Source organism: Paenibacillus ilasis (assembly GCF_043195395.1).
GTDB classification, from domain to species: domain Bacteria; phylum Bacillota; class Bacilli; order Paenibacillales; family Paenibacillaceae; genus Paenibacillus_AQ; species Paenibacillus_AQ lautus.
Window position 1 is genome coordinate 519,044 of the sequence record NZ_JBHDJG010000003.1, and the last position, 57,671, is coordinate 576,714.

Here is a 57,671-nt window from a genome sequence, read left to right on the forward strand (position 1 = left end):
TTCCTTTTTCAACCAGGCGCGGTTCATCATACTTTTCTCCATATCATCCACCATTGTTTATCATACGAATCGACTTCGATCTCTTCCAGACCTAGATTCGCTTCGCCGATCCAGCTTCTAGCCAGTTGTATATAGTCGTTGTGAAAATCGGAGGAATACCCCATTTCATCATATCCGGCATAGGTAATGTTATCGAATATCATGTATCCTCCGCTTTTTAGCTGCTTACAGCTTGTGTCTATGATTTGGATAAACGCCTGATACGCTGCATCTTTTAGCGTACCTTTACGATGATACTCCATCACAGCTTGCAGCATTTGAGGTTCGATTGACCACCAATCCTGATTTTCGGTATCTATGCCCTCGCGGTTGGCGATAATGGTCTGAATGATATCATTAATGGCATGATGAAAAGCCACAACGTCAAAAGAGGACTCTGGATAATATAAACCGATATTGGCGGCATCGTCCCCAACAACCCGTATGTTGACGTCCATTCCTTTCGTTTTCTCCTGAAAATTTCGTGTCAGATCCCTGTTGAGGTTGGCCGTCACATAGGACCCCGCTTCATGGGAATAGGCGTCTACAGCCTTGGGAATGTAAATGACATCGCCTGCGCCGACTTCCAAAAGACTTAAAGCACGGGGCATATGCAGCTCCATGAAGAGATTCTGCCAAGATGCTGAATAATACAGTTGAAGATATTCGAATACCCTTGGCTTGGATATGCTTATCGGCACTGCTAGTGTGTCTTTCAATTTGTTTTCCAATTGGACTGCGTTCATCTGTTCCAATTCAGAAATCGTGTCCTGCGAAAAGTCACGTTTTAGGATATCGTTAAACAAGCCGGCACTCGTTTTCTCTGCTAGCGTCTGCATATTCATCAGCGTATCCCTCTCTTCTTATGGTTTCTAGAGTATATTCGAATATATGGTGTTTTTTCCTCTTTTTATTATTTGAAAACGTAATTTATTAATATAAACGCAAAGAACCCGAGAGAGGCACTTTTTTCAAAGTATCCCTCTCTCGGGTCTTCGTTCTAAAAACGTGGATATGGCTGTTCATTAGCCAACCGCTTGCACCATTAACTCACAATATGAGTGCCGGCCTGTTTCCTGATGGCATCGCTTAAGCTTTCCGGGTTCGTAATGATAACTCTGCGCCCCGGCTTCTTAAGAAAATTGAGGCTCGCCTCAATTTTGGGGAGCATGCTGCCTTTTGGAAAATGCCCCTCTTTCACATACTGTTTAATCTCGTCAACGGTGACTTCTTCGAGCGCCATCTGATCCGGCGTACCGAAATTCACGAATACTTGGGGCACGCCCGTTGTGATAATCAGCGTTTCCGCATCCACCTGCTCTGCCAATAAACTTGTGGCAAAATCCTTATCGATCACCGCATCGATGCCTTCGTAGGTATGCTCCTTCGTCTTGATGACGGGAATGCCTCCTCCGCCGACGGCAATCACGATACAGCCGGACTCGATCAGCGAACGGATGGCATCCTTCTCGACAATATCAATGGGAGCAGGCGAAGGAACAACCCTTCGATATCCCCGGCCCGAATCCTCAATCATCACCCACTCGGGATGCTCGCGCTTCAATTCCTCGGCTTGCTCCAGGGTGAAGAAGGAACCCACCGGTTTCGAAGGCTCGCGGAAGTTATGGTCGGTTTCGCTGACCTCAACCTGCGTGATGATGGTTGCTACTTTTTTCGTGATGCGGCGGTGGATGAATTCATTCGTTAACGCCTGCTGAATTTGGTAGCCGATGCCACCCTGCGTATCCGCCACGCAGTTCACGAGCGGAACAGCATTCATGCCGATGACCTCGGAAGCCACCTCGCTCCTTCTCAGCTCGAAGCCTACCTGCGGCCCGTTTCCGTGCGTAACGACCACGTTGACGCCGGCTTGCACCATATCCGCAATGTTGGCTGCAATTTCGCATACCGCTTCGTACTGATCCTTAATCGACTCGCGCCCCTTATCCTTCACTAACGAATTTCCGCCAATGGCTACAACTACAAATTTATTCATGACAATCCTCCTGGTCGTTCAGCCGATTGCTCCAGCTGCGTGATCCTCTATGACGAGCCGAAAGGGCACGGGGACATAACAAGCTATAGCGTTTAGTATCCAATTCATCCCTATCGTGCCCGAGGCTGTGGAAAATTCCGAAAAGAGGCATTGATTCTGCAGAATTATTTTCGTGCGGCAGCCGTTGCTTTTTCTTTCAATCCTTCGGCTCTGCCATGGTTCGGATGAACCGTAAGCACACGTTCTATAAGCGCCATGGCCTCCTCCGTCCGTTTAAGCTCCAGCAGGCTGCAAACCTTCTCACAGTAATAATCCGCATGATCCGGACCGTATTCGATTGCCTGGTCAATCTGCTCCATCGCCGCCTCATAGTTACCAAGCAAATTTAAGGATTGGCCCTTATGGTAATGATATAGCGCATTGGTGCGATCATGCGTGATTGCATGATCTATCGCATCGGCAGCCTCTTGGTGTTTACCGAGCGATCTCAGGCTGTTCGCCTTGTGAAATGAGAAATCATAACGCCAAGGCTGCTGGGCTAACAGCAGATCCATCACGATGACGGCTTCCTCGTGCCTGCCCAATTCTCTTAAATAATTGGATTTATGATAGCGGTAGAACGTTTCCTCCGGCTTCCGCTCAATCGCTTTATCATATTCGGCAATGGCTTCTTCAGGACGCTTCATCATCCGATAAGCATTGGCGGTATAGAAATAGAAGTCGAGATCGCCGGGATCAAGCGACAGCGCTTGATGATAAGCTGCCAGAGCCTCGTCATAACGTCCTAATTCTCCGGAAAAATAGCCCTTGTAGTAGTAGAGGTCGGCAGGATTCCCCTCCTCCCCCAGCGCGTTGTCTATGATCGAGATGGCTTCCTCATATTTCTCTTCCCTAGCCAGCTCTTTCGCTCTTTGGATACTGCCTGAGAAACTTAAGCCTTGTTTGTTGAGAATCTTGATTACCTTATGCTGCTTCATCTCTACGGCATGCTGGAGGGAAGACTTTCCGTCACGATCCTTCAAATGCACGTCGGCCCCTGCTTCAACCAAAAGCTGAATGATATCAGAGTACAGCCGCCCCCCGTTCCCGAGAATAACCGCCTCCAGCAGCGCAGACCATCCCAGGTTATTCACATGATTAACGGCAACGCCTGCTTCCAGGCAAATCTGAACGGTTCTTAAATATCCCTTTTCGCTTGAAGGCAGCAGCGTTGTTCCCCCAAACCGGTTCACGCTTGTGATATCCGCTCCTCCGTGAATAGTCAGCCGCAGGATTTCATGAAAACCGTTAGCTCCTGCACAGAGGTATGGGGTTAACATGGTGATGTCTCTTGCATTCACGTCACTGCCGGCTTCGATTAGCTTTTTGGCGAGGGAAACATGGTTTTTCTGTGTTGCAGCCATTAGAGCCGTCCGGCCCTGGCTGTCCTTGTGATGAACATCGGCACCACGCTCCAATAACTGCTCTACCGCAGCCAAGTCTCCCCGGTCGCATGCCAGAATGAGTTCGTCATTCATCGCTTCCGCATTCATCGAGTGACCTCCTCATTTTATGTTTGCAATCCTTATTTTGCGGACCTGCATATTCCGCTATTATTCTGACTGCAGTTGGTTTGCCGGATCGCGTAGATCGGAAAAATGCTTATAAACAAACAGTGCCGCAACCATCAGGTATGCGTATACGAACGGCATCAGTGTTTCTTGGGCAAATCCCACCGTAGGCGCATGGATAATGCCGAACAGGGATAGAACGGCTGCGATGACCGCGAACACGGCAGCCCGCAGCGGCTTATTCAGGATGGCGAAGATGGCAATTGAGCCCCAGATTAAACTGCTGAGCGGTGCGCCGTTCCCCAGATGATTCAGACCGTTATAATAAACGCCTTTGCTTAACAACAAATCGATGCCAACCTTGGAAGCCGTCGTCTCAGCAGCGTTAAAGATGTTATTGGCAAGCGTTAAAGCCCAGTTGGCGATCCAAGGGAATAAAGTGATGAAGATAACGGGCACTTCATTCTTAGGCGTCTCGCGGACAACCTGATTGGCCGTGACCACGCCGACATAGACCAGGATCGGTACAATCGCGACAACCGGAATGATGGACAGGAGCAGCGCTCCAATTCCAAAGAGCGAGATGATTAACATGGCAAAGCCGGATGCAATCGTATACCCAAGGCCTGCGCCGATGGATTTCCAGCCGGCGTGCCCGATGTACACGGTAACCGGGAACGGGTTGCCTGTGAATGCGCCGATACTGGAAGCCACACCGTTCGTCAGCATGACGTTCCGGGTATTGTAGGGATCTCCGGCCGCATGCGCGCTCTCGATATTTTCCAAGTCAAAAATATAGTTGGCGAGACCCAGAGGAATAGCCGATGCCAGGTACGGCAGCGCATGAGGGATTCCTTGGAACAGGCTTGTAATGTGAACTTCAGGCGGATTAAAGCCCAGTGTAGACAACGCCGTCGTAATCGCTTCCGGATTTTGCAATCCGAATACCCAAGCCAGGACGGTACCGGCAATTAGGAGCAGAAAACCGGTCGGGATTTTTTTGAATATTGGAGATTTACCAAACCAGTTGATAAAGATGATAACCAGTACGATAAAAGCGACAATCGGTGTTTCGAATGATTGCAGCATCGGGTTCATGGCAAGCAGCAGCAATCCAAGGCCGGACAAACAGGACAAGAGAACGGTTCTTGGAATTACTTTTCGGAGCAAATCGCCCAAGAAGGAACCCACAACCAGGATCATGGCTTCGAAGAAGCACCATACCAGACCGATCTGCAGCGCAAACGTTGCATCATTGGTCTGTCGGAATACCGGAATCAGCACCAGAAAAGTAACGGTAAATATCGATGGGGCGCTCGGACCTGATGGCAGTGCGGTTATGTCACTGCGGCCCGTTTTCTTTGCCAGCCTATATCCAAACCAACCGTAAGCCATGCTTGCGATAAAGATAGCGAATCCGAAGGCAGGGACTACTCTTCCGTAGACCATATCTTCCGGAAAACCTACAACAAAAATCAAAAGTGAAATCATGGTCAGCAGATTGGTTAGATTATTGGCAAGCAAGCCGAAGAACGCAGCCCAATCTCCTTTTTTCCATAACATTTTCATGAGTACCTGATCCATATAAATGCCTCCTTAGATCATTACACTTATAGTGCGTGTTCAAAAAGGTCGGTTTTCAGCACCGAGAAGATTGGATAAAGCTAGGGACTGAGGAGCGGAGCGTACGTTTTGGGTACGTGAGCACCGGAAGGACCGGCTGAATTCAAGATTCGATGCCGAACCAGCTTCCCGATTTGCCTCGTGATCAAAAGCGGACTTTTTGAACAACCTCTTATAGAACTAGCACTTCAGGTACCCTTCAGGCATTAGTGCAAGCCTGAAGGGGCACCATTCTATGACTGCGTGCGCTGGCTAAGAGCTAGTAACGCCTGTTCAAAACAATCCACCGGAGGATGCGTGATACCCGCTCCAATCATTCCGACTCCCGGGTCTTTATGCGCGATGGCCGTGTTGATGACAGGCATGATGCCGGTTTGGACCACTTTGCGAATATCAATGCCCGTTGGAATGCCGCTGAAGTTCAATAAAGGAATCGTGACGTTCGGATTTTCCGTGGTCGTAATCTCCTTCATCTTGACTGAATAATTCATGGCTTCATCCACGGTTCCGCCGACAAGCGCCACAATCGCCGGAGCGGTTGCCATCGCAAATCCGCCGATACCGTAGGTTTCCGTGATCGCGCTGTCGCCAATATCAAGGCCTGAATCCTCCGGCTTATAACCTGCGAACATGGGACCAACCACCTTTTGCGCGGGTCCGGTGAACCAGGTATTGCCTGGCATGCCGCTGACGCGAATGCCGAATTCGACGCCGTTGCGGGCCATGGTGGTCACGATGGTGCTGTATTCAATCCCATGCGCCGCATCCAGTGCGCATTTACAGAGCGCCATCCAGGTCGGGCCGGAGAAGTAATCGCTGCTTGCCACAAAATCAAAGACCTCAATTTGCTGCTCGGTAGGGAAGTCCGTCCGCAGAATCAACGGCGTTAACGCTTGGATTAACAGCGTCGTGCCGGCATTGTTGCGGTTATGGCATTCATCTCCCATATGAAGCGCCTGCGACAACATGAGGCGAAGGTCGATGCCATTCTCGGAGAACTTCATGGCATCCCGGAGCATCGGGCCCAGCACGTCTCGCATCCAGTTCAGACGGGCGATGACCGTTTCGTCATTGGCGCCCATCCGCAGGATTTTGGACAGCTGCTCGCTCAGATTTGTGTACGCGATATTGCCGTATGTCCGGTTCTCCACGATGTGCATGAACATGGAGGCTGAGGTTACCCCGGCCATCGAGCCTACGCAGTTATGCTCATGGCATGGCGAGAACGTGATTTCCCCCGATGCCGCAAGTTCCGCCGCTTCATCCAGATTGCTGGCCAAGCCTTCGAAAACCAGTGCACCCGTCACCGCGCCCTTCATCGGACCGCTCATTCGCTCCCACGTAATAGGCGGACCTGCGTGCAGGATCGTCTTTTTGGTCATGCCCGGCACGACATGAATCGCCTGATCGAAACCGATCAATACCGGCTGGGAGTTGATGATCCGCTCCACGGCCAGCTTATTCGCCGCTTCGATTTTCTCCTGAACGTCCGGCTGATCCAGCTTGTCAAGCAGTGCGATCACTTCTGGCTTGCCGCCGCCCGGCGGTTTCCACTCCAGGTGGGAGACCTTCCCTTTTTGTTTCAAAATATCGTCTTTAAACATTTCCAGACCCACATTGAGTACATGAAGCTCGCTGTTAAACAGCTCGTTGATTCTGCTCATGTCATACTCCTTTCTCGACGAAGCCTCTGGCAAGAAGCCCTGTATTCGTACTACTGCTGGCATAAGTAACTCCCGCAGATACCAGTTTATTTAACTGGTCTTCTACAGACGGCGTATCGAGATCCGTTCCCAGTACATAGCCGATAATCTCCAGATGCCTTCCTTCTTGTTCGGCCGCCTGCTTGGCTTCCACAATCGCCGGGAGCATGACCCCGACCGGATCCTCGTGCGCTCCATATCCAAGAACGAAATCCATTACGATAACGCCAACCGACGGATCTTTAGCTTCCTGCTTGAATCTGGCAATCCGGGAAGAAGGATCGATCATCGGGTGAGGCTTGCCGTTGGTGAACTCGTCATCTCCAAAATCGATAAACGTGTGGCCCTGGCTCACATGGATATCCTGCAGGCGATACTTCGGATCCTTCGGAATGTTGCTGTACACATCCTCGTATTGCTCCATCGCCAGGTACATGGCTTCGTCGCACAGCGTTCCGCCGCAGAACAATCCACGGATGTATTTTTGCTCCGGCGTCAGCTTGGCCTTGATCTCCTCGATGAGAGGCAGGTTCAGCGGATGCTTATCGATGGTACTCTCGTCTACGCCTGACAGGATAACGGCTTTCAACGCCGCTTCTTTCGTTGTTTTGGCAAAATGTCCGCCGGCGTTCACGACCGCTTCTTCCGTTCCGCCGATAAAACACACCACGACAGGCTTGCTCATGTTCTTGATCTCGGCAAGCACCTTCTCCTCCACGCTCTTGGCAGGCGGCTTCGAGATCAGTACGATGACCTTGGTAGCTTCGTCTTGGTTAAGCGCCCTCATGCCGTCCAGCATCATCATGCCGCCAACCCGTTCGCTTAAATCGCGTCCACCCGTGCCGATCAGCTGGGAGATTCCGCCGCCAAAATCGTGAATCCGAACACTAACCTCCTGGCTTCCCGTGCCGGATGCGCCAACGATCCCGATGCTTCCTGGTCGCACTTGATTCGCAAAGCACAGCCCCACGCCTCCGATGATGGCCGTGCCGCAGTCCGGTCCCATCATGAGCAAGCCACGCTCATGCGCCATATTCTTGAGCTCGATCTCCTCTTCCACGCTGACATTATCGCTGAACAGCATGACGTGGAGATCATTCTCCAGTGCCTTTCTGGCTTCTCTGGCTGCGAACAGTCCGTTTACAGAAATGACGGCCAGCTTGGCTGAAGGAAGATTTCTCGCGGCTGAGTCGATCGTCGGGAACGTGAGTTCACTGTTTCCTGCCTCGCTTCCCTTGCTGTTAAATAGGGCTTCGATGCCTTCGTAAGCGCTTTCCACGAATTCCTCAGAGACCGCTTTAATGACGATCATCAGATCGCTTCCCTTGGCTTCCTCCAGCTCCGGGGTCATGAGACCGACATTGGCCAGTACTTCCTTGTTCATCTGCGTTCCCATTGCGATAAAGGCCTGATCCACGCCTTCCAATTGATTCGCTTTGGTTGACAGTGACATCAATGAAACGGAATCAAAGTACGTATTCTTTTTAATCACAACTTTAGTCGACATGCTTTACCTCCCATTTCTTTCTATGCTAAGCTTCAAGCCATTCACGAGCCCGAGCGCGATATCCGTTCCTGATGTAGAACCGATATCGAGTACCCTGGATAAGCTAGGTATAACTTCAGTCTTACTGCCATGGATCATATGGTGCATGAACTCTCCAATGGATTCCCTTACCTGGCCGCTTGCGGCTTTCTTTAAAGCCATATAGCTAATCGGATTGCTCCTATCAGCCGCTGCTGCCACAACTTGCTCGCACACATGGCGGATCTGGAACAGCGGACCCTCCGTTAGATTCATAACGGTAAACAATCCGACCAAGAAATCGTCGCCCGACGGAGTCAGACCCGGACCCAAGCCTATTAGTTGAATTGCATAATGAGTGGCAAGACTGACCTCGCCTTTGGATAGCGCTTCAAGAAGTCCCGTCGAGCGCTCCCTCAGCAACCTCTCCATTTCCTGATCAAAAGAGTTTACGGTCTCAGCCGATCGCTTCATCCCGCCGGCCTTGCCGTGAATCTCAATAAATGAAGCCGCTGCAGCTGCATTGCTCCTTAGGACTCCCTCGTCATCCGCATATGACGGAAGCTTGCTCCTCCATACGCGGACGTCCCGCAGCGTAAGGACCAACGCCTTCCCGACGTATAGTCGATCGTGCTCCGCATAGACCCGGTCTCCAACGACCAGCCCCCGATTGGAAAAGCTGCCCATGTCCGTGATCAGCGTATTCGGAGCATTGTCCATCTGACGATTGGCAATCGTGTATAATTCATCGTTCGTCCGGCATTGCAGGTTCACTGTTCGGTCAAAAATACTGTGTACGTACCCATCCCATTTCAAGCTGCTCATGTCTTGAAGAAACTCCGCGTCGCACGAGATGGCGGCGCTTACAATAGAAACGGACTCCGTCTTCGCTATCTTCCCGTAACTTCCCGTTTTATCGCCTCCTTCACTAACGAATGGGCAGGTAACGCCCTGCGTCAGGCTATCCCTTTGAATGCTTCATTCACCTTGAAACCGCCATGCATTCGGTTGTAGATAAAGGAATTTAAATGCTATACTGAATTCAAATTCAGCCGGTATATAAACGTAGAACATGTAACAGGTGAATAGCTTTCCACGGCCAAAAGGATATTTTGTGAATTATATCACAGTTAAAGTTACAAACCGCTCCTGACACCCTTATTGTAATCCAGGGAGATGCTCCGGTCATTGTACAGCGAAACTAAAAACATGCCGTGTTCGCTGTGCACATTGCACAATGAAGATCGAAAAACAAAGGTGGGTGTTAAAGAATGCTAACCATCAGGGACATCCTTCAGATCCAAGCGATCGAGGGCATTAAGCTCGTTGCAGGCACAGCAGGAATCGATCACCAAATATCCATTGTGAATATTATTGAAAATCCGGATGTATTCGATTGGCTGGCTTCGAATGAGCTGCTCTTATCCACCGGATATATTTTTAAAGATAGCGAGGAGCTGCAGAATCGGGTCATTCATGAATTGGCTGCGAACAATTGCGCGGGACTGTGTATCAAAATGAAACGCTATTTTGACCGAATTCCGCAAAACATGATCGATCTGGCGAACAAGTATGGCCTTCCGCTGCTGGAGCTCCCTTTTGAATACACGCTGTCCAAGGTGATCGCGATCATTAATGAGAAGACCAATGCCGATTATGACGCTCTGAATCGCAGATCGCTCGATCTGCATAATGCGCTGTTCAAAATCCCGCTGGAAGGGGGCGGCATCGAACAAATTTCAGCGGAGCTAGCCGACATCGTCCATAATCCGATCCTGATTCTTGATCGGGATTGGAATTTGCTCTGCTATACAGATCATCCGGATAATAAGACGCCGCTGCATGAGTTCTTGTCCCTCCAGAAGAACAGGCCCATCTTTCCGTCCGAGTTTACCGAGGCGATCCCGACATACGTAAGCGAAATCAAGAAATCGATCCAGCGCGACTACAATCACAAGCATCAAACCTTTAAATGCCGCATCATGCCGATCTCGGTGTCCAGCCATGTGTACGGATACATCGTCATCTTCCAAACTGTTCGCAAGCTGACCGAAGTCGATAATTTGGCGTTAGAGCACGGCTCTACCATTCTGGCCCTCGATCGCATGAAGGCGAAAGAGCTGGAGGAAGTCAAGCTCAAAATCCGGCACGATTTCTTTGACGACCTGTTGTCCGGCAGCATCACCTCGACCGAGACGCTGCATTCGCAGTCGGATTTGCATGGGCTGAATATCAACTATACCTATTACTGCATGGTTGTCCATATCGAACCGACCTTGCTGGACAACTACAAGGACATCGTGTACCGAAAATACGAGCTGGAGCATATGGTGAAGAAGTGCGTCAATTTGATCCACGGCTTGTCCAGCAAAGCCAACGGGGAGCTTACCTGTTACTACCGAAGCCAGCAGATCATCATATTAGTCGGGAAGAACGAGCATAAACCTCCGGTTACGGTCCATGAAACAAAGGCCTTCGCGAATGAACTGGTCGAGCTATTGACCCGAGAAATGAAGAAAACACAGTTTCTAATCGGCATCGGCAGCCAGTATAAAACGTTCTCTTCCCTGCATCGAAGTTTCTTCGAAGCCCAGGAAGCCATGCGATTGATGCAGCGATTCAAAGACATTCGGATCATATCTCATTTTGAAGATTACGCCGTCTATCATTTTCTCGATTCCAATATCAAGCCTGCCGAGATGGAGGAGTTCTTCCACAACACACTTGGCGTCATCCATCACCATGACCAAACGTTCAACACCAGCTTCATCTCCACGCTGGAATACTATTTCATGCACAACCAGAACGTGACGGAAGCGGCCAAGGCGATGTTCATCCACCGCAACACCTTTATCTATCGCATCGACAAAATCAAAGAGCTGCTGAATTCCAGCTTAAAAAACGCAGACGAGCTATTCCAGATTCAATTGGCGCTCACGCTTTATCGGCTGCTGAATAAAGGGTAGTCTACGACAAAAAGACGTGATAGGAAGGATCGCCCCGGGCGATCATTTCCATGTCACGTCTTTTTTTTGGGGGTAGTTTCTTCACCAACTATAAATGAGCAATCGAATAAATATAATTATTTGAGTTTTACCCTCACTCTTCAAATTCCCTTAGAAAAATAAACATTGAAAAGCATAAGCCAGTCCAAGGCTCAAAAATTTATTATTCACAGACTTGAATAATCTCTTTAGGAATGGAGTCAAAGACTAATACTTCCGGCTTTGAATATGGTTTCGTTGCATTGTATTGTTCGAGTGTCATCAGACTCCCCCAATACAAGTTTATCCAATATTCAATACTTTCACCTGTATCAAAATTCAGTGCTTCTTCATCGGTATCCTTCAAATCCTCATAAAATGCTTGATCGTATATAGAAAGAGAAATATCACCATCAAAGACTAGGATCCTATTCGTAAACACCGGGAAACAAAAAGATTTAGTAAAACGACTAACCAGATCTACTCCGATTGCTTCGTTGAAGTTAACCCAATCTGGTGTATTCAAAGGTCTGAACCGTTCTGTAATCTCAAGATTTACCCTACCACCGTTGCTATATCTGTTGTTTGATTTAGTCATAAAGTTAATACCGACTGACATAATCTCTTGCATTGAAACATGGTGTTCATGACCTTCAGATAAGTAAGCATGATACAACAAGTCATTCATATTTTATTTTTACACCACCCAAATTTATTTTCTTGGAAAGTAAGGGAAATGGGAACTCCTCGTAGGGTCATCCAAGTTTTCAAATACTCTATGGCTTCCTGTTACCGTGTCAGGAGTACTAATGTTACCGTCAAACTCTTTATAATACTTGGTTATTCTTTGAGAGTTAGGGTTATTAGGATTCGGCCAGTTTGAATATGCTTTATCAGGATTAGTCATGGTTTCTTGCCTTAATCCCTCTACATCAACATCTTGACCATATTGTGTACGATTAGGGGTTGAGGGCTTGCTTGGATCAAACATGTGCTTTTCAGAGTGCGGGTTAACAAAATCATTTGGATTACTTCCTCCACCCGGTTTTGTTGGGACTGGAGATTGTTCCGTTCCCCCCTGCCCGGTCCCCCCATCCCCACCCGAATCATGCTTCAGGTGTGGGTGAGTCTTCACACCAAAGCGGCGTCCGACCAAGCCGGCGATCGTCATGGCTGCTTGCTGTCCGGCAAAATTGAACGCACCGCCCGACGCCTCGACGTCTGCGGCGAATTTCTCCTGGGTATCGGCATCAAAGATCATTTTGCCTCCCCAAACCGCCGTGTCGACGACCTCTTCGACTGCCCCGATGGTCATGTTATAGGCCATATCCTTAGCGGTGTCAAGCGGATCTTCTACTAAGGAGGTCGCCGTATCCTTTACCGAATTGGCCACGGTCTTGGCACCGGTCTGCAGCCCCTGCCAGAAGTCTCCCGCATGGTCCCAGAACGTTTTGGGTTCATTAGCAGCGCTCGCTGCAGCTGCCGCGAGCATGAGATCTTCGTGCATATCGGCTGAAATAAACCGAAAGGCAATGGTTTTCAACTCCTGGCCGATGATCCGCAGATGTTCAATCGTTTTATTCATTTCGCCGTGGGCGTGCTGAAAATCTTCAAAAAACCGCGAACGGGTCGTTCCTTCCCACGAAGACATCATATACGTAATCTGCTGGTCCAGCCGATTCTTGGTCGTTTCCAGCTCTTCCGCTGACCTGGCGGCTTCCTCCGATACCCGAATCAATACCTCGGGCGGAACCAGTATTCTAGGCATTTGCATCCTCTCCAATATTTCATTGGACCTTATTGTACCTATCTTCTAGGATATGGAAAAGGTTCCAGAGTCCTTCATATCAAAGGCATTGGAGTTTACAAGCTGGAAGATTGGGGCCTTTCATGTAAGAAACGCACCTCCTACAGAGATGCGTTTTTCCGCTGGGAATCCTATGCAGAGCCCGCATAAACGGGCTATTTGATCCTATATCTTATCTAATGTGCTCAGAGCTCTGACCTCACCAAATCGCTTAGCACAACAGCCAGATGTTTTTCTGCCAAACGCGTATGGCGGTAAAAGGTGGCTCTGCTCATATGGAAAGAGGCTGCGAGTTGGCTTTTATTTCGGTCCTTGCGCAGATAACTTGCGATTAGAATTTCCTTCTCCAATAGCGTCAAAGGTTCCATCGAACGTGCGTCAGCCAGAATCCCTTGGATGATGTCCCTCACCTGCATCCCGTCCCAACCCAATCGCCGAACGTTAGGGAGTACCTCCAGCTTGTCCGGGTCGAACAGCCGTTCCAGCATTTGCTTCATTACGCTTCTATCAATGGTCGGGGGAAACTCATCTTCCCGTTGATATGTCGGTTGACCTGCTGCTGTCTCTGTTTGCCGGATGATCCGCTGAATCCACTGATCAAAGGTTGTTTGCCTAAAATCAAGCTCCCATGTCGTCAATTCGATGCCCTTAGATCCCGTCGCTTTCCCGGACGCTTTGAATCCCAGAATCGACAATAAAGAATTCAACTGCGGATCCCCCGCCGCCAAAATCCCCCGCAGACCGCCAGTCATATGAACCAGCCATTGCTGCATCAGCAAAGCCCCCAACTCTTCGGGACGATACAAATTCTGTTCGGAGTTTACCGCGGATAACAGCACGAATATCGTATCGGCTGCCTCCGGAGGAAGCCGATGCAGCGAAGAAGCCTCTTCTCCCAGCATCCCCCTACACCCAGGCGCATATCGTTCCAACAATGGCAAACTCAAGGCATGCAGCCATACGCCTGCGCAAAACGCCAGCGGCTTCCCTTTTTCATCCCGCACGATAAAAATTCCCTCAGGAAAATGAGCTGCAAGCTCCTCCAGCAAAACCGGACAATCGGCAGGTTCAACCAGTTCAGACTGCCAGTCGGAACCGAGAATAGACGCCTTCAAAAAACGCTGCAAATACGGCAGATCCTCCTGCCCGAACGGTTTCTGTTCGCCGGGCTTTAGGCTTGATGCGAAATTGGCATACGCATGGGCCGGGGGAAGAAATTCGCGGTACAGCTCCAAAATGTGGGCGCTCAGGCGCATCTGCATCCGTTGATCGACCGAATGGAATCGTTCCGCCAGCAGAACGAACGCCTGATGGCGAACCGCTTCGAATTGTTCGGGGTTTCTGCGAGCGAAGTCATCCCGTAACATTCGAGCGACGACCTGGTGCAGCAATACCCCATCCACCGTATCCCGTACAAACGAAAGTGCCCTCAGATGATAATAGTCCGCCCCTTCCAAGGGTGCGTCCAACAACCGGTTCAGCAGCTTCTCGTCGGCTGCAGGCAGAAGCGACAAAACCGTCAGCGCACGGTACACGCCGGGAGAAGCCGCTTCCCGCAAAAATTCGGCGCTCAATACAGCAGGAACCTCTCGCCATACATCCCACTGTTCCGCAGATTCGGAAAGCAGCAGATCCACGGTCAAAGCAAGCGACAACGGATGGCCTTCCGTCTTCTCGGCAATAACCCTTTGCATTTCCACACCCAAGCCGCTGCCGCCTAAATAATCGTAGACCTCTTCTCGCGTAAACAGCCGCAAAGGGAACCTATGCAATTGGGATTTCCATTCCGGATTCGTATGCCACTTGAGCGGCAATCCATTGCGTGAGGCACAAACGATCAACACGCGGGCGGACTTCAGCTCGGGAAGAAATCTGGAGAACAGCCACCCTTCCAGCTGTGCGATCTCTTCACCATTGTCGATGAACAACACGGTACGCTGCAGCTGAAGCTCGTTAACGATGTATGGCAGCAGCGCGGATTCCGGATCCCTGGTTCTGCCGTATTCAGTTGCAAGACTCATCTCCAGACTCGCCAGAAAAGCGCCCGACGTCGTTAAGCCCCCTTGCCCGTCCAGCCAAAGAGAACGCACCGAGGACTGCCTTGCCGTGCGGGCCATCTGAAGCAGCAGCGTTGTTTTGCCAATACCGCCAATCCCTGATATTGAAAAAATGGATGTCTGCGCCCGGGAATCCGCCAGCCAATCCGTGAAACTCTTCATTTCCCGATCCAAACCGATGATGCGATGTTTTGCAATCTTCTCCATTCGTTACATCCTCACTCCATCCGCTTCTCGCCCGTTGAATCTTATCACTAATAAACCTACTAATTTTTATACTATACTATTTTTTGAATCTACGAATAGGCTCCATAACAGAATAAACGCAAAAAAACGAGCACATTCTTGGCTGGAATGTGCTCGTTAACTATGCGGCTGCAATTAGTTGATGAAATTCAAATAGTGCAGCATTCGGTTTAAGAGAACCGTGCTTTGGGCACGCGTGGCAAACGCCTGCGGAGCGAACGCAGCATTCCCGACGCCTTCGATCACGCCTGCGGCCAGCAGCTCGGCAGCCGGTCCCTTGGCCCACCCGGATACCTGGGCATGGTCCGCGAAGCGTTCCAATGCGGAGGCATCCGGCGGTGGAAGCTCGCCGGCATATCGAACGGTTCTGCCCAGCATAACCGCCACCTGCTCTCTCGTGACCCTAGCGTCCGGTCGGAACGAACCGTCAGCGTAACCTTCAATCAAGCCGGCCGCGGATGCGGCGCCTATCGCACCGGCATACCAGGCTTCGTTCGACTCCACGTCCGAATAGGAAGAAAGCTGCGGCTTCTCGGCCAGTCCGAGTGCACGCACGAGCATCGCGACGAACTCGGCGCGGGTTACCGTACGGTTAGGATCAAACGTGCCGTCAGCCGATCCGTTCACGATCAGCTTGTTCGCCATCCGCTCGATGTCGCTTTGCGCCCAATGTCCCTGGATATCCTCGAAGGTTCGGTTGGAGCGAACCGCGGTGAACACACCGTTATATACGCCATAAAAAGTCGCTGTCTCCCCTTCAAAAACGGAAGGGACGAAGCGCGGCTTCCCTGCGTCATCCACCCACACGACGGTGGAATGGTCGGGCTCTGCCGCACCGTTCATCGAGAATGTCCGCTCTAAATACGTGCCTTCCGCTTCAATTCTTACATCGCCGTCGCTGTATAACTCAAAGCTCGTCGGCTCCGCCAGCATGTCATACCCTTGGCGGGTCAATTCCTCATCCAGATCACGGCTTGCGGAATCCGTCATTCTCGCAATGACAACCGTTACCGTCACTCGGTTCGGGAGGTCACTTAGCACGTACAGCGGAATGCGGTAGCTTGCCCCGATTACCCCAATTCGAATGGCTGCATTCGGCTTCGCCGCAAGGAGAACCTGCAGCGCTTCAGCCGGAAGATCGACCTTCACCACCGGATCCTCATTGTCGATGTCGATGACGATATCGTCCCCGCCAGCGACCCATGACCGAACCATCTCGGAGCCCGGTATCACTCTCAGAACGGTGCGTCCGTCGTGCTCCTGCTCTTTTTTGGTGGTTACCCGAACTTGTTTGCCGTTGATCGTTACGACCGTCCTTGGGTCCGGTGTAGGGATAGGGGTAGGAACAGGAGGAACCCAGCTATAGGATGGGGATTCCGGTTCTGAGGTATTGGCAGCTCTCAAATCGATGCGTCCTACGTCGACCGTCTCCCCAGCTAACACATTTACGGTTGTCGCGTAATCGTTATACGTTGCTGCCGTCACTGTGAGTGCATGGCGGCCTGCCGCTACGTTATTCAGCGCAAATCTCCCCTCGGCGTCGGTCGTATCCTTCGTTCCGCCCACCGATACCGCCGCACCGGCCAGCGGTGTGTTACCTGTACCGTAGACTGCGCCGATCACGGTCCCCGCAGCCGCTGGAGCCGACTGAACCGTCACTGCTGCGGTGGCCGTGAACCCTCCGTCGGCGGTTGTCACCGTAACGACCGCCGTACCTTCCGCGATCGGCGTCACCTCACCGCTCTGATCCACCTGAGCGACGGCTGAATCGCTGGAGTTCCAGGATACCGTCTGGTTCGTCGCATTCGCCGGCGCAAGTACGGCTGTCAGCTTCTGTGAAGCACCTCCTGCCGTAAGGGACAATGCTGTCTGATCCAGCGTCACTCCCGTCACGCGGACTTGGTCTCGAATATGGACGGCTTCCACCTGTACGCTGCTCCATGCCTGAATGCGCTGCAGTGTATCAAACTCAAACACCTGAAGATATTGACCCGGAATGGGATCCACAATGTCCGCTCCTAACGAGTAGGAGACCGCTTCGCTAGGCAGCGCATCCCCCAATAAGGGGCGTATACCGGCATCCGGCCCGAGTAGATAAGCAAACGTATGCCCCGGATCGCCTGAAACAGCCATCACGCTTGTCGAACCGTTCACTCTGCCTGGACTAATATCAAGCTCGTCGATGTCCGGTGCTGATTCATCCACGTACAGGGTCAGCACCTCACTAACGGTGTTCTGGCCCGCATCCGTCGCCGAAACCATCACCGGGAACGTGCCGCTCACCGTAGCGCTGCCTTCAATCGTGCCATAGGCAGTCAACGATAGGCCATCGGGAAGTCCGGAAGCACTCCATGCCAGCCCTTCCCTTGCACCATCGAAAGCGTCAATCGTAATCGAATAGGGAACGTCCTTGACCGCCCTTGGCAGATCGGTAGTCAAGATGCCGGGGCGTAGATAGGGATACCCCCCATTGACGCCAACATCGATAGCCCACGTATTCGCGAAATCCCAGCCGCCATAATTGGAGGCTGCCTTCATGTCGTCAGAGGTAAGGCCTGTAAGATGCGGCGCCCCCATGTTATCCCCGCTACCGACGCCGATGGTTTGAGCCGATGTGATGTTATCGTAATACGAGGCGTTGATGGAGGCATACGTCAAGATTCCGATAAAACCGCCCACTGTGTAATATGTGACGCTTCCGGACTGCATAACGGCAGTCGAAGAATAACTATTGGCGATCGTTCCGTATATCAATTGTCCGGCCAACCCGCCGCCAAAGAAATAGTGATCGCCCGCCGTATTCGTGATCCTTCCGGTGGCATACGATTCATTGATACTGCCTGCTCCCTGAGCTCCAACCAGGCCGCCCGCATACTGATTGGAGGCATCCCCGCTCTTCACGGCAGCGGATGAAGATGAGCGAAGAATGGTCGAAGCGCCATTGGCCGCCCCGGCCAACCCGCCTGCTACGCTCACGCCTCCGTAACCAGTAATATTGCCGCTCGTAACAGAGCCCTGCGAATGCGAGTTGATGATGCTGCCGCCCATCAGATGTCCCACCAATCCGCCGGCATAGCTGCCGCCGTTGACTTGAGCTGAAATCCCCAGGTTACGGATGGTCCCCGATACGCGGCCGAAGAAGCCGACATACTGTAGAGCTCCTCCCTCGATGGTGAGGCCTTTGATCCGATGTCCCCTCCCGTCGAAAATACCGCTGAAGACGGTCGCTTCATCGGCTATGGGCAACCAATCGTACCCGGTCATATCGATGTCGTCGGTCAATCGGATATTCCGATCCAGGTAAGATGCTTGATTCCGATTGATATAAGCCAGTTCTTCTGCGGTCTTGACCCACACCCAACCGTCCGCTTCGGCCGGGACCGAGTCGTTTCCGGCCCGGACCACGGGCAGAGCGGAAGCCAAGGGAGCAAGCACCATCGAAAAAATGAGCGTTACTGCCAGCATGATGGACATTTTTTTCATAAACAGGTTTCTCCTTTGCATCAGTACAATCATCGATGAGTCATAGAAACACGACGTGATCTGATAAAATTCAACAACTTCAATTAAGTGTAATATAACAATGGAATAAAGACTGTCTCAATTTTGTTTCAAGTTCAAGGAGGCATGTTATAACAGAAAAACCGAGCGAATACAGGGAGCGGCCCTGAGTTTTCGCTCGGTTAAGATGTTGCTTGAGGTTCCATTGCTTTTACGATGATTCCGCAACATCCATCAAACAAATTTGTTGGCGGAACCTTTAAAAGTTACTCCGCTTTCACATAACGAAACCCCTGTGCAGCAAACGCCCCCGTAGTTGGAAGTACGATTTTTTTATTATCTTCGCTGAAAGAGCCTCCTTCTGCATCAATGCGAGAGTAATGTCTCATGATTACATATCCATGGTTGCAGTTTGGGCAGACACCTATATTAATGACGTAGGTTTCTTGATGATCATGGGATTCATTATTTTTGAAAATATCATATCGTTTGACGATGTCTATAAAAGCGTTAAAATTATCGGATTGGATTTCTTGAACAAGAACATCGTAGAGCTCAGTGACTCTCTCAAAGGTGAGCTCTCCCAGCTTGTGTTCTGTCACATACGCTCGTTTGCATGCCGTACAATGCAGCGTGCCCTGCTGGGAGAACCAGCCTGGAAATGTGCTACCTAACAGGAATCCGACAAGGCTCAAACTCCAACTGAACCAGTTGGAACCTGAGGATGAATTCATTTCAATGACCTCGCCGCCACGGTGTATGAAGCTTGTTTCATCGGTCTTCAGTTTAAAGGCAAGGTAATTGGGAAACGTGAGGACATTATCCTGCTCATCGGTGTAGTTGCGGATAGGTTCCCCTTTAAACTGATGATTGATCGTATGGTCTTCAGTTACATACGTTGTTTGATATTCACCATATTGAATCAAGAAGAAGGTGATGAACGCCATGCATAATGAAACCGCATAATGTTGCCTGGACGGCTTATAGCCTCTGCTTACGATTCGCCAAGTATAAACCGACGTTGAAATCATACCCAAGGGAATCGCACCCAAAGGAAAAACGAACAAGATGGAATACGAATATAACTCGAAGTCCGTCAGACTCAATATGCCGAGGGCAATGACTACCGACAATAACATTCCGAACAGACCGATTAGGTATGCCGGTAGAGCCTTCTTGGCGTGCTGCTCATTCTTGTTAATCCTAAAACTCATGGAATCACCTTCGATTTAAAGTGGATTCCCTATTTATTCGCTAACCTTCCTGTAACTCCTCTAAGAGCTGCTCCGCCTCCTCTGTTCATTCAGTAAAACAGCCACAAAAGGGTTACCTTCCATGGCTGTTTGAACTTGCTCATATTTGGTTTCACTGACACTCGACTACCTCTTAATAAACACAATCTTCACGCCAACCACCTGATCCTGCTCATTCTCAGCCTTATACACGCCGTATGCACCATCGCCCATACCGGTTCGAGATACAACGCCTCCATCCAGAACGCCCGCTTCTTCCCCGCTCTCGGTGATGTCGCAGCACGCGTAATACCATTCCGTATCCGTATCCGAGGTGTCCGATGTCGCATCCGCGTCAGGAATCCGGTACTTCTGAATATCAAAAATCCCAACCTGCCCGCTATCCACCCCAGCTACAAATGGACACTTGATCCACTCCAGGAATGCCCCCTGTTCAGCTGCCGAATGATGGTAAGCCGTTAGCTTAGCGTTGGCTTCGCCCCAGTCCGGGATCTCCACCTTCTCCACTTCCCCTACCCAGGTTCCATTCAATACGGCTTCCAACACACCCATGATAATAATGTTCGTATCCAATTCATAACAAGGATCCGCGACAACCAATTGCCCGGAATTCACTTCAAAATCGCCCAGTTGAATGATCAATGAAGATACCTCCAATAACTCCGTATGATGGTTCTATTTTAGCACGTATGATGCGGGGAGTTTAGATGGGGTTCCTGCCTCTAATTTGACATGCCTCCGAATCTTACTGCAAAGCTTCCGCAAGGATGACATTCCTTCGCGTGCTCCGCCTGGTTTAGAATGTTCGACTCGATGTATAGATTTCGATTATAGAAGAACCGCTCCAATATAACCGAAACGAAGGAGCGGTTTGTATACAGTGAAGGACGATTAGTAGTGAATCAATAAAAAAACGCACCTCCCTAAAGAGATGCGTTTTTCACTGGCACTCATATGCTACAAACCAGCATGCTACCTGGAGTTAGTCAGGTTACTCCGGGATATTCCCCCCGGCCACACGGTCGCCGGAATTGCCCGATGGATCGGTTACGCCGTCATCTTCGCCGGCATGAATGATCAGCGAACGTCCCAGCACCGAGTTCGGCTGGTTCTTTTCAAGAGTTCCATGCTGAATGATCATCTCCGCTTCCGCGTTACCGTCTGTGCCTACGACCAGGTTCGGCATGTCGCCGACATGGCTTCCTTGCGGATTCTCAAGGCCATGGTGCTTGTCGGTTGGATTAAAGTGCCCTCCGGCAGATTTAAAATCTCCACCTTGGATCACATTCTCATGTACATGGAATCCGTGCTTGCCGGGAGTGAGGCCCGATGCGGTAATCTTTACCTTCACCCCGTCATTGATTTGTTCCAAGGTAGCGGAACCAACAGACTCGCCGGCCGCATTGTACAGCTTGACCACAGGGAGCCCCAAAGAGATCGTCCTGGAAGCCTGCTCCCAATACACCGGTTGGCCAACCAGATCAGAAACCATGCGAACAGGCACATAGGTCGTGCCGTTGTGAATAATGGAATCCGGGGCCGCCGTCCCTTGGTTCATAAATTGGCCTGCAGGTGTCGAGTGGTCCTTGCCGTTGACGTAGTAGCTTATTTTAGACGTCGTGTGTTTAAACGCTTCTAAGGTTCCTTCGGGATTCGCAGCCGCCAGCGAAAATCCTGAAAACAGCATGGCTCCAGCAAGAAACGCTCCGGCCATATGTTTCAACTTGTAGTTCTTCTTGTTCACTTCATCGCCTCCTGATGATGGTATCCATTCATCTCCCAATACCCTGATTTTATACATCTCAACCGTCATATTATGGGATTTGGGGCTTTCGGCGTTAATCATTGATTCCCAAGACAGGTATAGGGATCGAATAACCTACTAAAAAGAGAAAGATTCACTCCGCTAACGGCGTTAACGCCCCTCTTGCAAGATGAGTTCTCTCATCCGATCAGAATGTTTGGCCGAGGCCACATATACAGCTTCCTCCCCATCTTTGAAACCGTAGCTGAACACACTTTCCTCTCCCTCTTCCCCTAGCCACAGCTTGATGGCATGAATTGGAGATTGCTGGGCATAGATGACCATCACATCGTAATCCGGGTCCGTTCGTTTGGCAGCATCCGCCTGCTTGCGAGCAGTACGGATCGCTTCCTCAAATACCCTTACAGCCTTCGTATCCTTGAAAGACAGCAGTGTATCCCCGTTCATCTCGTCCCACGACTCAAATGCCGAAATCCGGATTTCGACGACCTCTTCGTCCAGAAGCTGCATCGTTTCCCAACCGGGGCCCTTATCGCAGCCTGTTAATAGAGCCGTCATATAGAGCAGCATGATCGTTAAAAAGTGCCTCATCAAATCGTCCTTCCTTATACTCAAAATCCTGTTAATGGATAACCCCATGCAGCTTCAGCTTGTCCATCAACATGGTGTTGTACGTCTCATGGTCATAATGGGAGTTGTTGATTTACCGAATCCCGGCAGACCCTCGACCATGATCAATTTTGTCTTCATTTCAAATCCCCTTCAAATCTCTAAAATGATTGCAGCTTCAAGTTATTCTGTGGAGGCCAGCTGATATCCTCTTCTAGAAGGATCGACCTTCTAATCTTCGTGTAAAGGACGATCTAACAAAAGAAACTGGCGTCAATATGATTGACGTCAGTTCCTCGTTAAAAATCGATTTGGGATTCCTTATAGAAGATCCGTCCGAGTGCTGCCTTGTTCCCTTAGACTAAGAGCCTGATATTCTACTTTTTGGTTATCCCCATTTTATCCTCAACGCAATCTGGAATTCTCCTCGCGAAGAGGTAATAATCGATCCACCGCTTGCTTTTGGATTCATTAATAATCTCGGTTAATTTAGATACGGTTACTCCCTCTTCCTTGCATGAATGAAGCATTTTGTTATTCCCCAGGTAGATAGCAATATGAGCCACCCTCTTTGTCCCTTTTCTCCTGTAACGCCATCGATTCGTAAAAAACAACAAGTCTCCGCGTTGCAGCTCTTTTTTTTCTACCTTCTTACCAAGCAGACTTTGCTGGCGGGAGGTACGGGGGAGAGGTATGCAAAAATGACTATGCAGATATTGAACAAATGAACTACAGTCAAATTCATCAGTCTGAAAAGGTTTTGCTCCCAAACGATAAGGTGTTGAAAGATATTTATACCCTTTCTTTATGATCATTTCTCTTTTATTTTTGATGTGCAATTTTGACTTTGACTTGGCTTGTAATTTCACTGTATTTCACTCTCCCGAAGAGTTAAGCCGGGGATCATGGCTTCTTTTTAGTCGTCCGCTGTTATAATGCCTTTGCGCTTGAGGACTTGTATAATCTCCTGCGCTCTATGCTTATACATATGCTTTCTGACCGTTATCTGGCCTTGGTGTTGAATGGCTTTTCTTTCAGCAGGATGGTTCAAATAATAGTGAATGACTCTTTTCATCTCTTCTTTGTTCCCGGCAGTAACCAGGTCTTTTCCGGGTGTAAAATAACGCCTTACCGCAGGTGTATCACTCGTTAGCGTAAATTTCCACCGAAAGCGCGAATGATCCGGCTCTTCGCGATATAGCTTCGGATAAGCATTCGCGATGAGAGCAATCTCCGAACGGTATTTGTGCTGTTTTTCTTGAATGGAGTTATTCGTTGGGAAAGCCCTCAGATCCACCTGGGATGGCTTTCTAAAAATAAGATGCGAACATTCCCTGTTCCCTTCGTCCATAGACTTATCCATAGATTATGCACTCATGTTCGGGAATGTCACTTATGGAACAAGTGATTCGTTTCAACGATACTGCAACAGAGACATCAAGTATTTAAATCGTACAAGAGTGGAGACGGGATATCTGTTGTGGAAACTGCTGCAACGAGACCTTAGTCCATAGAGGATCGTTGTAGGAGTGATTGCCAATCGCATGACCTTCGTTATGAATTCTTACACCAACCAGCATCTGAAATAGTTGCCCTTGAGCGCCTGAGATTCCATCCTGTGAATGATTTAATGAAGGCGGGAGTTATGTTGGAGACTGTTGAGTAAGGATGAATGATCGCTATATTCTCTCATATCTATTCGCCTTTAAACTATGGACATCTCTTTTTTAACGGACTATAATGACAAAAGCGCTCCAAAAAACGAACATTAAGGCGGTAAGTATGAGTAAATATATGTTATTATTTCAAGGGACTTCTTTTTCAAGCAAATCTCCCAAAGAAATTCAAGTATTGAGGGACTATCTTTACTGCGTCAATACGGGCGGCATAATTGAGCGAGTCGTAGCGCCGGAAGACGCCGACTACCAATCCCTGCTGGATACATATCAAGGCACCGACAGCTTTCATCGTTTAGAGGAAGGACAGTATTTCTTGCCCGGTTTTGTCGACTTGCATGTTCATGCGCCGCAATGGGCTCAATCCGGAACCGCATTGGACATTCCGCTCTATGATTGGTTGAACACCTATACCTTCCCGCTGGAATCGAAATTTTCCGATCTGGAGTTTGCGCAAAAGGTTTACGACGATGTGGTAAGCACCCTGCTGGCCAATGGAACAACGACGGCCCTTTATTTTGCCACGGTGCATAAAGAAGCCAGCTTGTTGTTAGCCCAAATCTGTGCAAGCAAAGGCCAGCGCGGACTTGTCGGAAAGGTCGTCATGGACGATCCCGAGCAGAATCCGGATTACTACCGCGATGCGAACACATCCACAGCGCTGGCGGATACAGAGGAATTTATTATCGCTGTACAGGAACTGGCCAAGACCACAAAACAAGGCGTGTATCCCGTCGTCACCCCACGCTTCATTCCAAGCTGTACCGATGAGGGACTGAAGGGTTTAGGCGAGTTAGCCGCTAAATATGATACATATGTGCAATCCCACTGCAGCGAAAGCGACTGGGCGCACGGGTATGTGAAAGATCGATTCCAGAAAAACGATGCGTTTGCCTTGCATGACTTTGGCCTGCTGCGTGATAAATCGGTCATGGCTCATTGTAATTTCCTTGATGATCAAGATGCCGAATTATTTGCTGACACCGGCACCGCGATCGCACATTGCCCAATATCCAACGCGTATTTCGCCAATAGCGTCATCCCGGTCGCTCGCTTCCATGCCAAAAATGTGGAGATCGGTTTAGGCTCTGATCTATCCGGCGGCTTCTCACCCAGTCTCTTCGATAATATAAGACAAGCCGTGATGTCTTCCAGGATGCTGGAAGATGGCGTGAACACCTCCCTTCCTGCGGAAAATCGTGGCGTACCTAAGTCGCGCATTACGATTCATGAGGCATTCTATCTGGCTACGGCCGGAGGCGGTGAAAGTCTGAGCCTGCCGATCGGTCGCATTCAGGAAAACTACGCATGGGATGTGCAGGTGATCGATACGAGACTTCCATCTGCGAAGCTGCCGATTTTTGATGAGTTTGAAGACGCACAAGATATTTTTCAGAAAATCATGTATCTGGCACGTCCTGAGCATATCCGCGAGGTGTGGGTACAAGGGGAAAAGGTTCATACGCGTTAAGAAAGATAGAGGTTATTCAAAAAGCAATTCATCCTAACATTCGAGGTGTCCAGCGGAGTGAAAACACAAGCAGACAAGCAAAATGACGAGCAAACGAAGTCACAGCATCTAACGGTTCCCCCTGACGGCAAAATATCATTCGGGAAATCCGCCATTCTCGGTTTACAGCATGTCGTCGCGATGGACGTTTATGTCGTCCCTTTCCTGATTGCCATGTTAATCGGCTTAGCCCCCAATCAGTCCAGCGCATTAATTCAATCCACGTTTATTGCGGCCGGGCTTGCCACGATCGTGCAAACGTATTTCTGTATGAAGCTGCCGATGGCGCAAGGACCTTCCTATGTTCCGCTCGGCGCAATTGTTGCCATTTATGCCGCCAGCGGCGGCGGAGAGATGGGTTGGAGTTCCGTGCTGGGCGCGAGCTTAATTGGGGCGATCCTCGTGATTATTTTGGGGTATACGGGAGTTTTCAATAAAATCGTTACATCCTTCATCCCGCCCATTGTCGGGGGCACGATCATTTTCATTGTAGGTCTGTCTTTATTGCCAGTAGCCATTCGAGACAATATCTACGGCGCTACGGACGCTACTATCAATCAAAACGTGCTGCTGGCCCTGATCTCAGCGGCTGCACTCATCCTGTTCGTGATCCTGGGTTCTTTGTTCCGAACGAGAGGCGCGATATTCCGAGTTACGTCCGTGATGGTCGCATTAATTATCGGATGTATTTCCGCCAACTTTATGGGTGTGCTGGATTTCAGCGCTGTCGCAAACGCCAAGTGGTTCAGCATGCCGCAGATTCCGTTTAAGGATTTTGGCTTTTCGTTTGATCTCTCGGCGATCATCACCATGATCATTATATATCTCGTACTGTTGGCAGAAACCACAGGTACGTGGTTTGCCATCAGCAACGTTATTGATAAACCATTAACGGATAAGAACATTAACCGCGGGGTGATTGGAGAAGGGATTAGCTGCCTGATTGCTTCGGGACTCGGCTCCACGCCGGTTACCGGCTATTCCACGAATGCAGGGATTATCTCCATCACGGGTGTGGCTAGTCGCCGTGTCTTCCTTGCAGTAGGCGGATGGTTTGTCCTCTTCGGGTGCTCCGGCAAATTGGCCGCGCTGATCTCCTCGATCCCAACCGCGGTCATCGGCGGCGTATTCGCCATCGTCTGCGGCATCATCTCGATTAACGGGATCCAGGTCATGAAGAACGAAAAAATCGGGGAAAAAGAAATGTACATCATCGCCATCCCGATGATTTTGACGTTGGCGTTAGTGCTCATCCCTAAAGATTTCTTGTACACGTTGCCTACGTTCGTGCAGTATTTGCTGGGCTCACCAATTCTAGCTGCTTCGCTTGCAGCGATCTTGTTGAATAAATTGCTGCCTAGTGCGAAGTAAGTTGAAGGGATAGGACATTGGAGTTGTATGTAAGCTAAACGGGGCTGCCCTCAAAGAGACTACGTTTGTTGTAGGCTTTGGGGGTGGCTTTTTTTGTATGGTAAATTTCTCATCACAACATAGAGTTATTAGAATATGTTATACTTGCCCAAAAAAGGTAATAAGGATAGAATTTATATAACCCTCAAAAAATTGAAAAATCAGAATTTATAGAGAGTTAAGGAAGGGAGAAACTTATGGCGAAAAACCCATTAAAAATTTCAATATTCATGATCGGTATCTTTATCCTGTGCGTTGTCGCATTAAAAACATTTCAAAACGGCTTAAATCTAAATGGTGTTATTGATTTTATAGAATGGGTAACGTTATACATTTTGCCTTGGATTTTTCTATACTGGTTCATAAAATACGTTAAACAAAAAATATAAAGGCAGTTCCAAAAGCTATTGATAGCTTTTGGAACTGCCTTTTTAATTCATTTAAGAACTAGTATGCATAATCAGGGCCGATTAAAGTATCTGTTGCAGCCGTTCCACCTTTGATTGTAACAGAAAAAGAACCATTGCTGTTTAATGTAACATTATCAACATATGTTTTATCCCATGTATGACGCATATACGCTACAGCATTTCCACTTGCTCCTGAAAACTTACTATCATATGCAAGTTTCACTGCACCAGATCCAAAGTTCATTGCATATTTGGCATAACCATCACTACCTAAACCAAAGCCAGATACGCTATCTTGGAATTTGAACATTGCGCCATGCTTACTATCAAAAGTACCTACCCGGTTTGTTTGTTGAGGAGCTGAATAGGCTCCTGTTTTTCCATTATTGTATGGAGACGGTGCATCTTGCCATATTGGTTGCAAGTGGAACTCTTTAAGAGCAGCACCATTAGTGCCACCAATTAAGTTAATACCTGCAGTATCAGCACCACCTAAAGGTCCAGTGGGGTTTGCAAAACCCAAATATTTTCTTGCTTCTTCCCACCATGCATTAGCATTCGTCCATTTGAAACCGCCCCAGATCTCCCAATATTTCGTTGTAGAATTGTAAAGCCCAAACGGAGTGTTGACTTGAATATCCCCATTTTGTGCTTGAGGTGTTACTACAGAATTATCTTGGCCTAATTCGTAGTAAACAAGTCCGTTACTTTCTAACACTTCAAAAAATTCATCAGTAAATTTTTCCTCTTGGCCTACGGCGACTTTAGCAAGATACATATCCAGTTCTTCAGGAGACATTTGTGAGGCACTTGTTTTGAATGAGGACACATTATTTTCCGCTGCATTTGCAATTAAAGGTTTTACATTGACTTCATTTTCATATCTAACTACTTTACCAATAGGGTTTACCGAAGGGTCTGAAACTAGATCTACGACATTTTGTGAATATTTAGATTCGTCTGCGAATACCGCCCCTGAAAGGCTTGAACCTACCAAGGATAGTAGTAGCAATGATGAGAGAATTTTTTTCTTCATTTTGAATCATCTCCTAAATTATAGTATTTAAATCCTTACATTTACATTAACGTTATATTTATACTAAAAGTTTGATATTTTTCAAAAATATTTTTTTTTGAAACTGGTAGGGTACACTTGATAGTTTCATGACACTAATCGGATTAGTCACAACGATTGGTCTTGCTCTTAGAACCAATGCAAAAAGAAATAAGCCGCCCGTGGATGAGAAAACGACCTATTTCTTGTCCCTGTCCCTACTTTCCGCCTTTAATGGCGGCTGTTGTTAGAAGTGAGCATCTTCATTCCTCTGTAATGCGTTGCGTGTCTACCGGTCTACTGACAGATTCGTTCGAAATGCAGGCAAATTGTTTGCTTTCCCCATCTCCCTCAACAAACTCTCCAAACTAGTTTGCTCAAAGGACGCCAGGTATACAGCCAACAGTTCATCCGTCTCCTCCTCGGATACGTCGAGTTCAAACACGATCAGCACATCGTCCTTCACGTAGATTTTCCACGCATTCAGTTCAGACCCTTCCTCTACCTCATGCTCCGGTTCCTCCAGATGCATACATCTGCGATGGTCGGGCAAGCTCCACATGCTCTCATCGAAAATGGCCCAATACGGCAGCCGATCCTCCACGCCCAACTGAACGAGTCCCTTGCCAGCAAGAAAACGTTGAAGCGATCGATTTTCCAGTTGCCAGTCGGGCGAGTTCCACGCGCACAGATAGACCGATGGATCTTCCTGCTCCAAATCCTGAAGTCGGATGCCGCAATATATTACGGATTCCTCTACTTGATAGAAGATTAGAAACGCCTTATCTGTCGTAAAAAATGTATCATCGGGAATAAACACATCCTGCAGAGGGAGCGGTTCATATTGGTTATTGCACCCTTGAGTGATATATGGGGATTGTCCCAAAATCTTATAATATTCCCGCAGCACCGTCGGCAACGGGAAACCCAAGCTTTGTTCCTTTGCTTGAATGTCCGCCTCCGGAATGCCGTGGGCCTCCTTGTGATGCTCTCCTAATACGCGGAGAAGTCCTTCGATTGTCGCTTTCATTTAGTTGGGTCAACCTCCTCGACGTATATCGTTCAACAAGCTTCTGCTAGTCCTTCTAGTGAACATTGACACGCTTCAATCTAACAATCATGAATTTAATAAGTCTGATTCTGGAACCCTTTTCCAGCCTTCAAGTCCTATTAAATTTAGTATCCGTTCTTTTTCGGAAGCATCAAATTTGTCCGTATCTTTTTTAAGACTCCCTTCAAATTCCTTCATGTACTGCTCATTACTCGTGTCGGTAACATACATATAATAGACATCTTGGATCGTGTCTCCGTTGCGAAATTGAAACTGAAAGACATACATTTGTTTAATTTCTTGAATATTAGGCAGTTGTTCGGGTTCTCCACTCTGTGGCCATTGCGCGGCATTCCTCAGCAAATCAGGGTCACTTTGAACATTGATCAGTTCGGGTTGAACGCGATGGGTATCGTTACGGTACAAATAGATATTTACCATCTCCAACGAGCCGGATTCTTCTATTCGCTCCTGATTTCTTGGCGAACAGGAAGTTATGATGGACGCAACAAGAACAACATACAACAAGACTATTTTTTTGTTAATATGAAACACTCCTATAAATCTTCATCAAGTAAGTATTTTCCGTAATGAGAGAGAATTCGTAGTGCACCATATTTTAACATAACTTCAGCATAATTCAGGTTGACGAAACTAAAATCGAGAAGTATAATCAAATCCATATTAAACTTATAGGAATTATTAAACATTAAAAAGATACCGACCATTCAAATGGAGGTCACGGCCTCAGCAGGATATTCTGCTGGAGTTGTGGCCTTTTATTGTTGATCATCCTCTTTTTGAAAGCTAGGTGAGTTGAAGTGATGAGAAAGTTCCTTTCCAATCCATTGATCGGAAAATGTTTGCCTTGGGTTCTACCCATCTTATTAATCGTTCTGTGGTCCATCTTATCCAATCTTGATGTGATATCGAGGAAGATCCTCCCCCTGCCTCAAGACGTTTTATTATCTTTCAGGGAGTTGCTGTTGTCAGGAGAATTAATCGAACACATCTCCATCAGCTTTCAAAGAGCGTTCATTGGTTTCTTAATCGGCGGGGGGATCGGTCTTGTGCTTGGCTTTATGAATGGCTTATCTTCCATCGCTGAAAAATTGTTAGATACGACGATTCAAATGGTACGCAATGTTCCTCATCTGGCGATGATTCCACTAGTCGTTCTATGGTTTGGCATTGGCGAGGAGTCGAAAATATTTTTGGTCGCGATCGGCGTGTTATTCCCGGTCTACATCAATACCCTGCACGGCATCCGCTCCGTGGACAACGGCTTGATCGAAATGGGGAACGTATACGGGCTGCGCTCCGCTTCGCTCTTTTGGAGAGTCGTTCTGCCTGGCGCACTTCCTTCCATTCTAGTCGGACTACGCTACGCTTTGGGCATCATGTGGTTGACCCTAATCGTATCCGAAACGATCGCTACGAATTCGGGCATCGGCTTTCTGGCCATGAACGCAAGAGAATACATGCAAACCGATATCATTCTGCTTACCATTTTGCTTTATGCCTTATTTGGAAAGCTGGCCGATTCCATCGCTAAGCTCTTAGAGAAGCGGTTCTTACAATGGAACCCGAATTATCAAAAGTAAGCACTGAAAGGATGTGTCGACCCTGAATTCCTCAACCCATGGTGTACATCTTCGTACAACAAGATTACAGAAAAGCTTTGGCGAACAACCTGTACTTCAAGGCATTGAGCTGGACGTGAAGCCAGGAGAGTTCATTGCCATCATCGGGCGAAGCGGCTGCGGGAAAAGCACGCTATTGCGCGTGATCGCCGGATTGGAACCCTCCACGTCGGGAGACATATGGATCAATGACCATCCGGTTCAGCATGTACATCCAGAAACTCGGATGATGTTTCAAGATGCGAGGCTTTTGCCTTGGAATAAGGTCATCGATAATGTTGCGATCGGACTTCGAAAAGAAGACCGTCATAAAGCCGAAGCCGCTTTAGAGCAGGTTGGGCTGAGTGCGCGGGCCAATGAATGGCCGTCCGTGCTGTCCGGCGGCCAGAAGCAACGAGTCGCCTTAGCAAGAGCGCTCGCCAGCCAGCCTAAATTATTGCTGCTTGATGAGCCTTTAGGCGCGCTGGATGCATTGACCCGCATTGAAATGCAGCAATTAATCGAATCGCTGTGGCAGCAGCAGCAATTCACGACCGTCTTGATTACGCACGACGTCGAAGAGGCTGTCGTTTTGGCCGACCGCGTGGTGCTCATTGAAGAAGGCCGGATCGCGATGGATCGAGCCGTCCCTTTCCCGCGCCCCCGTCAACGGGGAAATGCCGAAGTGGCAGCATTCATCGATCACATCCTGAAAAGGGTCATGGGCATAACCGAAATGGCAAGCCGACATGAAGCAGAAGACCTCCCCTATCCCTTAAAGAAAGGGTCATAGGTTCTAACACCATCCCGCTTGGGATGGCAATTCGATAACCATTTCTTGAAGGAGGTGGATCACAAGCGGACTTTTGACCGGACGTGAAACCGAAAAAAGAAAGGAGCCCTGAAGCATGCCTAACATCGATAACCCGCAAGAAATCACTAAGGAAATCAGGATTACACGCTGCCCGGTTCCGACAGCAGCCAGTTTGGCCCTTGACCTCGGGCTTCTTCAACAGGAGCTTGAAAAGTCCGGATGTACGGCGGCGGAACTAACAAGAAACGCCAATCACGCTTTGCCCCATGCGCATTTTAATCACACCTTGCCATTCCTGGTGCGAGAAGGAGGAAACATTCCGGCTTTATGGGCGCGCTCAACCGGGAGCGATACGCGGCTTATCGGACTAAGCTGGGTCGATGAATATCAAGCGATCCTTACCCTTCCTGACTCGGATATTCAGGAGCCTGGCGATTTGCGTGGAAAACGAATCGGGATTCCTCGCCATCGTTATTTAGAGATTGATTTTCGAGCGGCCCAAGCGCTGCGCGGTTTTCATAATGCGCTCTCGCTTGCGAATCTTACGCTGGATGATATCAACATCGTTCATCTTGTGGCGGTTCCTGAAGGAAGAAGGGATTCATGGAATACCGAAATCGAGGCGCTGCAGCGACGTGAAGTCGATGCCGTTTTTGTCAAAGGAGCTACCGGGCTTGAGGCCGCCCGTACGGTCGGGCTAAAGGAAGTGATCGAGCTCGGGTTCCATCCGGATCCGCTGGTCCGAGTCAACAATGGCGTGCCCCGAACCGTGACGGTCGATACAGCACTGACGGAGCAGGAACATGTTGTGGAACAGATTCTCACTTCTCTGCTTCGCGCCGCAGATTGGTCCAAAGATCATCCCGATGATTTCATTCGGGTCGTTACGAAGGAAACCGGCGCTTCATCCGAATATGTAGCTTCCGCTTATCGCAATATTTCGCTTCGACCGGCACTACGCGAAGACTATTTAACAGCGCTTGATGCCCAGAGCAGGTTCCTGTTCGAGCATGGTTTCCTCCCGAATCCCGTGAACGTATGGGACTGGATTCTTCCAGAACCGTTAGCCGCAGCTGAATATAACATTGCCAAAGGAGTGTCCCTCACATGACTCAAAAGAAAGCAGATGTAACCATCGGCGTTCATCCTAATAATCATTCGTTATTCGTATTGCGCCGCTTAGGCTTTTTAGAAGAGATTCTTAAAGACCATAACGCCTCCGTTGCCTGGGTCGATTACACCGACGGAGCGAGGACGCCTCTGCGGATTGCTTCCGGAGAAATCGACTTCGGAGGTACAGGCTCTACCCCGCCGTTAACCGCGCAGGCGTCGGGAATCGATATTGTGTACGTTGCGGTCTCGAATCCTCGTACAACTAGCGGAGCTTTGGTCGTTCGCAAAGCAACGCCGGTGCAATCCGTTGCAGATTTGAAAGGGTTGCGCATTGCGCTATCCGAAGGGTCATGGCATACGAGTTTTCTGGCAACCGCGCTAGATAAAGAAGGCCTTCTTTATGATGATGTCGCTCGAGTTGATATAGGCAATGATGGCGCGAATGCATTGCTGGCCGGGAAAGTGGAGGCTTGGGTCGGCAACGATCCGCAGCTTACGGAGCTGCATAACAAAGGACTCATTCGTACGCTGGTGCCGCTTGAATCCCATATCTCTCATCGTTCCGTATGGTTTGCCAGCCGAGATTTTGCGACGAATCGGCCGCAATTGCTCAAGGCCGTTGTCGAAGCTCTGCAGCAGGCCGATGGTTGGATTCAGGAAAATACGCGCGAAGCGGCAGAGCTTTTTGCCCGGGACCTGCCCCATTGGCCTTCCGTGGATTCATGGGAAGTTGCGCTTCAGCGGAGACCTTGGGGGCTGCAGCCGATTACCGAAGAATTTATAACTGAACAGCAGCGGGTTGCCGATCTGTTAGCACGACAGCATATTTTGCCCAAAGAAATAGTCGTTTCAGAGGCGGTTTTACCTGTCCCCGTAGAAATTGGAGGAGAATAGCATGGCTGTACACAAAGAGAACGTTGAAGTGTATTGGTATTTAACCGCGCCGGATGGCCGCAGTCCTTGGTCAACGGAGGGGGCGCGCAAAATCGATTTGCCTTACCTAAGGCAGATTGCCTCGGCTGTCGACCAATTGGGGTTTACCGGCGCATTGCTTGCAACGGGCCCGCATGATACGTGGGTGCTTGGATCATCCCTCATTTCCAGCACGAGCAGCATGCGTTTTCTGATCGCTGTTCATCCACCGTTGATTTCACCCGTGCTGGCCGCGAAAATGGCGCAAACCTTCGATGATTTTTCCGGAGGACGCGTATTATTAAACATCGTGAACGGAAACACGGCGCAAATGCGCGCCTATGGTTCAACGCTTGGGCATGATGAACGTTATGCCTACACGGATGAATGGATTCAGGTGTGGAAACAAGCCGTGGCCGGAGAAAACCTGAATTTCCATGGCAAGTATATTACCGCTGAAGGCAAAGCCTTACAGCTCCCCTCCACGCAGAAGCCAACACCGCCTCTCTGGTTCGGCGGCTCGTCGCAAGCGGCTCATCTCACGGCAGCCAAGCATATCGATACGTATCTTAGCTGGGGGGAGACGCCTCCGCAAGTAGCAGAGAAGATTCAAGATCTTCAAGCATTAGCTGCTGAGCAAGGGCGTACCATGCGATATGGCATCCGGCTATATCTGATCGTTCGCGATACGGACGAAGAAGCTTGGCAAGAAGCGGATCGGCTGCTCAAGACGATGGATCCGCAAACCGTGGAGAACATGCAAACCATCCTTCGAAACAGCGATTCGGTGGGGCAGCAGCGCATGCTTCGCAATCACAATGGCCAAATTCCTAAAGATGCTCGGGAGCTTGAAATTTATCCGGATTTGTGGGCCGGGATGAGTCTGGTACGACCAGGTCCGGGCACAACGATCGTTGGCAGTCCGGCAACCGTTCTGGCGCGCATAAGAGAGTATCAGGATGCGGGTATTTCAACGTTTATTTTCTCCGGTGTGCCGCTGCTTGAAGAAGCTTACCGTGTAGGAGAATACATCCTGCCCCATCTACGCGTGAACCGTCAGGCCGCAACCATACAGAAGCAAGAGGAACAGGAGAAGGTTTTCACTTGGGCTCATCAAATCCACTAAATGATCCGGCAAAAAGGGAAGTGTCCTATGCGAAAAATAAGCTTACATGTACTATTAGTAATTCTGTTAATTACGTTAGCGGCTTGTGGTAAGGCCGGTCAAGCGAAACAAGCCAATGCTGAGGATGAGGCCGTACCCGTTCGTATTGGCATACTGCGCAGTGCCCAGCCATTAAGTTTATCCGAGGAAGGCGGTCCCCTCTATAAAAGGCTGGAAGCAACCGGGGCGGGCATTGAAAAAACAGGCGGTTTTGCCGCCATGTCTCCAGCGATCGAGGCATTAAACGCCGGCTCGATCGATATCACGATCGGCTCGATTACGGCGGCCATCAGCGCACTTGTCGGAGGCTCATCGGAATTTACGATTTTTACGAAGCAGCAAGGCGACCTTCATAATCAAGGCATTGTGGCCAAGCCGGAAACTGGCATTACAGGTCCTTCAGACCTTCGAGGTAAGAAGATCGCCGTCAACCGCGGCGGTACGGGCGAATACCTACTATATAAAGCCCTTGAAAAGGGCGGACTCGATGCGAGCGAAGTAGAAATTGTTTATCTTCCGCCAACGGAAGCAGGACCTGCCTTTGAAAGCGGGCAAGTCGACGCTTGGGCGACATGGGGTTCGTTCACCGCCGTGGCGCTCGTCGACTTCGGTGCAGAGCTGGTCATTTCCGCAGGCGACATCGAATCCGAGAACGATACGGTGTATATTGTGCGAAACGGCTTCCTGAAGGAGCATCCTGAGCTCGTGCATGAAGTGTTTGAAGGCTTGAATGAAGAGTCCGCGCTTCTAACCGACGACGTCGAACACACCGTCCAATTAATTCAGGATATCCAAGGCGTCTCCGAACCCGTCGCGCGTCAGCAGCTGGAAGGCTCTTTATATCCGTTTGACCCGATTGATGACACCGTCCGCCAACGTTGGCAAGCGGTGGCCGATTATATGTTTGAAAAAGGGATTATTCCGAATGAAGTGGATGTCCTGTCCAATACGGTGGATGTGAGGACGTTGAAGTGAGACCGCTTGAGGAAGCTTAGTGGAGCGGAGGATCAGACATTGTTCGGTAAAAATTCCAGTATGCAACCCTTCGAGGGCACGAGGTCTGCTAAGGACTTGGTGTCCTTTTTTTCATGCGAGAGGTCGATGACGGGAATGAAGCGATAGCTGCAGAGGTGAAATCCAACATCATGCGAGCACTCATTTGTTCAGGTTCTGTTCAGGTGAATTTATGCTAATGTTCATTACGGCTTTCAGCCGTGTTTATATTCTTTGATTAAACTGTAGGGAGTGATGTGACATGATGTAACACCATTCAAAAGGGAGCAAAGATGAACATGATGGAAGTAGTCGAGCGTTTGTTTGAACAATACGGATACTTGGTGTTGTTGATTGGATTACCCTTGGACTTTATTGCATTGCCCATTCCCCCCGGAAATAGTACATTGACATTCACAGGGTATTTATCTTATAAAGGCATACTGGATGTCATACCGGCCTTTTCTATGGCGTTGGCGGGATCAATAGGGGGAGTAACATTCACTTACTGTATCGGCTATAAGTTGGGAGCACCCTTGTTAGAACGCTATGGCAGGTGGTTATTTCTGAAGCCCTCCTCTATGGAAAAGGTACGAGATTATTATAAGAAAAACGGGAATAAGCTGCTGCTCATTAGCTTTTTCATTCCGGGAATTCGACAATTTATCGGGTATTTCATCGGCATCATTCGTCTTCCTTTTCGTACTGTCGTAATCTATGCATATACGGGTACTTGTTTGTGGGTGATTGCTTTTTTTGCAATCGGTTATCTGTTCGGAGATCAATGGAATCATATCTTCGATCTTGTAGAAAAGTATATTAAAATTATACTTATCGGATCAGGATGTGTCCTGAGTGGTTATCTCATCATGAAATGGCTCAGGCGTTGTAAGTAAAGCTTCAGCATTCGTTTAAGTGGAGGCGGGAATATGGATGGTAGATTGCTCCTGGTAGATGACGAAGCTGGGTTGCTAGATATGTTGAACTACATGTTAGCGAAAGAAGGCTTCAAACACGTGAGTTTTGCAACTTCAGCCAAAGAAGCGCTTGAGCTCGTTCAAGAAACGGATTTTGATCTTATCGTACTCGATATTATGCTGCCCGACTTGGATGGCTTTGAGCTGTGTCGGCGCCTCCGTGAAGTAACAATGGTTCCAATTCTCTTCTTGACTGCCCGTACGATGGATATGGATAAGATTATGGGGCTTACCATCGGAGGCGACGACTATATTACGAAGCCGTTTAATCCGCTAGAGGTAGTCGCAAGAATCAAAGCGCAATTACGTCGTCAAAGTTTGACGAAACTCCAAGAGGCCCCTGACAAGGAAGTAGAAGTATACGATTTTGGGGCATTCCAATTGTTTAAACAAGAGGGAAGATTGATGGTACATGGGCAGGAAGTCAGTTGTCCGGCCAAAGAGTTCGAGCTCTTGTTATTTCTGTGTGAACATCCCAATCAAATTTTTAGCATATCACACCTATACGAGCAAATTTGGGGATTGGAAAGCATTGGGGACGAGAATACAGTGATGGTTCATATCCGGAGATTGCGGCAAAAAATCGAAAAGAATCCAAACGATCCAAAATGGATTATCAACATTAGGGGAATGGGCTATAAGCTCCTCAGCTCCCCGAAGGAGACAGACAAGTGAACCTGCAGAAGAAATTGACGCTTCACTATGTTGCAGTTATCGTAGCCGTGATGCTTTTTTCTTATGTCGCATCTTCCATAACCCTTTTGCTGTTATTTGGATTCGACATTAGCTTTTATGGAGCAAGACTAGTATGGTCAGGCTTATTTGACGACTCTTTTTTATTAATTACGTTTTTTCTTGCTTTTTCAGTCTTTTTTTTCGGCGCTTCCTTCATGTACGGCCGTGTGATGAGCGAGCCATTATTCTTTTACCTGGCTTGGGTCGAACGACTGTCACAGGGAAAATATAATGTTGTGGAAATCCCAAGGTCCAGAAGAAATAAATCTCCTATTGGCTTTCGTCTTTTCCACGAGTTGACTGAGAAAATGAGGCAGCTATCCGATCGTCTGTCGGCGAGCGAGATCGAACGAATGGAATTGGAAGACTTGCGCCGAGATTGGACTTCCGGCGTAACGCATGACTTGAAAACACCGCTTTCTTATATTCAGGGATACTCCACGATGCTGTTATCAGACGAACACCAATGGACGGTAGAAGAACAAAAGAAGTTTATAACCATTATGCAGGAAAAAGCCAATCATATGCAGCGGCTGATCGAAGATTTAAGCGAGGCATTCCAATTCGAGAACAGTGTCGTACGGCCGATTTTGACACAAAGCGATATCGTTACGTTCGCGGCTAACGTTATGGAAGATGTGCGTCAACAACCCGCAGCTCGGAATAAGGAGTTTCGATTTGTGGCGGATGAAGATTCGATCTTTTACGAGTTTGACGAAAAATTAATGGAGAGGGCATTGGTTAATCTTTTAATGAATGCGATTCTACACAACCCGCCTGAAACGCTCATTACCGTTACCGTTCAAAGGAACAATAACTTATGTATTACGATATCCGATAAAGGTGTGGGAATGAGTGAGAAGGAGAAAAACAACCTCTTTCAGCGATACTACCGCGGGACCTCAACGGAAGCCCCCATTGGCGGTACTGGACTCGGCATGGTGATAGCAGAGCAGTTTATCGCAGCCCATCAGGGCACGATCAGCGTCCAAAGCGCCCCAGGGGAAGGGACTGTGATCACAATCCTTCTTCCCCTATAATTGGGTATTCGTGATAACGTGTTGTCATGCTGCATCTGCTGGTAGCTTGAAACTATGCGTTCTGTCCTACAAAGAAGAAAATTCCGCCCATTGTGACGATTAGGATTAGCCATTTCACAGTGGTGGATATGCTGGGCATTGGACCGTCTCGCAGAATCTTCAGGCCGAGTGGCGCCAACCCAACGCAGAGTCCACCTACGGCTACCAAAGTGTCCCAGCTGGTGCCTTTGAGAACGCCTAAACTGTGTATTCCCATCACCCCCAGCGCGATGGAGCAGGGTAGATTGAGTGTACCGGAACGAAAAGCGCCGATCGCGAGAACGAACCATCCAACCATACCGGAAAACAGAATTGTAGCGATAACGTAAAATCCCTGATAATTATAAGCGTAAGAGTCACTTATAAATGTAGTTGCAAGCTCTAAACCTTGGAATTGAACCAGCCAATAAGCAAGATGATCCACACCAGCATGGTACATGCGCACAAAGAGTCCCATGATCGTGAGGATGCCGCCCCATAAAGCCCATCCTGGCTTTTTGGCGCCTATTAACTTGACAAGTGCAAGGATGCCAGGCCACATAATCATAATGCCGGCTGTGAATAAGCCGTAGGACGCTGCCATCAGTGTCGGTTGCTCTTTAAAGGCTGCGAGTTGATCAGGATAGTAAAAGTGGTACTTTACCCTGAGAAGTTCCCCGGTAAGAAGAAGTACTGGCCCCAGTATTAGCGACAACCCTCCAATCCATCTACCTGGAAACCAAAATCCACCTTGTGTATGCTCTTTTGTTAACAAAATCCCATTCATAAAAGCTCTCCTTCTACTCAATAATTGTGGCTGTCACACTCCCTGCTCATAAGATATCATTCAAAGATAAACGCATTAGAAACAACCGTTGAACAGGATCGGAACTTCACCTGAACTTAACCTGAATATGGTTAGCCACAATTTGAATTGAAGGTTTAGAGGGTGCAATCGATGGGATTTTTCCCCTCATTTTTTCGATATCGTCCCAGGAGCCGCTGGCTGATGGCATAGACGACTTAGGGATCTCTTCGACGATCCGTCTGCATCTTCCCCCTCCCTACGTACTGCCCTAGCTTGCATTATGCTATGAATTCCATTAACTTAGTTTTGATAGCTTCATATATTAACCATGATTATACATGCCGTTGTAAGGAGGATTGGGAAAGGCGTGATTCGCAAAAAGAACCGATATGTCATAGCCATCTTCATGGCCTTCGCTTCCCTTTTTACCGGCTGCAGCACGTCCGTCAAACAAACCGTCCCGCTGAACACGGACCCTGAATCGATATTAAGCGTAATCTATGATTTGGAAGGGATTAAATCCGCTGGATCCGTGAACACGGAGCCTTTGGCCGAAATCTCGGAGATCGAAGACAATATCAGCATCCACTACCAGTATGTTTTCTTGGTGAAAGATGCCGTCAACCAGAATAATCAAGCCGTTCCGGATCGGCTGTATGTCGTTTCCGCGGTCGAGAATACGAGAAAGGATCGGGAGAGCAGCATCCAGTACATCGACGGCTCCATCAATGGGGAAGTAGTTAAGAACAACCCGCGGCATCTTCCCATTACCGTAAACCTATGCCCGGATGATTCCAAATCTCCTTGCGGGGCTGAGGATTCGAAGACTTATAAAGCGAATGCGGTTGTTTTTTCGTTGGACCAATTCCCCGCATTTCGTTCGCATGGCAATGTCGTTGATATTAGCGTCAAGTATGCATTAGGTAAGAGTAAAAAAGAGCTTCGAGAGCAATTTCTAAGTGATTCGGGGTTGCAGGATACTGACGATGCTGTCGTCTCCCTGAAGCTGCCGGACACATTCGTGAAATAACAAGAAACGTTATCGTTAACAGTTGGCAGAACATCAATCCATGCAGCAAAGAGAGAGAACAATCAAAGCCGCGAAATACCGCGGCTTTTCGATATGTATGAGGCATATTCCGTCCGGTGGAGTAGAACGACCTATTTTATTGATTCTGTCATTCCTTACACCTCTGAGTTTCATCAGAAGTGTTGGTCACTCTTAACTGTTAAAATAGTCACTTACGATTTTATCTAGTTTTTCATTTCCCTTTTCATTTTCAGATAAATATTCGATAAAAAAATTATTAACATAATCATTTTTAAATTCACTCAAATACAAAAATGCTGTTTCTACATTTTCATTAAACATACGTTTATTCATTTCCTTATGTGATAATCTAATAACCTCTTCAATAAAGTTACTATCCTTTTTTTCTAACAATAACTCAAGTATAATATCTAGTTCATCTTGATTGTCTCCCTTTATTATTTCACATATTTCTTCTCTGCTCATTTCTAGTTTGTATATATCTTTCTTTGCACTCCGAAAATCATCTACTGAAGTACCTGCTTCATCATATAGCATCGACGAAAACTTGTCATAGCTAATAAATTTATGAGTAAACCTATACTTATTTTCTGATATTTCTTTTTCTAAATAATTAGAATTTTTATCTGAACTGATTTCAAAATACTTTGCATCATACGGAATTACACTTCCGTAATCATCTTGAATTTTAAACATAATATACAGTCTTTCATAAGCATCTGCTATGAACTCACCTTCATAAACTGTATATATTTTATTTATGGTTAAATTAGGCTTTTTGCTATTTTCTATACACTTTACTCGCATTATCTCACCTCATTTTCGTAGGAATGAAATTTTCATCTAGATCTATAATCCAAATCAAGCAAGCTCATCTCAGGCAACGGGGCCTCATCACTATAGCAGTTTGAGAGAACAAACATAGCAATTTATGATCATGCATATATACCTTCTAAATGTATTTTATAGGGAAAAACCGCTCCAACAAATCCGATACGGAGGAGCGGCTTATATAATAATTTACGGTTAGTGAATCAACAAATCGACCCTACTCAAAACCTCATCCAAGGTCTCCTTTGGAACTCTGCAAATAAACTTGACTTGGCGAGATTGCCAATCAAGGCTCTTGATTTGATCAGACAGGATAACCCCTTCAATCGGTAAATCCTGTGGAATAACCACCTCGAATGGGTAACCTTTAGCCTTGGAAGTAACAGGACAGAACAAGGCTAAGCCGACTTTTCCATTATATTGCGCAGGTGAGAGGACAAGGGCTGGGCGTTTTCCCGACTGCTCATGGCCAGATTGGGGATTAAACTGAAGCCATACCAAGTCGCCGCGATCAGGAATGTAATTTTCTATTACCATGACTCACGTCCTTGCGGATCACCCGTTTGAACCTCGGAATGGATATTATCAGGCGTTATTTTCGAAAGTAGATCTTCCAATTTATTGGTCCGTGGCCTGATGACAAGATGGCCATCTTCAACGTCAAGATCGATTTCCGAGCCTTCCTCAAGTCCTACCTCCATGGCCAGAGTCTTGGGGATACGAATGCCTAGACTGTTACCCCATTTTTGAACTTGTGACATACTATCACCCCACACTAATGTTTATACAAAGTATAAACATATTCTGGGATGAAGTCAAATTATTGACCTTTTCGGCGAGTTTTAGTAATCCATGATCGATTAGACTTGCTTTACTTCACAACCACCCGCTGATTTCCATCTTTATAAGCGTAACCAAGCTCAATAGCTCTATGTCCCCGATTTAATCGACTTCTCCAGAGCACTGCCGGATCTAGCGTATCCGAGCGTTAACCACTTGTCTCATTAACTCATCATAAGGAAGACTAATTTGAGAAGGTAATGCCCCATGCCTGTAAAATACGTTTTGTAAGTAAGCTCCGGCTAATAGGTCCTTCTTCTTGAATGACTTTTCGGATCTGTCCCAAAATGTTCTCCGTCGATTCTGGAGAAGTGGATTCAATCAAGGTATAGAGCGCAAATTTATAAATGTATTTTTGAAAGAAAATCTTGAAGCATATTTTTCACTGGTAAGCTCGAAGTTTCCGATAAAATGTTATTAACACGTTGTATTATTATGGGATTATCTAATACCATTTTCTTACTATCATGATTTGTAAAACTTCTTAGTGTGTCAATGCATATCTCGAACAACTCAACATCATTAGTGCTCAGCAATGCTATTAAAATGTTAAGTTCATACATATTACACTCATTATCTAAACAATATGCTAATTTTCTTTGCCATTCTACTGGTTTACTTAGGACTTGATTAGATAATTCATCCCAATCACTTGGACTAAACTCTGCAAGGATCTCGTTTGCAATGACACAGCCATCATCATACCAAGAATCTACTGTTGTATCCGCAGATAATAGGTTATCTAGTTCTTTGTACATATACATTGCCTCCACTTAATGTTGAATTAAAAACCTGCTGGGCGAGATGCATTTACCGTTCGTGTTGGATAGCCACTGGTCACATTTTCTCCAGCTTTAATTACATCAATTTCAACACCATTAACAATAGCTCTATGCCAAGTTGCCCCATCTCTTAACCTGGTTGAAATAGCTGGTGCATTACCAACATTAGTTATGCTATTTAGAATTTGTTCTTCAGTCCAAGACTCTGGAAAGAGTGTACTTGTTTTAATTTTAGAAAGATTTCCATCTAGGAATTGTGTGGTAAACCTTACTTTTCTCGTACCATCAGGGTTAATAGAGATCTCTTCAACTGCATAATTTGGATTACGGTTAGTGATTTCAGGAGAATGCCCACCAATTAAGTCATTCTTATTTGGGTTTTTGCGTTGTCCCTCCAATATCTTATCTTTCATTTCTGGACTAATAACAATCGGAAGTCAACGAACAAGGAACCGAAAGACAAAAAACAGGTCAATCATCATGGTATCTAACCATAATCGACCTGTTTAATGTAAAGGAATAGCGTTATTAAGGATATGAAATTCAAGAATTTTAGTGCGTACAACAGAAATAAAGAAATCTTTATACGGATATTACATGGGTTAGATGTGTTATTGGTTGAATGTTGGGTTCATTCGTGACTGGGTAGCCTTATGTGTAGTACCTACGATACTCCTGTATTCTTCTTAATTTATTCGACCTAAGCAAATCACTGTTCAAATCATTTATTTGTTGCAACAGTTTTAATGTGCTATTCATGATTTCATTTTTAAACTCCGCATGGTCTATAAGTATATCTCCCCACTCCTTGTTGTCAGTATGTAGAAGAGGTGTTTCGGTAATAAAGTCCTGTATCTCTGTCATACCGGGACTATTAATTAAACTAACTCGCAGTCCCCCCTCATTAACAAATTCAATCCATTGATCACTTCCCATTATATTCATAGCGATATAATGAGAACTATCCCTGCTTTCAAGAACCTCAAGAACTTCATTCAACCTACAGAACCAATGAAATATCAATTCATTTCCAAAAGGAACTTCGTCATGATAAAACCCAACAGAGCGATCACCGAAAATTAATTCAATTTGTCCAGAAATATCACCACCAAAGTCCTTATCAAATTGTTCAGAGTTTATTTTCCTAAACTGCTGAATATCTTCGTCTACAAATCTGAAATTAATTTTAAACAAAGACTACACCCCCTAGTAACCAAAATCTGATAGTTTATATTTATGCGATCCCCATGCAGTCTGAAATAAGCCGTCATCGAATGCAACTGTTATCAATTCTTCATCTATCATAGTAGAGTATCGTCCATGGGATATTCCCTTCGCTACCGCTTCATTCGAAGCTCTTTCAACTTGAGAGACAACTTGATCCTTACTTAAATTCTTATTAAAGAAACTAACATTGGATAATTGGTTTTCCACTGCTTCTCTTGATTTGACTTTCAACAAATAAGGAATTTGCTTGCTGAATGACTCGAAAGAATGTCCACTCCAGAAGTGTTTAATGTTACCCAAACTTAGCTCAACTTCACCTTTTCCCTCATCCCCCGACTTCTTACCGTCACCATCACCGCTACCATTACCGCCACCACTACCGCCACTATTACCCCCACCAAGATCATCATGCTTATTATTCAACGGGCCTCTACCCCTAATTCCAGCACGGTTGAGGATAACCTCCCCAAGGATCAAAGCTGCCCCCTGCCCCAAATAATTGGACCAACCGCCTGCTGAATCGACTTCTGCCTTTACGTCTTCGGTAACTTTTTCGCGGTACTCATTGCTAAAAAGCATTCTGCCGGCCCATATCCCCGTGTCCCAAATATCCTCGACCGTCCCGATGGTTGCATTATAGAGCATCTCTTTCCCGGTTCCAAGCGGATCTTCGTACAAGGATATCGCCGTATCCATTAACGAGTTCCCTAACTGGACGGCCCCGATCTTTACGCCCTCCCATAGTTCCTCTGCTTCTTGCTTGACGGTGTCCCATGCCTTCCCCGCTTCCTGCTGTACCGCATTCCAAGCTTCCTCCGCTTTTCTCCCGGCATCCTCTACGGCACTATGGCCTGCGGGTCCCCTCATCATAGGGAATGCTCCCAGCACATGCCCAGCAACTTGGATCGGTTGTACCCGCTCATCTGCTGACTTAAATCGTTGGGCAATCCCTCTCAGCTCCAGGCTTGTCCGATGGATATGCTCCGTGGTCTGCGTCATCTCCCGATGCGCCTGCTGAAAATCCGCATAAAAACGGGATCTCGTCGTACCTTCCCAGGCAGACTCCAGCATATGAATGTTCTGGTTCAGCATGTGTATCATTGCTTCCAGCTGTTCATGCGCCCTGGAGCATTGCGCTGCAACGTGCAGCAACATCTCCGGTGTGACCAAAATTCTACTCATAACAACCTCTCCATCTTGCTTCCGGGATTGAACCCGATCTCCGATCATGGTTAATTTAAATATTTTACTCCACTTGAATTATATGGAAAAGGTTCTCGAGGCCTTGCTATGTTACTTTAAAACTAGGATCTTTTTCTCAGTTAGATACGGGACTTTATTACGAGCGGGGTTTTCAGTAATATGACGATTATTATAGGAGTTGTAGGATGAAGGGAGTCACGGAACATGACATACCGTAAAAAAGGGGGGAATAGATGGATTAATTTATCCTTCATTATTCTCGCCCTTGCTTGCACTGAAAATGTTTAGGAAAGAATAATTTGTCCTTGTCTTTAGGTCCTATATTTTAAAACGGAGTGGTATGATTGGTAGGGCAATTCTAGCAGCCTGGATATTTGGAGAAGGAGCTCATCCGCTCTCTTGATCAGGTTCATCAGTAAGTTAGTACATCGTCCACTCTCCTTAACAACCTCTGAAGATGAGCGGTTTGGATTATATGAAGGAAGGCAGTATCCAAATCAGGGCCTGCGACTCCCAGCAACTGCCCGAATTCCTCTTCGTTCAGACACGCGGTTCCCTCATAATCCGCCCGATGGTCAGTATCCCCCTCCATTGCCAGCCGGGCCTCAATGTTTCGTTCGGTAAGAATAGCATGAATCATACGGGAAGTCGTCGACTTGCCGAATCCCCGGCAGGCCCTCAACCATGATCCATTTCGTCTTCATTTCAAATCCCCTTCAAATCTCAAAAATGTTTGCAGCTTCATGTTATCCAGTGGGAGCCAGCGAATTATTTATTGATTAGGACCTAAATTAAGGTATGATAATGTTACTACTTATAGAGAGGTGTTCGTACATAAATGAAGAAGACTTTAGCACTTTTGTTGATGTTCGCTATCTTAATTCTCCCGTCACAGGCCTATGCCGCCCCACCTTCCGAAAAAATGTCGATCTCCGAGGTTAATAAGATATACTTTGAGGATTACAACCAGAGGTTAAAGGAGGTTAAGTCTGCTATACGGACATATAAAGCTCCTGTGTGTTCTGATGTAACCACCCTTACAAATCAAACCAAGCAGCTAACAACCAAGTACAACAACCTTAAAAAATCCAAAGCCAGCAAGACGGAACTGAGTCAGATGAAGGCTACACTTGATAAGGCTAAGAAAAGTCTCATTGAAGCAAAGAAAGTCTGCAATAAGGAAACAGCTGAAACGAAAAAAGAACTCAATGGAGAAGTTAAAGAAATTTCTTTAGCCAAAACTTCCGGAGTCAAGCTGAATGTCGACTCTTATAATAAAGGAACAATCACCAACTCAACGTTCGATAAGGAAATACGCAGTATCGTGAAGCTTGTAGACGATTATTTCACATACATTCTAGAGGATCTTAAGTAGATCAAGCTGCAGGGTATATCCCTGCCGTTTTTTTATTGAACATGGTTGGGCAAAATAAAAGGCCGTAGATTTTACCATCTACGGCCTTTCCCACACTAAACCTAACTCCCTACTCCAAACTATTAAACTCATTCATACGCGCAAGTTTTACAAGATCAGACTTAGGCCATCCGATTTCTCTCGATTTCATTCTGCAATAATAACAAGAACAATGAATTTTCCCCTTAGCAAGCTCACCTGTAAACTTTGCTGCCAACCAAGCTGTTTAGCAAGCCTACTCTTACGCTGGATCACTCTCCGTCGATGATGACGGTAATACGAACGAGTACGATTATTGCCTTTGCTTTTCATTCCATCACGCCCCTTGGGAAAAGGCCCAGCCTGCAAAGGAGCCAAGAGGGTTAGGTCATCCTTTACAGGCCGAGCGTGATGAAACTGCTAAGTTGCACGAACACCATGGATCACTTCAAATTGGCAATCGGTTCTATCCCGTACTTCTTGTCCCCCATCAACTGAGCCCTTACATCCGTAAAGCCCTCCCCCGGGTTACGCAAGGCCTCTAAAACAACCTGCGCGTTATACCCGTCATAAAAATCATAGATCTGGCCGGACTCTCCATTTAGAATCTGAATGATTTGCTTCAAGATCGGCAACGGGCTGACGACATTATTCACAGGTACAGGCTGCAGAACGGTATCCTTACTGCTTCGGTACAGGTTGCACCAGTTCTCCAATGCCAAGGTGCCTTCCTCACCGTGGACCACCAGGGAGACACGCTCCTCCCCTTCCCGTTGGTCGGTTCCCGACAGGCGAATCTCGATATCATTATGTAATCTGAGCACGGCCTGGACTCGGCTTTCGGACTGATTCGAATCCGGCGGAAACTCGATCTCGCTCTTCACATGCGTAATCGGCCCGAACACCTGCTGGATCATCTGGATCCAGTGAATGCCGACCTCCAGCAGGTATCCGCCCTGCTGCCTTGACGTGATCCAAGGATTCTGCTGCCAGGCCCTCGGCCACTGCGGAAACTCCAGGTACAGATCCATGCTTTGGATCTGGCCAATCGCTTGCTCCTCAAGCAATCCCTGCAACTTCAGAACGGACGGGTCGAGCGGAAGCGAGAAATGAACCGCATGGAGCACATCGGCCTTCTCGGCCAGCTCCACCAGACTCCGGGCTTCGGTCAAGCTATTGGCCAGCGGCTTCTCGCAGAAGACGTGGACGCCTTTCTCAAATGCGATCCGGGCCACGTCATAATGCAGGGACGGCGGAACCGCGATATACACCAGGTCAAGCGTCACCTCATCCAGCAGTTGGCGATAGTCGGTGTACAGCCTTGGACGAATTCCTGACTCTGCGACTTCCCGGTGCAGACTGGATTCATCACTGTCACAAATGGCGACCAACTCGACCTTCTCCGTATATTGGGGCAGTAAGCGACGTATCATATGCCGACCCATATGCCCTAAGCCAATGACGGCCATTTTTTGTTTGTTCATCCTGTTCTCCTGTTCCATTCGCGATTGCATTTTTCCATTGAATGCCACGTCACCTATTATAGATCAAGGTGCTGCAGCCCGTACACTCCCTTTACCTTACATCCTCCTATCTCGTTTCTCTGCCCAACTATATCCATTATTTTACGTCTTTATTATGTAGATATTTAACGTGGAGGGATATTAATGAAAAAGAAGTTGCTTATTTCGTTATTTGCCATAATCATTGCTCTTACAACTGCGGTAGGAATGGCCTTTGCAAAGGGAGCAATCAAAATCGTTGTAAATGGCGAAGAGATTAAATCGGATGTTGCCCCGCAGATGAGCAACAATCGAGTAATGGTGCCAATAAGTTTCATATCAAAAGCTCTGGATGCTAATGTAAGTTGGGACCAAAAAAATCAAACGGTTTCAATAAAAAGTAGCAAGTCAGACCTACAGGAAGATGTCTGGAATCAAAACCTTGATATATCTAGTAGTAGCTGGTCGCAAGTCAAAAATCTTATTGCGCTTTATATCGCTGGTTTTGATACTCGTGATGAGGAGTTAATCAAATCAATTTCTGTTGAAGGATTTGACATGATCCCCATCGGCGGTATGTATCCATCCATTATTGATTATGAGATAATCGATGCTCAGCAATCAAAGGAAACGCTTAAGGTGAGAGTAAGAGTAATCATTCAAGAAGAAAAGCTCTTTGGAGAAGAATGGGACATTGAAATCGCTCAAGGCAAAATTAAATCAATGAATAAAGCTAAACTGTTTGATGTCAACGAATATAAGGTATTCCCAGGTCTTACTTATAATAATAAATAGAATATAAAAGAGAGCCTCTATCACGAAAATAGAGGCTCTCTTTTTTCACTCCACACCCTTCAACGACTCAATCATATGAATCCGCGTCACCTTTTTCCGAAGCAAGAGGTTGGAGAGAAGGGTCAGGATGAACGCCAGAATAACGGATGCCAGCATAATCACAAGGTTTAATTGGTCCGGGATTTGCTGATGCGTACTCGAAAGCGCCTGGATGATGATGGAATAGACATAACTGCTGATCGGCAGAGCGACAATGACCGCAAAAGCGGTTAACAGCATGTTCTCAGAGAAGATCAGCCGGTTGATTTTACGTTTGGGATAGCCTAATACCTTCAGGGTGGCAAGCTCACGATTCCTTTCATAAATGTTGATGGAAGAGATCGTGTAGATGGCGCCGAAGGACAGAATGATGGCGCAGATGATAAACATGATGAAAATAAAGCTGTTTTGCTTCAGCATATATTGCGCAGATTTCTTGAGATCATCCTTGTCCCCAATGGCCTCCACCTGCGGGTCCTGTTCAAAGAAGCTGCGAACGCCCTCCAGATCGGCAGCGCTATGGACGCTCACTAATAGCGAGGTGGGATCGTAGTCGACACCCACACTCTTCATATAATTCGGTGTGCTGTAAAACGACGGATTCGAGTATTGTGTAGAGATGTCCAGAACCTTCATATCGACGATGGTTTGGTTAAGCTCCGGTGCTGTAAATTGAAGCTGGATCGTATCCCCTTCAGCAATTTGATATTGATCCCCGTAAGATTTCGGTACCAGCACGCCATGATCTTCTAACGATAGCCGGTTGCCTTGTTCATCATAAAAGCGAATCAGCTCATTATCCTGCTCCGTAACCACCAATGCAGCGTTTTCTTTGTTTTCCCCTTGGATCAACTCCACAGGATAGGTAGACAGCCCATAACGGTCTGCAATGCCGGAGGGCAGAGCTGCCATATCCGGGAACGACCCTATCGCATAATCGACTCGTAAATCGTACGTATTTACCTCTTCAATCTGGCCAGCTACCTTGAGCAGGGCCGTCTGCGTGCCAAAAGCCGTGATCAACAAAACCGTACTGACGACAACGCCAACGGAGCTTGCGAATGCTTTTTGTTTATTTAAGAAGATATTTCTTAGAATAATCTTGTAACTGTAGGGAAGCCGACTCCACATGCCCGGAACTTTCTCGATGAGCAGCTTCTTCATCTTCTTGGGCGGTTTTGGACGCATCGCCTGGGCAGCACGTTCTTGCAATATCGCTCTACCGCTTAAGTAGCAGGACAGCATGCCAAAAGCACTGGAGCAGATCATCGGAGGTAGGAGTGTAAAGAACGAGAGGGTGAACGTCAGGTCAGGCAGGGAGTAGCTTCTCCCAATCGACGTTGTAATGAGCGGAATGAATAGGGCGGCGGCGATGGCATAGCCCAAGATGGAGCCGATGACGCCTGCCAGCACAGGGTAGCCCATGTAATGCAGCATGATGCTTCTTTTTTTCACCCCTAATGCCTTCATAATGCCCACTTGATTGCGCTGGGAATCGATAATCCTCGACATGATCAGAAACAGGATCACCGCTTCAATCAAAAAGAGAACGATCGGGATCACCCTGCTCATCAGCTTATTGTTATGAATCGTTTGCTGGGTCTGGGAATAGTTGAAGGTTCGTTCTTTGCTGACCTGGCTTATATAAGGGAGGGACTGGGAATGTGCTTCAATGGCCTGGCCTAACTGGTCAATATCGTAACCGTCCTTGGCATCAATCAGGATCTCATTGTAGAACATATCGCCTGCAATTTCAGGAATGGTCTCTTCGGGGATATAAGCGATTCCATGAGCTTGATGGTCCTGGGTTTCGTTCTTCTTGGCATGCTCCACATTCTCATTCAGGCCGCTAATCGTGAACGTCATGTCCTTGTCATTCACAGGGAGGCTGATGGAATCACCGACACGGTAATGATGCGCCTCGGCATAGTGGGAGTCCAACAGAATCTCATTCCGCCCAGCTGGCATCCTGCCCTCCATCATCCTGGATGTGTTGATTTCATTCGGTACGGGGATCGAGTGCACCGTTAATAAGGCTTTATCACTTTCAAAAGCCTGTTCGGCCTGGACGGTATAACGCCCTTCGATATGTTGAATGCCTTCGATGTCTCGTAAATCGGCCACATTCTCTGCGGAAATTTGACTGTAATAGACGTTCAAGTCGCTTAGATTATGTTCTTGAAAGTACCCCTTCGTATAGCCGCTAAGATTGTCGCTCAGTGTGACCAGTCCCGTGTAGAAAAAGGCTCCCACCGCGATTACCAAAACAATGGCTATGAATTGTCCCACCGACTGTTTCATGTCCCTTAATAATTTTAACGCTAAAATCTTCATCACCACTCGATCCCTTCAACGCTTTGTTTGTGCTCATTGATCGTGATGCTCTCGATCTTCCCGCTCTTGACGCGGATCACTTTATCCGCCATCGGCGCGATGGCCGAATTATGGGTGACCAGCACGACGCATGTCTTCGTTTCCTTATTCAAATCTTGAAGAAGCTTTAAGACCGACTTTCCTGTCACATAATCCAAAGCACCGGTGGGTTCGTCGCAGAGGAGCAGCGCGGGATTCTTCGCAACCGCTCTCGCAATCGCAACTCGTTGCTGTTCGCCGCCAGAGAGCTGGGAAGGGAAGTTCTTCATCCGATCCGTTAGTCCAACCTTATGTAAAATATCACGGGCGTCCAGATGGTCCTTACATACCTCTGTCGCAAATTCCACGTTCTCCAGCGCATTCAAATTCGGAATCAGGTTATAGAATTGAAATACGAAGCCAACCTGCTCGCCGCGGTATTCGGTTAATCTCTTCTCGCTCCATCCCGTAATTTCTTGATCCCCAACCAACACTTGCCCCGAGGTCGCCGTATCCATCCCGCCGAGGATATTCAAAATCGTGCTTTTCCCAGCCCCACTGGCCCCTAGAATCACGACGAATTCCCCCTCCCGGATCGAAAAATCAACCCCCGCAAGGGCTTGAATCGTCACTTCGCCGATTGGATAAGCCTTGGTTACGTTTTTGAATTCGATTAACGTTGTCACTTCGTACATCTCCCCGTATTGGATTTTCGGAAATGGGTTGCCTGCCACTCCCAGTCAATTGTGAAGAAACTACCGTTTCTCACTAACCGCTGGTTTCATTCTATATCCATCATATCTAGCCTCATGGATATTTCTTCCTGCAGCCGATGTATTTACGTATCGGTCTTCAGAAGGGTCTTTGTCGCCGCTTCTCCCGCTTGGCATTATGAACACAAAAAGAGTCATATAAGTGAACAACACCTACATGACTCTTATGCTTCCTATCTGAAATTGCAACACAATCCTTTTATTCTCTGTAGTAAGCGTAAAGCCTTCGATGACGGGAGCCTCGAATGAAGCTTTTGCTATTCATTTGGTGCGGCGGTCAACGTACTGCGTTGTTTGATTTTTTGTATGGACAGATTCAAGCTGTAATTTCCATAATCGAGAAGTTTATTAAGAAAAAGGTTCAGCTGATCTTGGGATGAAACTTTTATCGTTAAATGGTAACAGCCTTCTCCCGAGATTCGATGTGCTTCAACTATCTCATTTTGATCCATAATAAAACGAATAAACGAATCGTGATTGGCTGTTTTCATATGAATGATAACAAATGCTGTATAAGCAAGCCCTAATTTCATTTCATCGATGATTAGGGAATAGGCTGTAATTACACCGCTCTCCTCAAGTTTTTTGATACGATTGCCTACTGCTTGTCCAGTCATATGAATTTGTTTCCCTAAGTCTTTCCATTGAATCCTTGAATTTTCGGTTAGTAACCGAAGGATCTGATAATCCGTTTGATCAAGTTGCATACCATAATCCTTTCACCGTGAAATGATTTAATGTAAAAGCGTTTCATCGAAGCATCGAATAAATTCAAGATGTCCTTTATCATTTTACTATACAGTAACCCTTATCCCAAACTTGACAAAGGGAACCTGTATTGGTTACTTGGCCGCTGAGTAAACTATATCCAAATCAAAAAAGGAGTCTATTGCCATGAAAATACAACTCATTCGAAATGCGACACTTGTTGTCCAATATGCAGGGAAGAAGTTTTTAATCGACCCTTTTTTGGGAGAAAAAGATGCGTATCCGCCTTTCCCTAATTCGTTACGCCAAGATCAAAACAATCCTTTGGTTGGCTTGCCAACCTCGGTTGACAATATTATCGGCAACTTAGATGCTGTGATAGTCACTCATCTACATTTAGACCATTGGGACGATACGGCTAAAGAGGCGCTGCCAAAAGATATTAAAATGTTTGTGCAAAACGAAGAAGACGCAGCAGAAGTCAGAAACGCGGGTTTTCAAAATGTAGAAGTGCTGCAAGAAAATTCAGCCTTTGGAGATATTCGATTAGTTAAAACTAAAGGCGAACACGGCAGAGGAGAAATATTACAACTTGCCGGACATGTGTGCGGTGTTGTCTTTAAGCACCCAAGCGAGAAAACATTGTATATTGCTGGAGATACGGTTTGGTATGAAGCTGTTGGGGAAGCAATCGAAACACACAAACCGGAAATCATTGTTGTAAATGGAGGAGATAATCAATTCCTTCAAGGAGGATCTCTAGTAATGGGGAAAGAGGATATCTACCAGGTTTATAAAGCCGCCCCTGAGGCGAAAATTATATCTGTCCATATGGAAGCAGTTAATCATTGGACATTATCGAGGGAAGAATTAAATATCTTTACTAACGAAAAAGGAATCTCCTCTAATGTTTTGATCCCAAATGACGGGGAATCCTACACGTTTTAGTGTATCGATGGATTAAAGCCAAAGTTCCTACAAGACCCTAAGAGCTTCTAGGGTCTTTATTCTTTCCAAAACATGCTTTTAAATAATAACAAAAGCGGGTTCAGACATTATGGTCTTTATCGCCGCTTCTTCCGCAGCATACTTAACACAAAAAGAGTCATATAGGTTAACAACACCTACATGACTCTTTTGCTTCCCATCCGAAAGTGCAACACAAGCCTCTTTTACTCATGGTATACCTATATATTCTCCGGTTTCCGTACCGCGCCGAAGCTTGTACGATGAACGAGTCTATAATAGCGTCTCTGAAGCCAGCGTAAACCCTTCAATCGCGACATCTTCGTCGACTTCAATCATGATGCAGCGTTTACCTTGGAAATTCACCTGTTTGACATACCTTAAATCCTGCGGGCTAATGGAAATCGTAGCTACCTTTGTTTCGATCTTAATGGATTTGGAAGTATACTTCGGCATGACGCTGGTTGCTTTCATCTCATAGTTCTTATTGTCCACGATGGTTTCGAATGCCCGCTCCACCTTCTCGGTCGTCACGTCCTCTACGCCGCTTGCGTTCAGTACGCGCTCCAGATCTTTATAATCCAGCTTCGGAGGTTCTTCCTCCTTCGTCTCTTCGTTAATTTCGATCACCCGGTTGATTTCCTCGTACACCTGGGCTATGGTGGCTGAATCGAGCTGCTCACCGGCCACTTCCTTGACAATATCCTCGAAGATCGCCCGCTCTTCAAGTGCCGTAACGGATCTTTCCCCGTTCAAGACCTGTTCGACAAAATGCGGATCCGGAAAATTCGATTTTCCCGTACAATACAAAATACGATTCACATCGGAATAATTGTCCGTCACGCTAGGGTACAGGAATCCTTGCTCCGGCGTGCTTAACTTAATAATCGGATCTACAATGACATTGTACTTGAACTCCCGCTCCACATAATCGAACAAGAGCGTCTTCCGTTGTTTCTCCGTAGAATTCACGCTGCATAAAATGAACGGATGGGCGAACACCTCGTTCTTCTCACTCTCTTCCGCTTCATCGTTTCTCGCCTTGGTGGGCAAATAATACTGTCCCCGAACGAATGTGACTACCATATCCCGCTCATATTGGGCATCCTTCAGCATTCGATCCACCAGCATCAGCATCAAGTCCTGCCATTCTTCCGGATCACCCGACACGAGCGCTTGGTGAAGCATGACCTGCGCAGGTTCCTCCGCTGCTTCCTGAAACCTCAATTCGAACAATTTTTGATCCAGTTCGCCGGTCAGCAGTTTTTTGAAATTCCCCATGTATAACTCTTGCTTCTCCCGATCCACCAGCCCGAACGGCAGGCGCTCCCAGTGATAGATTTCATTCGTTTCCTTCGTAATATAGACATTGAGAATATCGTAAATATTCATTAAATCGTGATCCAGCTTAAATTGCTTGCGTATATTGGCGACTTCTTTTTTGTTCATATCCGATTCGGCAGCTCCTTAAATATAATCTGGCTTATTAAGTATAAATTATTGGATCGTAAATTGGTAAGCGATCTTGCGGATTGCATTGCTGCGCCTTTGGGTCCATTCTCCTGCGGCCCTGATCCTCTATTGTTGCATATTTGAATACCCGAGTCGAGGACATTTCCTTGAAATAAGATCGCCAGGAAAGTATAGGTCGCGAAATAAAAAATGGCGGTACGGAATTGGATCCGTACCGCCATTTCTCATGTAACTTGAGTCCCGCGCCGTTCGCCGCGAGCACCGATATACGAATGCTCACTGGCTATGCACACACTTCTCATGCGGCCGCGAATGCGGCCGAGTGAAGCGCATGCCTTGCGCGTTACAGCTTACCCGCAGCTTTCACTTTCACAAGCAGCGCATTGCCCGGCAAATACGCAATCGGAATGTCCTCGACGGACACGATCTGTACGGTCTGCGGATTCGCGCCAGCTGCAGCTGCCTCGTTCATGGCGCTTTCCTTCGCATCGCGGATGACGTCGTCATAGCTCCAGTCGTCCAGCGAATAGATTCGCTCCGACTCGCCGCTAACCTCTCCCAGCGCTGCGCCGATCGCGTTCGCCGCATCATAGTTGTCCGGCCGGATGATTCGGCTTGCCCCTGCAAGCGTATCCGGTACCAACAGACTGCCGCCGCCGACCAGAATGACATCGACCGGGTCGGCACTCGTTTTCATCCGGTCAATGGCATCCTCTAGAATCTGCTGCATGACTGCATCCACTTTACCGCATACAGCTTCGTCCACGGCATCCGCGTTTGTGCCCGGCCATTCTGCACGGCCCAGCTTCACGGCTACGTCCGTCGTCGTCAGCGTATCTCCGCCAAAGATGCGGGCCCGTGTCATCAGCTTGTAGCCCACGCTGTCCGGGCCAACCATCACGCCGCCTGCGTCGTCCAGCCGGACGATGGTGCCGCCGCCGAGGCCAATGGACAAAATGTCCGGCATCCGGAAATTCGTGCGAATGCCGCCGATATCCACCGCTGCCGATGACTGGCGCGGGAAGCCTTGCACGAGCACGCCGATATCCGTCGTCGTGCCGCCGATGTCAACGACCAGCGCGTCGCTCAGCCCGGACAAGTGCGCCGCGCCCCGAATCGAATTCGTCGGACCGCACGCAATCGTCAGAATCGGGTAACGAAGCGCATATTCGCTCTTCATCAACGTGCCGTCATTCTGGCAAATGTACAGCTGCGCATGGATACCGAAGCCGTTCAGCGCTTCCTCAAAGCCGCGCACCACGCCCGCAATGACTTGCAGCAGCGCCGCATTCAGCACGGAGGCATTCTCCCGCTCCAGCAATCCGATGCTGCCAATCTCGCTGGAGTAGGTGACCGGCATGTCCGAACCCAACACCTCGCGCACGATGTCTCCAACGCGCTTCTCCTGCTCACGATTCACTGGAGCAAATACACCGCATACCGCCACGGCGTCGACTTCTCCGCTCATCCGGCGGCACAGTTCGGCGATCTCCTCTTCGTCCAGATTCGCGATCTTGCGGCCGTCATACTCATAGCCGCCAGAGGCGACATAGCTATGCGGCCCAACTGCCGCGCGCAGCGACTCGTCCCAGCCAGCAAGCGGCGGAACGGCTGTCGTTGCCGGAGCGCCGATACGAATCAGGCCGACCCGGCCAAGATGCTTGCGCTCCACGATGGCATTGGTGCAATGCGTGGTGCCGAGCATCGCATAGCGAATGTCTGCTCCATTCACGCCGCTTTCCTGCAGCAGCCGGCGAACAGCCTCCACAA

Annotated in this window: 52 protein-coding genes (1 of these 52 cut by a window edge); 16 read left to right on the top strand and 36 right to left on the bottom strand. The window is 47.7% G+C overall.

Features of this window, described 5'->3' with window-relative positions; genetic code table 11:
• Positions 1–26: 26 nt before the first annotated feature.
• From ACETK5_RS26525 to ACETK5_RS26555, 7 genes are all read right to left on the bottom strand, one after another.
• Positions 27–884, bottom strand: a complete 858-nt coding sequence (locus ACETK5_RS26525; RefSeq protein ID WP_394058833.1) for a hypothetical protein — start codon at positions 882–884, stop codon at positions 27–29.
• Positions 885–1,084: 200 nt separating this feature from the next.
• A complete protein-coding gene (locus ACETK5_RS26530) occupies positions 1,085–2,035 on the bottom strand; it encodes a carbamate kinase family protein (protein WP_394058835.1) in 951 nt (316 codons plus the stop codon).
• 164 nt (positions 2,036–2,199) lie between these two features.
• On the bottom strand, positions 2,200–3,567 hold the full coding sequence (locus ACETK5_RS26535) for a tetratricopeptide repeat protein (protein WP_394058837.1): 1,368 nt from the start codon (positions 3,565–3,567) through the stop codon (positions 2,200–2,202).
• A gap of 60 nt (positions 3,568–3,627) precedes the next feature.
• Positions 3,628–5,169, bottom strand: coding sequence for a xanthine permease (locus ACETK5_RS26540; protein WP_100540444.1), 1,542 nt, complete (start codon positions 5,167–5,169; stop codon positions 3,628–3,630).
• A gap of 272 nt (positions 5,170–5,441) precedes the next feature.
• Complete coding sequence (locus ACETK5_RS26545) at positions 5,442–6,872, bottom strand: YlbE family protein (RefSeq protein WP_394058839.1); 1,431 nt, start codon at positions 6,870–6,872, stop codon at positions 5,442–5,444.
• Between the two features lies 1 nt (position 6,873).
• The gene (fdrA, locus tag ACETK5_RS26550; RefSeq protein ID WP_394058840.1) at positions 6,874–8,418 is read right to left on the bottom strand and encodes an acyl-CoA synthetase FdrA; all 1,545 of its coding nucleotides are present in this window, start codon (positions 8,416–8,418) and stop codon (positions 6,874–6,876) included.
• Positions 8,419–8,421: 3 nt separating this feature from the next.
• Positions 8,422–9,261, bottom strand: a complete 840-nt coding sequence (locus tag ACETK5_RS26555; RefSeq protein WP_394058842.1) for an oxamate carbamoyltransferase subunit AllH family protein — start codon at positions 9,259–9,261, stop codon at positions 8,422–8,424.
• A gap of 446 nt (positions 9,262–9,707) precedes the next feature.
• Here ACETK5_RS26555 and ACETK5_RS26560 point away from each other — a divergent pair, with 446 nt between their 5' ends.
• Complete coding sequence (locus ACETK5_RS26560) at positions 9,708–11,402, top strand: PucR family transcriptional regulator (RefSeq protein ID WP_394058844.1); 1,695 nt, start codon at positions 9,708–9,710, stop codon at positions 11,400–11,402.
• A gap of 202 nt (positions 11,403–11,604) precedes the next feature.
• On the opposite strand, the gene ACETK5_RS26565 is transcribed toward ACETK5_RS26560, so the two are convergent.
• The 10 genes from ACETK5_RS26565 to ACETK5_RS26610 all read right to left on the bottom strand — a co-directional run bounded on the left by ACETK5_RS26565 (position 11,605) and on the right by ACETK5_RS26610 (position 24,021).
• Positions 11,605–12,108, bottom strand: coding sequence for a DNA polymerase III (locus ACETK5_RS26565; protein WP_394058846.1), 504 nt, complete (start codon positions 12,106–12,108; stop codon positions 11,605–11,607).
• 24 nt (positions 12,109–12,132) lie between these two features.
• The gene (locus tag ACETK5_RS26570) at positions 12,133–13,188 is read right to left on the bottom strand and encodes a WXG100 family type VII secretion target (protein ID WP_394058848.1); all 1,056 of its coding nucleotides are present in this window, start codon (positions 13,186–13,188) and stop codon (positions 12,133–12,135) included.
• 224 nt (positions 13,189–13,412) lie between these two features.
• Positions 13,413–15,491 (bottom strand): bacterio-opsin activator, encoded by a 2,079-nt coding sequence (locus ACETK5_RS26575; RefSeq protein WP_394058850.1) that lies wholly within the window; start codon positions 15,489–15,491, stop codon positions 13,413–13,415.
• A 174-nt stretch (positions 15,492–15,665) separates the two neighbouring features.
• Entirely contained in the window at positions 15,666–19,013 is a 3,348-nt protein-coding gene (locus ACETK5_RS26580; RefSeq protein WP_394058852.1) for an S-layer homology domain-containing protein, read from the bottom strand.
• Positions 19,014–19,297: 284 nt separating this feature from the next.
• The gene (locus ACETK5_RS26585) at positions 19,298–20,245 is read right to left on the bottom strand and encodes a hypothetical protein (protein WP_394058854.1); all 948 of its coding nucleotides are present in this window, start codon (positions 20,243–20,245) and stop codon (positions 19,298–19,300) included.
• Between the two features lie 165 nt (positions 20,246–20,410).
• A complete protein-coding gene (locus ACETK5_RS26590; RefSeq protein WP_394058856.1) occupies positions 20,411–20,926 on the bottom strand; it encodes a hypothetical protein in 516 nt (171 codons plus the stop codon).
• A 349-nt stretch (positions 20,927–21,275) separates the two neighbouring features.
• Positions 21,276–22,028, bottom strand: coding sequence for a superoxide dismutase family protein (locus ACETK5_RS26595; RefSeq protein ID WP_394058858.1), 753 nt, complete (start codon positions 22,026–22,028; stop codon positions 21,276–21,278).
• Between the two features lie 171 nt (positions 22,029–22,199).
• Positions 22,200–22,640 carry a hypothetical protein gene (locus tag ACETK5_RS26600; protein WP_394058860.1) on the bottom strand — a complete coding sequence of 147 codons (441 nt, stop codon included), beginning with the start codon at positions 22,638–22,640 and terminating at the stop codon, positions 22,200–22,202.
• A gap of 395 nt (positions 22,641–23,035) precedes the next feature.
• A complete protein-coding gene (locus tag ACETK5_RS26605) occupies positions 23,036–23,527 on the bottom strand; it encodes a C40 family peptidase (protein ID WP_100540432.1) in 492 nt (163 codons plus the stop codon).
• A 47-nt stretch (positions 23,528–23,574) separates the two neighbouring features.
• Positions 23,575–24,021: a glycosyltransferase family protein gene (locus ACETK5_RS26610; RefSeq protein WP_394058862.1), complete on the bottom strand. Its 447-nt coding sequence runs from the start codon at positions 24,019–24,021 to the stop codon at positions 23,575–23,577.
• A 419-nt stretch (positions 24,022–24,440) separates the two neighbouring features.
• Here ACETK5_RS26610 and guaD point away from each other — a divergent pair, with 419 nt between their 5' ends.
• The gene (guaD, locus tag ACETK5_RS26615) at positions 24,441–25,805 is read left to right on the top strand and encodes a guanine deaminase (protein WP_394058864.1); all 1,365 of its coding nucleotides are present in this window, start codon (positions 24,441–24,443) and stop codon (positions 25,803–25,805) included.
• A gap of 57 nt (positions 25,806–25,862) precedes the next feature.
• Positions 25,863–27,215 (top strand): uracil-xanthine permease family protein, encoded by a 1,353-nt coding sequence (locus tag ACETK5_RS26620; RefSeq protein ID WP_394058866.1) that lies wholly within the window; start codon positions 25,863–25,865, stop codon positions 27,213–27,215.
• 486 nt (positions 27,216–27,701) lie between these two features.
• On the opposite strand, the gene ACETK5_RS26625 is transcribed toward ACETK5_RS26620, so the two are convergent.
• The 3 genes from ACETK5_RS26625 to ACETK5_RS26635 form a co-directional block, all read right to left on the bottom strand.
• A complete protein-coding gene (locus ACETK5_RS26625; protein ID WP_394058868.1) occupies positions 27,702–28,700 on the bottom strand; it encodes a hypothetical protein in 999 nt (332 codons plus the stop codon).
• 307 nt (positions 28,701–29,007) lie between these two features.
• Positions 29,008–29,748 (bottom strand): SMI1/KNR4 family protein, encoded by a 741-nt coding sequence (locus ACETK5_RS26630; RefSeq protein WP_394058870.1) that lies wholly within the window; start codon positions 29,746–29,748, stop codon positions 29,008–29,010.
• An 87-nt stretch (positions 29,749–29,835) separates the two neighbouring features.
• Positions 29,836–30,210 (bottom strand): hypothetical protein, encoded by a 375-nt coding sequence (locus tag ACETK5_RS26635; protein WP_326115930.1) that lies wholly within the window; start codon positions 30,208–30,210, stop codon positions 29,836–29,838.
• A gap of 383 nt (positions 30,211–30,593) precedes the next feature.
• On the opposite strand from ACETK5_RS26635, the gene ssuC reads away from it, so the two are divergent.
• From ssuC to ACETK5_RS26680, 9 genes are all read left to right on the top strand, one after another.
• A complete protein-coding gene (gene ssuC, locus ACETK5_RS26640) occupies positions 30,594–31,373 on the top strand; it encodes an aliphatic sulfonate ABC transporter permease SsuC (protein WP_394058872.1) in 780 nt (259 codons plus the stop codon).
• 13 nt (positions 31,374–31,386) lie between these two features.
• On the top strand, positions 31,387–32,184 hold the full coding sequence (locus ACETK5_RS26645; RefSeq protein ID WP_394058874.1) for an ATP-binding cassette domain-containing protein: 798 nt from the start codon (positions 31,387–31,389) through the stop codon (positions 32,182–32,184).
• A gap of 115 nt (positions 32,185–32,299) precedes the next feature.
• A complete protein-coding gene (locus ACETK5_RS26650; protein WP_394058876.1) occupies positions 32,300–33,316 on the top strand; it encodes an ABC transporter substrate-binding protein in 1,017 nt (338 codons plus the stop codon).
• Positions 33,313–34,212, top strand: coding sequence for an aliphatic sulfonate ABC transporter substrate-binding protein (locus ACETK5_RS26655; protein ID WP_394058878.1), 900 nt, complete (start codon positions 33,313–33,315; stop codon positions 34,210–34,212). Before ACETK5_RS26650 ends, ACETK5_RS26655 begins: the two co-directional genes overlap by 4 nt.
• A gap of 1 nt (position 34,213) precedes the next feature.
• A complete protein-coding gene (locus tag ACETK5_RS26660) occupies positions 34,214–35,356 on the top strand; it encodes an LLM class flavin-dependent oxidoreductase (protein WP_216533033.1) in 1,143 nt (380 codons plus the stop codon).
• 27 nt (positions 35,357–35,383) lie between these two features.
• On the top strand, positions 35,384–36,370 hold the full coding sequence (locus ACETK5_RS26665; RefSeq protein ID WP_394058880.1) for an ABC transporter substrate-binding protein: 987 nt from the start codon (positions 35,384–35,386) through the stop codon (positions 36,368–36,370).
• Positions 36,371–36,681: 311 nt separating this feature from the next.
• A complete protein-coding gene (locus tag ACETK5_RS26670; protein WP_216533031.1) occupies positions 36,682–37,284 on the top strand; it encodes a DedA family protein in 603 nt (200 codons plus the stop codon).
• A 33-nt stretch (positions 37,285–37,317) separates the two neighbouring features.
• Entirely contained in the window at positions 37,318–38,040 is a 723-nt protein-coding gene (locus ACETK5_RS26675; protein ID WP_216533030.1) for a response regulator transcription factor, read from the top strand.
• Between the two features lie 356 nt (positions 38,041–38,396).
• Positions 38,397–39,140 (top strand): sensor histidine kinase, encoded by a 744-nt coding sequence (locus ACETK5_RS26680; RefSeq protein WP_394058883.1) that lies wholly within the window; start codon positions 38,397–38,399, stop codon positions 39,138–39,140.
• Between the two features lie 52 nt (positions 39,141–39,192).
• Here ACETK5_RS26680 and ACETK5_RS26685 read toward each other — a convergent pair whose 3' ends face one another.
• The gene (locus ACETK5_RS26685; RefSeq protein WP_394058885.1) at positions 39,193–39,945 is read right to left on the bottom strand and encodes a hypothetical protein; all 753 of its coding nucleotides are present in this window, start codon (positions 39,943–39,945) and stop codon (positions 39,193–39,195) included.
• A gap of 388 nt (positions 39,946–40,333) precedes the next feature.
• Here ACETK5_RS26685 and ACETK5_RS26690 point away from each other — a divergent pair, with 388 nt between their 5' ends.
• The gene (locus tag ACETK5_RS26690; protein ID WP_394058887.1) at positions 40,334–40,996 is read left to right on the top strand and encodes a hypothetical protein; all 663 of its coding nucleotides are present in this window, start codon (positions 40,334–40,336) and stop codon (positions 40,994–40,996) included.
• Positions 40,997–41,188: 192 nt separating this feature from the next.
• Here ACETK5_RS26690 and ACETK5_RS26695 read toward each other — a convergent pair whose 3' ends face one another.
• The 9 genes from ACETK5_RS26695 to ACETK5_RS26735 form a co-directional block, all read right to left on the bottom strand.
• The gene (locus ACETK5_RS26695) at positions 41,189–41,824 is read right to left on the bottom strand and encodes a hypothetical protein (RefSeq protein ID WP_216533026.1); all 636 of its coding nucleotides are present in this window, start codon (positions 41,822–41,824) and stop codon (positions 41,189–41,191) included.
• A 219-nt stretch (positions 41,825–42,043) separates the two neighbouring features.
• Positions 42,044–42,385, bottom strand: a complete 342-nt coding sequence (mazF, locus tag ACETK5_RS26700; protein WP_216533025.1) for an endoribonuclease MazF — start codon at positions 42,383–42,385, stop codon at positions 42,044–42,046.
• Positions 42,379–42,609 carry an AbrB/MazE/SpoVT family DNA-binding domain-containing protein gene (locus ACETK5_RS26705; RefSeq protein ID WP_216533024.1) on the bottom strand — a complete coding sequence of 77 codons (231 nt, stop codon included), beginning with the start codon at positions 42,607–42,609 and terminating at the stop codon, positions 42,379–42,381. The genes mazF and ACETK5_RS26705 overlap by 7 nt, the downstream gene beginning before the upstream one ends.
• Before the next feature lie 263 nt (positions 42,610–42,872).
• Complete coding sequence (locus ACETK5_RS26710) at positions 42,873–43,013, bottom strand: DUF3320 domain-containing protein (protein ID WP_367398330.1); 141 nt, start codon at positions 43,011–43,013, stop codon at positions 42,873–42,875.
• Between the two features lie 16 nt (positions 43,014–43,029).
• On the bottom strand, positions 43,030–43,446 hold the full coding sequence (locus ACETK5_RS26715) for a hypothetical protein (RefSeq protein WP_216533022.1): 417 nt from the start codon (positions 43,444–43,446) through the stop codon (positions 43,030–43,032).
• Between the two features lie 26 nt (positions 43,447–43,472).
• On the bottom strand, positions 43,473–43,883 hold the full coding sequence (locus ACETK5_RS26720; protein ID WP_216533021.1) for an EndoU domain-containing protein: 411 nt from the start codon (positions 43,881–43,883) through the stop codon (positions 43,473–43,475).
• A 238-nt stretch (positions 43,884–44,121) separates the two neighbouring features.
• The gene (locus tag ACETK5_RS26725; RefSeq protein ID WP_216533020.1) at positions 44,122–44,664 is read right to left on the bottom strand and encodes a hypothetical protein; all 543 of its coding nucleotides are present in this window, start codon (positions 44,662–44,664) and stop codon (positions 44,122–44,124) included.
• A gap of 12 nt (positions 44,665–44,676) precedes the next feature.
• Positions 44,677–45,879 carry a WXG100 family type VII secretion target gene (locus tag ACETK5_RS26730; RefSeq protein WP_394058892.1) on the bottom strand — a complete coding sequence of 401 codons (1,203 nt, stop codon included), beginning with the start codon at positions 45,877–45,879 and terminating at the stop codon, positions 44,677–44,679.
• A 433-nt stretch (positions 45,880–46,312) separates the two neighbouring features.
• Positions 46,313–46,540, bottom strand: coding sequence for a hypothetical protein (locus ACETK5_RS26735; protein ID WP_394058894.1), 228 nt, complete (start codon positions 46,538–46,540; stop codon positions 46,313–46,315).
• 198 nt (positions 46,541–46,738) lie between these two features.
• Here ACETK5_RS26735 and ACETK5_RS26740 point away from each other — a divergent pair, with 198 nt between their 5' ends.
• Entirely contained in the window at positions 46,739–47,275 is a 537-nt protein-coding gene (locus tag ACETK5_RS26740; RefSeq protein ID WP_394058896.1) for a hypothetical protein, read from the top strand.
• 461 nt (positions 47,276–47,736) lie between these two features.
• On the opposite strand, the gene ACETK5_RS26745 is transcribed toward ACETK5_RS26740, so the two are convergent.
• The gene (locus tag ACETK5_RS26745; RefSeq protein ID WP_394058898.1) at positions 47,737–48,777 is read right to left on the bottom strand and encodes a Gfo/Idh/MocA family protein; all 1,041 of its coding nucleotides are present in this window, start codon (positions 48,775–48,777) and stop codon (positions 47,737–47,739) included.
• A gap of 183 nt (positions 48,778–48,960) precedes the next feature.
• On the opposite strand from ACETK5_RS26745, the gene ACETK5_RS26750 reads away from it, so the two are divergent.
• Positions 48,961–49,590 (top strand): copper amine oxidase N-terminal domain-containing protein, encoded by a 630-nt coding sequence (locus ACETK5_RS26750; protein WP_394058900.1) that lies wholly within the window; start codon positions 48,961–48,963, stop codon positions 49,588–49,590.
• Between the two features lie 45 nt (positions 49,591–49,635).
• Here ACETK5_RS26750 and ACETK5_RS26755 read toward each other — a convergent pair whose 3' ends face one another.
• The 3 genes from ACETK5_RS26755 to ACETK5_RS26765 all read right to left on the bottom strand — a co-directional run bounded on the left by ACETK5_RS26755 (position 49,636) and on the right by ACETK5_RS26765 (position 53,461).
• A complete protein-coding gene (locus ACETK5_RS26755) occupies positions 49,636–51,963 on the bottom strand; it encodes an ABC transporter permease (protein ID WP_394058902.1) in 2,328 nt (775 codons plus the stop codon).
• Entirely contained in the window at positions 51,963–52,667 is a 705-nt protein-coding gene (locus ACETK5_RS26760; RefSeq protein WP_394059107.1) for an ABC transporter ATP-binding protein, read from the bottom strand. The genes ACETK5_RS26755 and ACETK5_RS26760 overlap by 1 nt, the downstream gene beginning before the upstream one ends.
• A gap of 344 nt (positions 52,668–53,011) precedes the next feature.
• Positions 53,012–53,461 carry an Lrp/AsnC family transcriptional regulator gene (locus ACETK5_RS26765; protein ID WP_220686453.1) on the bottom strand — a complete coding sequence of 150 codons (450 nt, stop codon included), beginning with the start codon at positions 53,459–53,461 and terminating at the stop codon, positions 53,012–53,014.
• A 187-nt stretch (positions 53,462–53,648) separates the two neighbouring features.
• Between ACETK5_RS26765 and ACETK5_RS26770 the strand changes: the two genes are divergently transcribed.
• Positions 53,649–54,410 carry an MBL fold metallo-hydrolase gene (locus ACETK5_RS26770; RefSeq protein ID WP_394058905.1) on the top strand — a complete coding sequence of 254 codons (762 nt, stop codon included), beginning with the start codon at positions 53,649–53,651 and terminating at the stop codon, positions 54,408–54,410.
• 291 nt (positions 54,411–54,701) lie between these two features.
• Here the strand turns inward: ACETK5_RS26770 and ACETK5_RS26775 are convergent, their stop codons facing one another.
• Together ACETK5_RS26775 and ACETK5_RS26780 are read right to left on the bottom strand one after the other, a co-directional pair.
• A complete protein-coding gene (locus tag ACETK5_RS26775) occupies positions 54,702–55,877 on the bottom strand; it encodes a DUF4317 domain-containing protein (protein ID WP_394058907.1) in 1,176 nt (391 codons plus the stop codon).
• A gap of 367 nt (positions 55,878–56,244) precedes the next feature.
• On the bottom strand, positions 56,245–57,671 hold the 3' portion of the coding sequence (locus ACETK5_RS26780) for an ROK family protein (RefSeq protein WP_394058908.1). Its footprint extends 151 nt past the window's final position; only the last 1,427 of its 1,578 coding nucleotides appear in the window; its start codon lies off the right edge, out of view; the stop codon is at positions 56,245–56,247.

What these genes read in the sequence shown, in the direction of transcription:
- fdrA (WP_394058840.1), bottom strand. Translation starts at nt 8,418, where the DNA reads ATGTCGACTAAAGTTGTGATTAAAAAGAATACGTACTTTGATTCCGTT.
- ACETK5_RS26585 (WP_394058854.1), bottom strand. Translation starts at nt 20,245, where the DNA reads ATGAGTTTTAGGATTAACAAGAATGAGCAGCACGCCAAGAAGGCTCTA.
- ACETK5_RS26525 (WP_394058833.1), bottom strand. Translation starts at nt 884, where the DNA reads ATGAATATGCAGACGCTAGCAGAGAAAACGAGTGCCGGCTTGTTTAAC.
- ACETK5_RS26625 (WP_394058868.1), bottom strand. Translation starts at nt 28,700, where the DNA reads ATGAAGAAAAAAATTCTCTCATCATTGCTACTACTATCCTTGGTAGGT.
- ACETK5_RS26770 (WP_394058905.1), top strand. Translation starts at nt 53,649, where the DNA reads ATGAAAATACAACTCATTCGAAATGCGACACTTGTTGTCCAATATGCA.
- ACETK5_RS26660 (WP_216533033.1), top strand. Translation starts at nt 34,214, where the DNA reads ATGGCTGTACACAAAGAGAACGTTGAAGTGTATTGGTATTTAACCGCG.
- ACETK5_RS26650 (WP_394058876.1), top strand. Translation starts at nt 32,300, where the DNA reads ATGCCTAACATCGATAACCCGCAAGAAATCACTAAGGAAATCAGGATT.
- ACETK5_RS26675 (WP_216533030.1), top strand. Translation starts at nt 37,318, where the DNA reads ATGGATGGTAGATTGCTCCTGGTAGATGACGAAGCTGGGTTGCTAGAT.
- ACETK5_RS26630 (WP_394058870.1), bottom strand. Translation starts at nt 29,748, where the DNA reads ATGAAAGCGACAATCGAAGGACTTCTCCGCGTATTAGGAGAGCATCAC.
- ACETK5_RS26745 (WP_394058898.1), bottom strand. Translation starts at nt 48,777, where the DNA reads ATGAACAAACAAAAAATGGCCGTCATTGGCTTAGGGCATATGGGTCGG.
- ACETK5_RS26535 (WP_394058837.1), bottom strand. Translation starts at nt 3,567, where the DNA reads ATGAATGCGGAAGCGATGAATGACGAACTCATTCTGGCATGCGACCGG.
- ACETK5_RS26715 (WP_216533022.1), bottom strand. Translation starts at nt 43,446, where the DNA reads ATGTACAAAGAACTAGATAACCTATTATCTGCGGATACAACAGTAGAT.
- ACETK5_RS26665 (WP_394058880.1), top strand. Translation starts at nt 35,384, where the DNA reads ATGCGAAAAATAAGCTTACATGTACTATTAGTAATTCTGTTAATTACG.
- ssuC (WP_394058872.1), top strand. Translation starts at nt 30,594, where the DNA reads ATGAGAAAGTTCCTTTCCAATCCATTGATCGGAAAATGTTTGCCTTGG.
- ACETK5_RS26755 (WP_394058902.1), bottom strand. Translation starts at nt 51,963, where the DNA reads ATGAAGATTTTAGCGTTAAAATTATTAAGGGACATGAAACAGTCGGTG.
- ACETK5_RS26740 (WP_394058896.1), top strand. Translation starts at nt 46,739, where the DNA reads ATGAAGAAGACTTTAGCACTTTTGTTGATGTTCGCTATCTTAATTCTC.
- ACETK5_RS26655 (WP_394058878.1), top strand. Translation starts at nt 33,313, where the DNA reads ATGACTCAAAAGAAAGCAGATGTAACCATCGGCGTTCATCCTAATAAT.
- ACETK5_RS26750 (WP_394058900.1), top strand. Translation starts at nt 48,961, where the DNA reads ATGAAAAAGAAGTTGCTTATTTCGTTATTTGCCATAATCATTGCTCTT.
- ACETK5_RS26580 (WP_394058852.1), bottom strand. Translation starts at nt 19,013, where the DNA reads ATGAAAAAAATGTCCATCATGCTGGCAGTAACGCTCATTTTTTCGATG.
- ACETK5_RS26565 (WP_394058846.1), bottom strand. Translation starts at nt 12,108, where the DNA reads ATGAATGACTTGTTGTATCATGCTTACTTATCTGAAGGTCATGAACAC.
- ACETK5_RS26695 (WP_216533026.1), bottom strand. Translation starts at nt 41,824, where the DNA reads ATGCGAGTAAAGTGTATAGAAAATAGCAAAAAGCCTAATTTAACCATA.
- ACETK5_RS26670 (WP_216533031.1), top strand. Translation starts at nt 36,682, where the DNA reads ATGAACATGATGGAAGTAGTCGAGCGTTTGTTTGAACAATACGGATAC.
- ACETK5_RS26705 (WP_216533024.1), bottom strand. Translation starts at nt 42,609, where the DNA reads ATGTCACAAGTTCAAAAATGGGGTAACAGTCTAGGCATTCGTATCCCC.
- ACETK5_RS26685 (WP_394058885.1), bottom strand. Translation starts at nt 39,945, where the DNA reads ATGAATGGGATTTTGTTAACAAAAGAGCATACACAAGGTGGATTTTGG.
- ACETK5_RS26610 (WP_394058862.1), bottom strand. Translation starts at nt 24,021, where the DNA reads ATGGATAAGTCTATGGACGAAGGGAACAGGGAATGTTCGCATCTTATT.
- mazF (WP_216533025.1), bottom strand. Translation starts at nt 42,385, where the DNA reads ATGGTAATAGAAAATTACATTCCTGATCGCGGCGACTTGGTATGGCTT.
- guaD (WP_394058864.1), top strand. Translation starts at nt 24,441, where the DNA reads ATGAGTAAATATATGTTATTATTTCAAGGGACTTCTTTTTCAAGCAAA.
- ACETK5_RS26735 (WP_394058894.1), bottom strand. Translation starts at nt 46,540, where the DNA reads ATGATTCATGCTATTCTTACCGAACGAAACATTGAGGCCCGGCTGGCA.
- ACETK5_RS26545 (WP_394058839.1), bottom strand. Translation starts at nt 6,872, where the DNA reads ATGAGCAGAATCAACGAGCTGTTTAACAGCGAGCTTCATGTACTCAAT.
- ACETK5_RS26775 (WP_394058907.1), bottom strand. Translation starts at nt 55,877, where the DNA reads ATGAACAAAAAAGAAGTCGCCAATATACGCAAGCAATTTAAGCTGGAT.
- ACETK5_RS26555 (WP_394058842.1), bottom strand. Translation starts at nt 9,261, where the DNA reads ATGAGCAGCTTGAAATGGGATGGGTACGTACACAGTATTTTTGACCGA.
- ACETK5_RS26730 (WP_394058892.1), bottom strand. Translation starts at nt 45,879, where the DNA reads ATGAGTAGAATTTTGGTCACACCGGAGATGTTGCTGCACGTTGCAGCG.
- ACETK5_RS26575 (WP_394058850.1), bottom strand. Translation starts at nt 15,491, where the DNA reads ATGGAGAAGATTGCAAAACATCGCATCATCGGTTTGGATCGGGAAATG.
- ACETK5_RS26560 (WP_394058844.1), top strand. Translation starts at nt 9,708, where the DNA reads ATGCTAACCATCAGGGACATCCTTCAGATCCAAGCGATCGAGGGCATT.
- ACETK5_RS26570 (WP_394058848.1), bottom strand. Translation starts at nt 13,188, where the DNA reads ATGCCTAGAATACTGGTTCCGCCCGAGGTATTGATTCGGGTATCGGAG.
- ACETK5_RS26765 (WP_220686453.1), bottom strand. Translation starts at nt 53,461, where the DNA reads ATGCAACTTGATCAAACGGATTATCAGATCCTTCGGTTACTAACCGAA.
- ACETK5_RS26530 (WP_394058835.1), bottom strand. Translation starts at nt 2,035, where the DNA reads ATGAATAAATTTGTAGTTGTAGCCATTGGCGGAAATTCGTTAGTGAAG.
- ACETK5_RS26540 (WP_100540444.1), bottom strand. Translation starts at nt 5,169, where the DNA reads ATGGATCAGGTACTCATGAAAATGTTATGGAAAAAAGGAGATTGGGCT.
- ACETK5_RS26720 (WP_216533021.1), bottom strand. Translation starts at nt 43,883, where the DNA reads ATGAAAGATAAGATATTGGAGGGACAACGCAAAAACCCAAATAAGAAT.
- ACETK5_RS26635 (WP_326115930.1), bottom strand. Translation starts at nt 30,210, where the DNA reads ATGGTAAATATCTATTTGTACCGTAACGATACCCATCGCGTTCAACCC.
- ACETK5_RS26600 (WP_394058860.1), bottom strand. Translation starts at nt 22,640, where the DNA reads ATGAGGCACTTTTTAACGATCATGCTGCTCTATATGACGGCTCTATTA.